Annotated in this window: 51 protein-coding genes and 1 tRNA gene (1 of these 52 only partly in view); 25 read left to right on the plus strand and 27 right to left on the minus strand. The window is 58.8% G+C overall.

Annotation, left to right across the window (positions count from 1 at the left end; all coding sequences use genetic code 11):
* The 8 genes from QSK43_RS23905 to QSK43_RS23940 all read right to left on the minus strand — a co-directional run.
* Positions 1-640: the 5' portion of a hypothetical protein gene (locus QSK43_RS23905; RefSeq protein WP_332305555.1), read on the minus strand. It extends 578 nt beyond the left edge of the window; 640 of the gene's 1,218 nt are visible here — the first part of the coding sequence; the start codon lies at positions 638-640; the stop codon falls past the left edge of the window.
* A 192-nt stretch (positions 641-832) separates the two neighbouring features.
* Entirely contained in the window at positions 833-3,808 is a 2,976-nt protein-coding gene (locus QSK43_RS23910; RefSeq protein ID WP_332305556.1) for a DUF4838 domain-containing protein, read from the minus strand.
* 300 nt (positions 3,809-4,108) lie between these two features.
* Entirely contained in the window at positions 4,109-5,656 is a 1,548-nt protein-coding gene (locus QSK43_RS23915; RefSeq protein ID WP_332305600.1) for an O-antigen ligase family protein, read from the minus strand.
* An 81-nt stretch (positions 5,657-5,737) separates the two neighbouring features.
* Complete coding sequence (locus QSK43_RS23920; protein ID WP_332305557.1) at positions 5,738-6,421, minus strand: hypothetical protein; 684 nt, start codon at positions 6,419-6,421, stop codon at positions 5,738-5,740.
* The gene (locus tag QSK43_RS23925; RefSeq protein ID WP_332305558.1) at positions 6,414-8,675 is read right to left on the minus strand and encodes a polysaccharide biosynthesis tyrosine autokinase; all 2,262 of its coding nucleotides are present in this window, start codon (positions 8,673-8,675) and stop codon (positions 6,414-6,416) included. The genes QSK43_RS23920 and QSK43_RS23925 overlap by 8 nt, the downstream gene beginning before the upstream one ends.
* 126 nt (positions 8,676-8,801) lie before the next feature.
* Complete coding sequence (locus QSK43_RS23930; protein ID WP_332305559.1) at positions 8,802-9,698, minus strand: hypothetical protein; 897 nt, start codon at positions 9,696-9,698, stop codon at positions 8,802-8,804.
* 266 nt (positions 9,699-9,964) lie between these two features.
* The gene (locus QSK43_RS23935; protein ID WP_332305560.1) at positions 9,965-10,756 is read right to left on the minus strand and encodes a metallophosphoesterase family protein; all 792 of its coding nucleotides are present in this window, start codon (positions 10,754-10,756) and stop codon (positions 9,965-9,967) included.
* A gap of 233 nt (positions 10,757-10,989) precedes the next feature.
* On the minus strand, positions 10,990-11,595 hold the full coding sequence (locus tag QSK43_RS23940; protein WP_332305561.1) for a transglutaminase-like cysteine peptidase: 606 nt from the start codon (positions 11,593-11,595) through the stop codon (positions 10,990-10,992).
* A 256-nt stretch (positions 11,596-11,851) separates the two neighbouring features.
* Here QSK43_RS23940 and QSK43_RS23945 point away from each other — a divergent pair, with 256 nt between their 5' ends.
* Both QSK43_RS23945 and QSK43_RS23950 read left to right on the plus strand, forming a co-directional pair.
* Positions 11,852-12,250 (plus strand): hypothetical protein, encoded by a 399-nt coding sequence (locus QSK43_RS23945; RefSeq protein WP_332305562.1) that lies wholly within the window; start codon positions 11,852-11,854, stop codon positions 12,248-12,250.
* Between the two features lie 67 nt (positions 12,251-12,317).
* The gene (locus QSK43_RS23950; RefSeq protein WP_045017452.1) at positions 12,318-12,875 is read left to right on the plus strand and encodes an HNH endonuclease; all 558 of its coding nucleotides are present in this window, start codon (positions 12,318-12,320) and stop codon (positions 12,873-12,875) included.
* A gap of 30 nt (positions 12,876-12,905) precedes the next feature.
* Here QSK43_RS23950 and QSK43_RS23955 read toward each other — a convergent pair whose 3' ends face one another.
* Together QSK43_RS23955 and QSK43_RS23960 are read right to left on the minus strand one after the other, a co-directional pair.
* Positions 12,906-13,421, minus strand: coding sequence for a disulfide bond formation protein B (locus QSK43_RS23955; RefSeq protein ID WP_332305563.1), 516 nt, complete (start codon positions 13,419-13,421; stop codon positions 12,906-12,908).
* Between the two features lie 267 nt (positions 13,422-13,688).
* A tRNA-Leu gene (locus QSK43_RS23960) sits at positions 13,689-13,773 on the minus strand.
* 296 nt (positions 13,774-14,069) lie between these two features.
* Between QSK43_RS23960 and uppQ the strand changes: the two genes are divergently transcribed.
* Positions 14,070-14,711: a polysaccharide biosynthesis GNAT family N-acetyltransferase UppQ gene (gene uppQ, locus QSK43_RS23965; RefSeq protein ID WP_332305564.1), complete on the plus strand. Its 642-nt coding sequence runs from the start codon at positions 14,070-14,072 to the stop codon at positions 14,709-14,711.
* Between the two features lie 65 nt (positions 14,712-14,776).
* Here the strand turns inward: uppQ and QSK43_RS23970 are convergent, their stop codons facing one another.
* From QSK43_RS23970 to secA, 5 genes are all read right to left on the minus strand, one after another.
* Positions 14,777-16,048 (minus strand): GNAT family N-acetyltransferase, encoded by a 1,272-nt coding sequence (locus tag QSK43_RS23970; protein ID WP_332305565.1) that lies wholly within the window; start codon positions 16,046-16,048, stop codon positions 14,777-14,779.
* A gap of 8 nt (positions 16,049-16,056) precedes the next feature.
* Positions 16,057-17,472 (minus strand): Wzx-type polysaccharide biosynthesis protein UppV, encoded by a 1,416-nt coding sequence (uppV, locus tag QSK43_RS23975; protein ID WP_332305566.1) that lies wholly within the window; start codon positions 17,470-17,472, stop codon positions 16,057-16,059.
* Between the two features lie 57 nt (positions 17,473-17,529).
* Complete coding sequence (locus QSK43_RS23980) at positions 17,530-18,732, minus strand: acyltransferase family protein (protein WP_332305567.1); 1,203 nt, start codon at positions 18,730-18,732, stop codon at positions 17,530-17,532.
* 81 nt (positions 18,733-18,813) lie between these two features.
* Positions 18,814-19,707, minus strand: a complete 894-nt coding sequence (locus QSK43_RS23985) for a DMT family transporter (protein ID WP_332305568.1) — start codon at positions 19,705-19,707, stop codon at positions 18,814-18,816.
* 134 nt (positions 19,708-19,841) lie between these two features.
* Positions 19,842-22,550, minus strand: coding sequence for a preprotein translocase subunit SecA (gene secA, locus QSK43_RS23990; RefSeq protein WP_332305601.1), 2,709 nt, complete (start codon positions 22,548-22,550; stop codon positions 19,842-19,844).
* Positions 22,551-22,793: 243 nt separating this feature from the next.
* Between secA and QSK43_RS23995 the strand changes: the two genes are divergently transcribed.
* From QSK43_RS23995 to QSK43_RS24020, 6 genes are all read left to right on the plus strand, one after another.
* The gene (locus QSK43_RS23995; RefSeq protein ID WP_332305569.1) at positions 22,794-23,663 is read left to right on the plus strand and encodes a peptidylprolyl isomerase; all 870 of its coding nucleotides are present in this window, start codon (positions 22,794-22,796) and stop codon (positions 23,661-23,663) included.
* Between the two features lie 91 nt (positions 23,664-23,754).
* Positions 23,755-24,996 carry a bifunctional glutamate N-acetyltransferase/amino-acid acetyltransferase ArgJ gene (gene argJ, locus QSK43_RS24000; protein ID WP_332305570.1) on the plus strand — a complete coding sequence of 414 codons (1,242 nt, stop codon included), beginning with the start codon at positions 23,755-23,757 and terminating at the stop codon, positions 24,994-24,996.
* Positions 24,997-25,014: 18 nt separating this feature from the next.
* Positions 25,015-25,791, plus strand: coding sequence for a GNAT family N-acetyltransferase (locus tag QSK43_RS24005; protein WP_332305571.1), 777 nt, complete (start codon positions 25,015-25,017; stop codon positions 25,789-25,791).
* Positions 25,788-26,201: an 8-oxo-dGTP diphosphatase MutT gene (gene mutT, locus QSK43_RS24010; protein WP_045017460.1), complete on the plus strand. Its 414-nt coding sequence runs from the start codon at positions 25,788-25,790 to the stop codon at positions 26,199-26,201. Before QSK43_RS24005 ends, mutT begins: the two co-directional genes overlap by 4 nt.
* Positions 26,202-26,382: 181 nt before the next feature.
* Complete coding sequence (locus tag QSK43_RS24015) at positions 26,383-26,697, plus strand: hypothetical protein (protein ID WP_045017461.1); 315 nt, start codon at positions 26,383-26,385, stop codon at positions 26,695-26,697.
* A gap of 94 nt (positions 26,698-26,791) precedes the next feature.
* Positions 26,792-26,983: a Flp family type IVb pilin gene (locus QSK43_RS24020; RefSeq protein ID WP_332305572.1), complete on the plus strand. Its 192-nt coding sequence runs from the start codon at positions 26,792-26,794 to the stop codon at positions 26,981-26,983.
* An 18-nt stretch (positions 26,984-27,001) separates the two neighbouring features.
* Here QSK43_RS24020 and QSK43_RS24025 read toward each other — a convergent pair whose 3' ends face one another.
* A complete protein-coding gene (locus tag QSK43_RS24025; protein WP_332305573.1) occupies positions 27,002-27,883 on the minus strand; it encodes a methyltransferase domain-containing protein in 882 nt (293 codons plus the stop codon).
* Between the two features lie 146 nt (positions 27,884-28,029).
* Between QSK43_RS24025 and QSK43_RS24030 the strand changes: the two genes are divergently transcribed.
* Genes QSK43_RS24030 through QSK43_RS24045 form a run of 4 tightly spaced genes read left to right on the plus strand, consistent with a single transcriptional unit; the run spans position 28,030 to position 30,451 of the window.
* Positions 28,030-28,821: a ComF family protein gene (locus tag QSK43_RS24030; protein ID WP_332305574.1), complete on the plus strand. Its 792-nt coding sequence runs from the start codon at positions 28,030-28,032 to the stop codon at positions 28,819-28,821.
* 60 nt (positions 28,822-28,881) lie between these two features.
* The gene (grxC, locus tag QSK43_RS24035) at positions 28,882-29,136 is read left to right on the plus strand and encodes a glutaredoxin 3 (protein WP_045017465.1); all 255 of its coding nucleotides are present in this window, start codon (positions 28,882-28,884) and stop codon (positions 29,134-29,136) included.
* Between the two features lie 29 nt (positions 29,137-29,165).
* On the plus strand, positions 29,166-30,026 hold the full coding sequence (locus tag QSK43_RS24040; RefSeq protein WP_045017466.1) for a carbon-nitrogen hydrolase family protein: 861 nt from the start codon (positions 29,166-29,168) through the stop codon (positions 30,024-30,026).
* The gene (locus tag QSK43_RS24045; protein WP_332305575.1) at positions 30,023-30,451 is read left to right on the plus strand and encodes a DUF1178 family protein; all 429 of its coding nucleotides are present in this window, start codon (positions 30,023-30,025) and stop codon (positions 30,449-30,451) included. Before QSK43_RS24040 ends, QSK43_RS24045 begins: the two co-directional genes overlap by 4 nt.
* Before the next feature lie 41 nt (positions 30,452-30,492).
* On the opposite strand, the gene ubiG is transcribed toward QSK43_RS24045, so the two are convergent.
* The gene (gene ubiG / locus QSK43_RS24050; RefSeq protein WP_332305576.1) at positions 30,493-31,245 is read right to left on the minus strand and encodes a bifunctional 2-polyprenyl-6-hydroxyphenol methylase/3-demethylubiquinol 3-O-methyltransferase UbiG; all 753 of its coding nucleotides are present in this window, start codon (positions 31,243-31,245) and stop codon (positions 30,493-30,495) included.
* 258 nt (positions 31,246-31,503) lie between these two features.
* On the opposite strand from ubiG, the gene QSK43_RS24055 reads away from it, so the two are divergent.
* Entirely contained in the window at positions 31,504-32,295 is a 792-nt protein-coding gene (locus QSK43_RS24055; RefSeq protein ID WP_332305577.1) for an SH3 domain-containing protein, read from the plus strand.
* Positions 32,296-32,363: 68 nt separating this feature from the next.
* Here the strand turns inward: QSK43_RS24055 and QSK43_RS24060 are convergent, their stop codons facing one another.
* Positions 32,364-32,615, minus strand: coding sequence for a DUF2934 domain-containing protein (locus tag QSK43_RS24060; RefSeq protein ID WP_332305578.1), 252 nt, complete (start codon positions 32,613-32,615; stop codon positions 32,364-32,366).
* A gap of 261 nt (positions 32,616-32,876) precedes the next feature.
* On the opposite strand from QSK43_RS24060, the gene QSK43_RS24065 reads away from it, so the two are divergent.
* The 5 genes from QSK43_RS24065 (at position 32,877) to QSK43_RS24085 (ending at position 37,958) form a co-directional block, all read left to right on the plus strand.
* The gene (locus QSK43_RS24065) at positions 32,877-33,980 is read left to right on the plus strand and encodes an enoyl-CoA hydratase/isomerase family protein (RefSeq protein ID WP_332305579.1); all 1,104 of its coding nucleotides are present in this window, start codon (positions 32,877-32,879) and stop codon (positions 33,978-33,980) included.
* A 173-nt stretch (positions 33,981-34,153) separates the two neighbouring features.
* A complete protein-coding gene (cysP, locus tag QSK43_RS24070; protein ID WP_332305580.1) occupies positions 34,154-35,140 on the plus strand; it encodes a thiosulfate ABC transporter substrate-binding protein CysP in 987 nt (328 codons plus the stop codon).
* Between the two features lie 53 nt (positions 35,141-35,193).
* On the plus strand, positions 35,194-36,036 hold the full coding sequence (gene cysT, locus QSK43_RS24075; RefSeq protein WP_332305581.1) for a sulfate ABC transporter permease subunit CysT: 843 nt from the start codon (positions 35,194-35,196) through the stop codon (positions 36,034-36,036).
* 3 nt (positions 36,037-36,039) lie between these two features.
* Positions 36,040-36,927 (plus strand): sulfate ABC transporter permease subunit CysW, encoded by an 888-nt coding sequence (cysW, locus tag QSK43_RS24080; protein ID WP_332305582.1) that lies wholly within the window; start codon positions 36,040-36,042, stop codon positions 36,925-36,927.
* 5 nt (positions 36,928-36,932) lie between these two features.
* Positions 36,933-37,958: a sulfate/molybdate ABC transporter ATP-binding protein gene (locus QSK43_RS24085; RefSeq protein ID WP_332305583.1), complete on the plus strand. Its 1,026-nt coding sequence runs from the start codon at positions 36,933-36,935 to the stop codon at positions 37,956-37,958.
* Positions 37,959-37,976: 18 nt separating this feature from the next.
* Here QSK43_RS24085 and QSK43_RS24090 read toward each other — a convergent pair whose 3' ends face one another.
* A complete protein-coding gene (locus tag QSK43_RS24090) occupies positions 37,977-39,074 on the minus strand; it encodes a DNA alkylation repair protein (protein ID WP_332305584.1) in 1,098 nt (365 codons plus the stop codon).
* A 248-nt stretch (positions 39,075-39,322) separates the two neighbouring features.
* Entirely contained in the window at positions 39,323-40,759 is a 1,437-nt protein-coding gene (locus tag QSK43_RS24095; protein WP_332305585.1) for an NAD-dependent succinate-semialdehyde dehydrogenase, read from the minus strand.
* 640 nt (positions 40,760-41,399) lie between these two features.
* Between QSK43_RS24095 and QSK43_RS24100 the strand changes: the two genes are divergently transcribed.
* The 4 genes from QSK43_RS24100 to QSK43_RS24115 all read left to right on the plus strand — a co-directional run bounded on the left by QSK43_RS24100 (position 41,400) and on the right by QSK43_RS24115 (position 45,840).
* On the plus strand, positions 41,400-41,906 hold the full coding sequence (locus tag QSK43_RS24100; protein WP_045017475.1) for an oxidoreductase: 507 nt from the start codon (positions 41,400-41,402) through the stop codon (positions 41,904-41,906).
* Between the two features lie 9 nt (positions 41,907-41,915).
* A complete protein-coding gene (locus QSK43_RS24105; RefSeq protein ID WP_045017476.1) occupies positions 41,916-43,850 on the plus strand; it encodes a putative bifunctional diguanylate cyclase/phosphodiesterase in 1,935 nt (644 codons plus the stop codon).
* Positions 43,851-44,014: 164 nt separating this feature from the next.
* Positions 44,015-44,710 carry an FkbM family methyltransferase gene (locus QSK43_RS24110; protein ID WP_332305586.1) on the plus strand — a complete coding sequence of 232 codons (696 nt, stop codon included), beginning with the start codon at positions 44,015-44,017 and terminating at the stop codon, positions 44,708-44,710.
* 293 nt (positions 44,711-45,003) lie between these two features.
* Complete coding sequence (locus QSK43_RS24115) at positions 45,004-45,840, plus strand: alpha/beta fold hydrolase (protein WP_332305587.1); 837 nt, start codon at positions 45,004-45,006, stop codon at positions 45,838-45,840.
* Positions 45,841-45,889: 49 nt separating this feature from the next.
* Here QSK43_RS24115 and QSK43_RS24120 read toward each other — a convergent pair whose 3' ends face one another.
* The 7 genes from QSK43_RS24120 to QSK43_RS24150 all read right to left on the minus strand — a co-directional run bounded on the left by QSK43_RS24120 (position 45,890) and on the right by QSK43_RS24150 (position 53,253).
* Positions 45,890-47,272 carry an FGGY-family carbohydrate kinase gene (locus QSK43_RS24120; protein ID WP_332305588.1) on the minus strand — a complete coding sequence of 461 codons (1,383 nt, stop codon included), beginning with the start codon at positions 47,270-47,272 and terminating at the stop codon, positions 45,890-45,892.
* Positions 47,269-47,592: an L-rhamnose mutarotase gene (gene rhaM / locus QSK43_RS24125; protein ID WP_332305602.1), complete on the minus strand. Its 324-nt coding sequence runs from the start codon at positions 47,590-47,592 to the stop codon at positions 47,269-47,271. The genes QSK43_RS24120 and rhaM overlap by 4 nt, the downstream gene beginning before the upstream one ends.
* Before the next feature lie 18 nt (positions 47,593-47,610).
* Positions 47,611-48,621, minus strand: coding sequence for an ABC transporter permease (locus QSK43_RS24130; protein WP_332305589.1), 1,011 nt, complete (start codon positions 48,619-48,621; stop codon positions 47,611-47,613).
* The gene (locus QSK43_RS24135; protein WP_332305590.1) at positions 48,618-49,619 is read right to left on the minus strand and encodes an ABC transporter permease; all 1,002 of its coding nucleotides are present in this window, start codon (positions 49,617-49,619) and stop codon (positions 48,618-48,620) included. Before QSK43_RS24135 ends, QSK43_RS24130 begins: the two co-directional genes overlap by 4 nt.
* Before the next feature lie 13 nt (positions 49,620-49,632).
* Positions 49,633-51,168: a sugar ABC transporter ATP-binding protein gene (locus tag QSK43_RS24140; protein WP_332305591.1), complete on the minus strand. Its 1,536-nt coding sequence runs from the start codon at positions 51,166-51,168 to the stop codon at positions 49,633-49,635.
* Positions 51,169-51,364: 196 nt separating this feature from the next.
* On the minus strand, positions 51,365-52,375 hold the full coding sequence (rhaS, locus tag QSK43_RS24145) for a rhamnose ABC transporter substrate-binding protein (protein WP_332305592.1): 1,011 nt from the start codon (positions 52,373-52,375) through the stop codon (positions 51,365-51,367).
* Between the two features lie 47 nt (positions 52,376-52,422).
* Entirely contained in the window at positions 52,423-53,253 is an 831-nt protein-coding gene (locus tag QSK43_RS24150) for a DeoR/GlpR family DNA-binding transcription regulator (RefSeq protein WP_332305593.1), read from the minus strand.
* Between the two features lie 200 nt (positions 53,254-53,453).
* On the opposite strand from QSK43_RS24150, the gene QSK43_RS24155 reads away from it, so the two are divergent.
* Positions 53,454-55,550 carry a bifunctional rhamnulose-1-phosphate aldolase/short-chain dehydrogenase gene (locus QSK43_RS24155; RefSeq protein ID WP_332305594.1) on the plus strand — a complete coding sequence of 699 codons (2,097 nt, stop codon included), beginning with the start codon at positions 53,454-53,456 and terminating at the stop codon, positions 55,548-55,550.
* A 51-nt stretch (positions 55,551-55,601) separates the two neighbouring features.
* Positions 55,602-56,894 (plus strand): L-rhamnose catabolism isomerase, encoded by a 1,293-nt coding sequence (gene rhaI, locus QSK43_RS24160; RefSeq protein WP_332305595.1) that lies wholly within the window; start codon positions 55,602-55,604, stop codon positions 56,892-56,894.
* Positions 56,895-57,166 lie beyond the last annotated feature (272 nt).

Raw genomic sequence — 57,166 nt, forward strand, 5'->3', positions numbered from 1 at the left:
TCGAACCAGACAGAAGCGTGACGGCCACGTTAAGGCCGAAGAACAGCAAGAACCCCCAGTTGCTGCGATTCCGCATGAGCAGGACATAGGAGAACAGGAGAAAATAGACCGCCAGCCAATTGCGCTCTCTAAACGTCCCATGCAATGCGCCCTGTCCAAAGCTGATTTCCTCATAGATCACCGGTAAATGCAGCGCTTGCACCGAGTATTGAAAAATGAGGAATATAAATAGGAAGCTGTAGCCAAGTGGCAGTGCGCGGTCACCAAAACGCAATCCCAGCCATTTACCCACGACATAAAAGGCAGGATAGAAAAGCAGGAATTTGATGACCTGATCCATTTCCTTTATGCGCGTGTAGTCTTGCATGAAGGTTAGTGCCAGCGTGAAATAGATGAAGGCCGTGTAGGCGATCAGTTCCGCTGCCGACACCCTTGGTCGATCGTAGAACAACATCATCGCAAACGCGATCAATACCCAGAGATGGGCGGGCTGCGCAATTGACAACCTCACGACCTGGAGTGGCATTAAAAGCAGGCCAGCGATCAGAATTATCTCCAGGAGGCCCATCCGCCGCGTGGGAATCGTATTGCGTGTTTCCCTTTGCGGCAACGACCAAGGCCGACGGTAGGTGGTATTCACCCATGTATTCCTTTAAAAATGGGGCGCATCGCTCTGAGAAAAATCGGTTTACCCAATTAAATTTGGAGTATGGCGGTATTTTTTTAGTATAGACAGTACTTAACAGGCCAATTAATAATAATTTATTCCTTATGCGCTGATTTATATTGTTTTTCACAATTTAATAATATTGCGTTATGTGAGTCTATTGTATTAACGTTGGCATTTCTGTGTGGAGGCTATTGTGACGTGCGGTGTTTTTTTGCCAGGTAGCGCAACGGTAGGCTCCTGCCACGGGCGGGATAATGCAACTATCCTGTCGATCAAAACCTTGGATCCTTCAGGCCCGCTCAACGGTGCAAGGTAAATACTGTGAGCGTGGTCGGCCGTGTATGAAAAAGGCCCTCCTGGCACCTGGAACCAAAAATACTTATCTGCAATCAGCTGGTCGCCCCCGATCGTATCAAAACAACTCATCGGCGGTGCAGCTCCGAGATTGGCGACCTTCTCATTTTTCATCGTGCCGCCCACGCGAATGGCGGCATAGAGCCACCATTTTCCGGATTTGGGTAATTTGTCAAACTTCAACTGCGTATTCCAGCCCGGTTTGCTTCGATCAAGAGCGATCGCTGCCCCGTCAGAGGCGAGGGGATCGGCTACGATCGCGCTTTTCCCGCCGGCGAAGCGTTGGAATGAGATATCCTGTATGTCTTTCCAGTCGACTCCATCTGCGGCGATATCCGGCTTTTGGGGCGCTCGCCTCTCGATGGCCAGAAGGGAGGCCAGAGCTTCGATCTTGTCACCTTGAATATATTCCTTCACGCCGGCTTGCGAGATCGCTTTCCAAAACCTGTGAGAGCGTTGATCCTTGCTCATGTTCACGTCGAAGCCGATCTGGTCTCGCAAGGCCGAATATTCATTCCGGCGCAACAGGATCACGTAGTCCACCGGTATGCGGGCCGTCTGCACCCGTGCTTCATAGCGAGTTCCCCGGACAGACGCCTCGGCTTTGTCGAACAGCCCGTCAGCCCGCTTGACAAATTCCGCATCAAACATACGCATGTCGACCGTTGTCTTTTCTGCCAGAATATCATCGGTGCGGTTGATCTTGTCATGGTAGAAACGGATGTATTCGAGGATGGCTGGGGCCGCAGGACCGTAATACGTCTCGCAGAATTCGCGCACCAACGCCTCGATATCCTGTCCCGGTTCCCACAGCAGGCGAGCAATCATCCATGCCCTGAGGCTGGAAAATTCAGCGCCCGGTGTGTCGAAGCTACCTTCCCCCATGTATCCTCCGACATGTTTCAGTGAGGCGAGCCACTGAATCGATCTACCGAGCGGAAAGATGTTCGGAGTAGGCTGAATGAAGCCGGCAAAATTTGTGATGTGATCCCAAATGAGAACATTGCGGGCAATCTTATTCCAGCCGGCAATATCCTCGCCCAGGGTAGCGTTAGCGGGGCCGTTTAGTGCGTCGCGATAATTGACGTGGATCGTCATCGGATAAACGAGGATGTGATCCGGTACGGTCATGCCTTCCGGTGGTGTGAAACTCCAGTGATAGGCGTTGAAGGCGAGGCGAGCGCCGGGTAGTTCGGTGCGGACACGTCGGGCGACGTCGATCATCATATCCAGCCGGGGCGCCGAAGCGTGCCCGCCATGGCGATTGGCGAACGCCTTGCTCTCGGCATCCATATCCCAGCCCCAATCCATATCGTGAATGGCGAACCAGATACTCCGGTAGTCTGGTAACAAGCGTAGTCGCCCGATAACCACGCGGGCCATCTCCGCGCGCATCTCCTCATTCATCATTGCCAGTTGGCCACCGGCGTACCACTCCGGATGACTTGGCTTGTAGATCGCGGGCGGTAACAATTGATAGAAATTGGCGATGATGCCCTTGCTTGCCCAGTCTCTATTCCAGCTATCGAGCGCTGGCGGTGACGGTTGAGAAGAAGGCCCGTGAGATTCGCCGCTCATCAGGTTGCGCTGACGCCATGCCTTGTCCTGAGCCTCAACGCTGAGCACCTCGCGAAAGTCAAAACGCGGAACCTGTCGCTCCTGTTGAGGTGGCAGTGTTATGTTCGGCGTCAGCGGAAGGTGTGTCACGTCGGGCGCCAACCACCGAATTCCGAGCTTACGATCAAGGAACCAGTTGACGCCATACATGGTTCCGCGCGGTGTACGTCCGGCAATCAGGATGTGGGGGCCAAACGAGCGTATAATGAAGCCATCGTCCCCTAGTTCGTCAAAATCGGCCTCGGTGAATGCCTTGCGCGCGAACGCGTTAAGACGGCCGACAACGAGCAGCGGCGGCTGTGCGACAGCCTCATCTACAGATAGCTGTGTGGGGCCTACCGCGCCCGCCACCTTCGCGGAAAAAACCGAGAGATCGGCGGCAGCCTGAAGAGTCATCACGTCTTCATCGCGGCCGACATGCACACGCATCTTCATTTCCCCCGCTATCGCCAGCCGATGGCGCCCATCCGGCGGAGCGGGACGAGTAAGCTGGTTTTTCAAGAGTTCGGCATTGGATGCCGGATCCGCAGGTGATGGAAACCACTCGGCCGCGAGTATCGGGCGGGCGGCCTGGGCGGCGGAGGTTGCCGGCTCTTCCGTCTCCACAACGGAAATGCCGGTGAACGCTGCTGTACCTGGAGTGCACGGAGCTTTTCGAAGATAAAGAATCATCTGATCCGCTTTGGGCGGCACGGTAAAAGTGATGGCATGCGACTGCCATTTGGCCGCGCCGCCACCCGTAACGAGGGCTGCTTTCTCAGTTCGTAAAACTGGAGCTGCGGTGCAATGTCCGATCTTGCGGCCGTCTACCGTGACGCTCGAAGGTCCTTGCCACTCATCGGTGACGCCTGGGCCACGAAAGCTCATCTGTACATAAATCGTACCAGGTTGCGTAGCCTCGCCAAGGACCTCTATCGAGAGGCGATAGTTGCGGTTGCCCGACACGCCGATTTTCTCTTGTACTACCATACCGGATGGCACGGCGACGGATTCGCGTCCACTCACTTTGCGGGCGCGTATACCTGCGCCTTGCGACCACCATGGGGGGACATTGCCTGCGAAGAAGCCGTTTTTCACGAGTTCGTGCTGTTGGGTAAAAGCGGAAACAGGAAGAAAATTGAGCGCCGCGAAAAGGCAAGCAACAATTGGTCGAATAAGCCCTTTCATCGTTATTCCTTAAATTATATTTAAATAAATTTTAAATGTATTTCACATCGAGCGATAGGCATGAGTAATATTTCGATTCTCGCTCTTTATGTTCGTACGTATGCTTGAAAGTACGATTTTTGATCAAAAATAGAATTTGTTTTCGCTTAACATACAACTATAGGAAGGTAACATCGTCTCAACTTTAATCCATCGAAAACGTAATCGCGAGCGTAAACTCATGCCGTGAGTTCCGGTCGGTGGGGAAGCTCCTCCCGACCTGAACACCTGCTCCCGGCTCTAAGGCTGTCGAAACAGAGTCTATGCCGGCTCGTCCTGACTGGTCGGGGGCGACATTGTGGGAACGTTTGCAGTTGGGCTCCGCCGTCGTCCATACCGTTCTGTTCCCGGAGGATGCAGACACAACGTGACAATGGGTGCGATAAATATGGCGTAGGTCATAGCGAAGCCGGGAATCTGCAGCGAAAAATCAAGTGTCGAATGCAGTGCGACAAGCAGCAGCCCGGCAAGGCCGAGATGGGAGGCGTAGCGATAGGTTTTGCGTTTGCGCGCTCCGTAAATAAAAATGGCCACTTGGGTGAGTACAAAAAAAGCCGCGTAAAACGGGAATGCGATGCCGAGCGTCAGCAAGCCCTCGGCATAGACATTATGTGCATGGGTGACAACGGCGTTCACCCCGCATTGCGGCGCATGATAGGAAGCATATGTTTCCGCAAAGCTCGCGAGACCTGATCCCCACGGCCAATTATCGGTGATGGCGCGCATGATGCCCGGCATGTAGCAGAAGCGCAGGTCGTCCTCCAATCGCGTTTCCATGCGAAGTGCCACCCGATTAGCGAAAAGCGAGAACAGGCCAACGGCAATGATAAGCATGGTCACTGCCAGCCGTTTCGATCCGCCCGATTTGTCCCGTAAGGGAGCCGCATTGCGCCCGGTTCTGGGTGGGGAATTGAATACGGTGAGAAGGATGAGGAAAAGCAGCGCCGCAAAACTCGACATAATCCCCGCGCGCGATCCGGTCAGCATCAATGCGATGAAGCAAAAGGCGGTGAGCATACCGACGAAGGCGGCGCTGCGGATGAGGCGCTTCTGTTTATCCGGCACGGTCAGGCGATTTGCCACCAGAGCCCTGACCATTTCCCAGTTCGGCGCCAGGAGCCTTTTATGCAGCAGCGCAAGGAGTGTAAGCAGGATGAGGCCGAAAAAAGTCGCGGCCGTATTGCGATTGATGAACAGGCCAGTCAGGCTCTCAAGATAGAAGCGTTTCTGAATAAGGCCCAGCGTTTCGGGGAAAAACTGGAACTGCACGATCGACCATAGTGCGAGCCAGCCGCCGCCGATTGCGAGCCATCGCAACGCTCTTCCGGCGCGCTCGCTGGTATCGAAAATCACAAGGCCGGTTATGAAGGTGCCGAAGGGCAGGGCAGCGCTAAGCAGGCCGAGCCGATCGTCTGCCGGTGTGAGGGACGTCGTGGCGGCTGGTGCCGTCTGTGTGAACATTGTGGCGACGGACCAGGCGGGATTGGGGGTGGCGATGCCCGGCAACGACAATGACTGTAGCCGCATCTGGACGATAAGCGCTCCCAGCAAGATGCACGCAGCTGCCAGCGCCTTACCGGCACCGGCCCGGGGCGGCCCCAACACAAGGATGGCAGGCACCAGCAAGAGATAAATTCCAAGCGTGATGACGATGCGGCTTTCGATCTCTGTCGCACCGCGATTGAGAAGCGCGAACAGGAAAATCGCCCAGAACGCGACCGTAACAGCCACTCTGAAGTAATATTGAAGCGCGATTGGTCGCGCTGGACGGGAAGGCAATGGTTCTGATCGGGTTTCGATAGGCGGCATGGATTTTAGCTTTGCGGAAGCGTTTGTTTTGGTGATGTCAGCAGCGTAGAGGCGGAGCTTGGCCACGCCGCCGTCTTTTCTTCAGGGGAGGCGAGCGGCTTTGGTTGTTTTATGCTCCGCCGGCGGCTTCTGCGGGCAGACCTTAGTCAAGGTCCAGCGCAGGGCATCACCCCCTTTGCTGCAGACGATTGCTGTGTCCGCTTCACGGGACCCCTTTGCCTGAGGTAATACGTCTTGTGGAAATTGCTGCCACATCACGAAGCGTCCACGTATCAGGTTGGCGTCGGACGGACCGTAATGGTGGGAAAGATTCATCAACACGGCGATTTCCATGGGTGAGGCGTTCCGCAGGGAACGAACCATGGCAAGGCGCAACCACACGTCGCCGTTGGCAGGAAGACAAAACAGAGCGTGACGAATATAGGTCTCGGCAAAGCCAAGACGCTTCGCTCCGTCCTCGAGGGCCTGATCCTTGCCGTTTGCATCGAGGTCGGCAAGAACGAGCCGCAGTCCGGCCTTGACGATATCCGAGCGGCAGATTTTTTCTTCGACGACGGGCCGAAGTCTCTCGACGGTCTTTGTCAGGACATTGGGTGCCAGGCCGTTTTTTGCGTCGGCAATCTTCGCCATCGCAACAATATCGGAAAAACGCCGTGTTGCGGAAAAAGCCTCTGCTGCGACGGATAAAACGAACAGGGAAATGATGAGAACCGGCGCAACCTTAGCGATTTTACGCAGGGCTCTCACACGGCTCTGTCTAGTCATGATAATATCGCGTGTAGCGCGAATGATAATATTCACTCGAGCCGTAAGCTCGGTACAGCTTCAGTTTTTCCGTATCGACCTTGTTGAGGATGACGCCAAGGCACTTCTTGCGAATATGGACTTCGTTTTCGATGGTGTTTCGCACCGCCTTGCGGGCGGTTTTGCCCCATTCGGTAACGAAGATAAAACCATCGATCCGTCCAGCCATGGCGCGGGCGTCGATGACCGGCCCGAGTGGCGGCAAATCTACGATAATATAGTCAAAAGCGCCGCTCGCCTCGGCCAGCAATTTATGCATCTGTGCCGACGTCAATAACTCGGAGGAATGCGGTACGCGCTGCTTGACGGCCGTGGGCAGGAACACCAGCCGCGTCTTTTCGTCGTGCACCAGCACATCCCGCATATTGCGGCCCTCCATCAGCACTTCAAGCAGGCCTTCACCGGCGTGACGCGCCAAAGCGCGCGTGGCACCCGGATTGCGAATATCGGCATCAAGCAGCAATACTCTTGCTCCCTGTCCTGCCAGAAGTTGCGCCAGATTGATGGAGATCGTCGATTTTCCCTCACCCGGCAAGGCAGATACGACACCCACCACCCGCGCGCCGGTTTTTGCGGGAATGCCTAGATCTATGGCAAGCCGGGTACTGCGCAGCGTCTCTGCGAAGGAGGATAGCGGGTGGTCGACGGCGTAGCGGCCGATACTGGAAGGGCGTGTCGCGGTCGAATCGCCCTCCTTTTCATTCGGCAGGACGTCTGTGGAAGATTTGTTATGAATGAGGGGGGTGTTACCCAGAAATTCGAGTCCGAGAACATCGCGGACCTGCTCGCCGGTGCGGAAAAACCGGTCTCGGAATTCACGGAACGCGGCAGCGCCGCCACCGGCAACGGCTCCCAGGAACATGAACAGGGCCAAAACCAGCGGTTTGTTTGGTTTGCTCGGATTCTCAGGAGGCATTGCCTTGGAAATTACGCGCGCTTCCGTCACCGGGAAGGATTGCTGCTGCATCGCCTCCTGGTAACGCTGCAGAAAGGTTTGATACATGTTCTTATAGGTCTCGGCTTCGCGCTGCAATTCGCGAAGCTGAACCTGCGTCTGGCTGGCCGAATTGGTCACGTCGGTGGCCTTGGCGACGCTCTCCCGAAGTGATTTTTCCTTCGCCTCCGAGACCTCCAGATCGCTTTTGTAACTTTGCGCGATCCGGCGGACTTCCTGGAACATCAGCCGGCGGTATTCCTGCATTTCGTTGCGCAGACGCACCGCCTGAACATGGTTGCTGCCGAGACGGCTGGTGATTCCAGCTTCGAGCTTCGAGGACTCGAGATATTTCTTGCGCAGATCGTTTGCGACCGAACTGTCGAGAATGTCCGTGACGACAGCATCGACATCGTCGGTAGCGAGAATATATTCGATACGCTTCAGGCGTGCTTGCGCCCGGGCTGTTTCCGACTGCGCCAGAATCAGTGCGCTATTAGACTCGGCGAGTTGCTGATCGGATAGCAGGCCATTAGTTCCGGTCGTGATCAAATTGTGTTCGGCACGAAATTTCTGCACCGCAAAATCGGTATCGAGCGCCCTCTGGCGCAACTCCGCTATACGGTCGGACAGCCAGTCGCTCGCGCGTTTCGTTGCCTCGTATTTGGAGTTCAGCTTGTCCACCAGATAGGCGGATGCTACGGCGTTGACGACCTGGGCGGCAAGAGTAGGCGATGTCGAGTTGTAGGTCAGTTCGAGCGCGTAAGTGCGGCCGATACGGGTGACGGAGAGGTTGTCCAGCAGCCGGTCCGACAAGGCCCTTTTAAGGGTCTTGTCATCAACGACCGCCTCTTTCTCCGGTGAAAACCATTGCGAAACATTGATGATCGAACGGACGGTGTCGAATATCGAGCTTAAAAGCGAAGCGCGCTTTGCTCCGAATTCCTGATTTTCCACCAGGTTTAGACTGTCAACGACGGCAAGCCCGATGGTTTCCGATTGCAGGACCTCGACCTGGCTGAGAATGGAGGCCTCGTCCTCTACGACGCCGCCAATCGCCGAAAGCTGCTCGACGATCTGGCTGTTGTTGCGGTCGATCAGCAAGGTTGCCTTCGCTGAATAGATCGGAACTGCCGTCACCGTATAGGTCAGCCCGATTGCACCGGCGACCGCGATGGCTGCGAGGACGATGCGCCACTGCCGGCGGATCGTTGCAAGAGCGGTTTCGATATCGATAAGGTCGTCCGTAAACTTGCCTTTATCGTAATCGGCCGCCGTCAAGGGATCATGCCTTTGCAACAACTTTCAGCCTCGCTCATTTCGGTGGATGTGGCACCCGCTGACTTCCGGTTGCGCCGCAGGGCAGGTGGCTGCCACCCTCGCAAGGGTGGCCCTGCAAAGCTAAGCTCAAATTGGACTTGTGCTGGTTGGGGTGCTGGTGCTGCCGGTTGAAACCGAAAAGAACAGCGAAATGCCCGGGGTACCGGTTGAAGACGTTCCGCCACCGCTACCGCCACCTCCAGTTGGTGCGGCGCCGCCACCGGCCTGTGCAGTGCCTTCAGACGCACCCGTGCCTCCACCTATGCTGTTGGCGCTGGCAGGCGTGGAACCGGCACCACCGATCGGCGATGCCGCCGCGGCGGCAGCTGCAGGTGCGGCCGGACCGGCCGCCGTTCCCTCGATGTTTTCGCTAAAGGCGATGAGAAGATCGGAGGGTACGCCGGTACCCTTCGTCTGCAACTGGATGGCGGCCGCGAGTATGCTGTCGCCCCTCTGCATCGCTGTAGAATAGGCCAGTGCCAGGCCTTCGCCGACAACTTCCGAAAAGTCCTTGTTGGCAACCTTCTGCGCGAGTGCGACGATCATGGATAGCTGGCTTGAATCGCTTAGTACCAGAGCGGAAACCTGTTCGGAGAACTGCGCTGCGCTTGTGGAAACGGCGATGATGGGAAATCCGCTCGTCACTCTTCCGGTCATGTCTGCCGCTGCCGCATCCGTATTTGACGCAAGGACGATCAGGTCCTTGATCGTTGTTTGCGTCGGAGACTGTTTGAACAGCTCTGCTGCGGCAAGCGAAACCGTTTCAGGATTGGCGGCATTGACACGGGCAAGAAACGCTGCTGCCGTTTCGTCGGCAGCCTTGACGGGCGAACCGGGTGTGACGATCTGAGCCGGGGTTATTTGCTGCGGTGCAACTGGCGGAGCCGGTTCGACTCCTTGAGCGTTGGCGATTCCTGAAAAAAGGCACAGGCTTGTAGTCAACATGACACTAGAAAGAGTCGAGCCATAAGGAAGGCGGGACATGACAAGTCTCCAAAATTTTAAAAATACGAATTTTAAATATGTGCAATGTCGAACTAAGTTTATTCAACATCTTAAAGTGTACCTTTAAATCGCACAGTCAAAACAAACGATCAAGTGTTAAAATTGCCTCGTGAGCGGAACTTCTCGGTATTCTTAACGGCAGGTCGCGAGGATTTTTCGCCTTGAGACCAGGGCACAGCAAATTTGCGCCGGAATGCTATCAGCCGGGCGCGAAGTTACACGTTTACCGCAGGTTAGGCCGTCTATTATGCAAGTATCATAATTTCTGAATCTATAATTCTCAAAACCGTTAGTCTGCCCGTCGTAAAAGCGCCGGTGTCGATGCCGATGCGTTGCGGACCGCTTTCGGGTGCCGCTACCGGCGTATGGCCGTGGATGACGAGGAGATCAAGGCCGGCTCCTTGTGACAGGAAGGGTTCCCTGATCCACAGCATGTCTTCATCGGTCTGTGCTTCGAGCGGCAACCCCGGTCTGAAGCCGGCATGTACGAAAATGTAAGGTCCGATGCGGGCGTAGATTGGCAGGTTGGATAACAGTTGACGGTGCGTCTGTGGGATAGCGCCGATCAGTGCATCTTTCAACGGCTGAAGCCGCAGGCGGCCCTTGTGCAGGAAATAATCTATATCCACCCCATAGGACAGAAGCGTCTGGCGGCCGCCGAAATCCAGCCAGTGCATGTTGTCTTGCGGATTTTCAAGGAAATCGCTGAAGAGTTGCTCGTGATTGCCACAAAGTGCGATACGACGCAGGGGCGCTGGCGGCGGTTGCAACAGATGCTCGAGAACGCCGCAGGAATCACGTCCGCGATCGACATAGTCGCCCAGGAGAATAACCAGAGCGGGAGACGGATTTCTCGCCAGATCAGCAAGGATTTTCTGCTCTGCCTGCAAAAGCAGATCGAGGCTGCCGTGCACGTCGCCAATGGCGTAGATCGGAAAAGATGGCGATTTTTCGCCAAGGTCTATTCTGCGCCGTCTCCGGTCGTCGCGGAGGACTGGTTGTTTACGACCGCGAATCCAGTTGAGCACTTTGGGCATAGATGCCGATACTGTCTCTCCCGCACAAGGTCAAGGGCGTTGAAAGCGGCGGCTGCGTCGCCCGTTGAGGCAGAGTTGAGACAACGCTTGCTGCATCCGCCGAAGCCCTGTCGGACAACGTGTTCACGGAGGGTGACGGCGAAAACCGGCGTCGATTTTCGCAAAGCACGATGGGTCGGTTGAAGAGGAACAGAACGTCCTCTTTGATGTTCAAAGGATACGGTCCTGTGGACCTAGAGTTTCAGCCAGACACGCGGATTTTCGTGCGACTGGATCTTGATCCATTTCAGATCGACCGCTTTCCACGGCTTGACGACATTGGTGCGGTTGTCCAGCACGAGGTCACCCTGGCTCGTGCTGACGACCAGAACGGCGTGGCCTATGCCCGTTGAAGTGCGTGCCGTGGCGATGCGCAGCGCGCCCGAGGGCCAGCCGGCGCGCAGAAGGCGTTGCCGCTTGGTCACCGCATAGTCGTCACAGTCGCCCTTTGCCGGGCTTAGCTTCCATTCGTCTTCGCCGGTCGATTCGCTGACATAGCTTATCGACGTATTGATCTCGGCGTTGATGCGCTGGAGTTCCGCGCGCGTCTGTTTCGTCAGCTCGATGGTGTCGCGATCGCCAATTCGGACGCATTGGTCGGCGGCGCTGTCGCAAAATTTCGTAAAGGCAATGGGTGCGATGGTGGGGCGGCTTGTCGTCATGAACAGGCCGGGGCGCGATGCCGCAGGGTTCTGCGCAAGGCCAGCAAGCGGAGCAGCCGATGTCGTCGTCGCGATGCTTGCCACCACACTGACGGCAACTGCCAAAGTCTTTGCCAGACGGATTTGTCTCTTCGTCATGTCTTTGCCCTCGCACAGTTGTCTTCTCTTGTGTAGGGAACATACGGACCCTTTGTTGCGGGCCGTTTAAGTCGATAGATTGCTTTTTAACGAAAGCTAATTTTATCGCGGCACCATAATGCCGTGCTTGCACTCACCTGCAGCGGGTTCGGCCCTCGGCGTCGATGATGCAAGTCTGTTGCGGGAGAGGGCGTTGGAGCTCGCGCCGGGTATCGGGTGAGGCGCGGCGGCTTGCGGGCGGTCGTTCGTAATTGCGTTGGACTTCGAAATTGCGCCCGCCGATCGTTCCTTGCGCGCCGCCACGGCCATCCGGCGTGACTTCGAAATTTTGATATTGCTGGGCAGGGGCAGAGGCGGCCACACTCATCATGATGGCAAAAGCGCCGGCTGCCAGGCCGCCCCGCAAAGTCGCCTCCTGATGCCTGCGCAACACCATGGCCGTTTCGCCTTCTCTTTTTCAATCATTCGTCGCGATGATCATATCACCGATATCACGTCGAGCGTCAGAATGATTTCCACGCCCGGCGGCGGCCGAATCAACGCGACGCCGCTGTTGCGCATCAACGGAGCGGTCGCCCCGCCGCCTGATGGTTCAGAACGCAAAAAAGACGTTTTTTACGCCGAAAAATTAAGCTCTTCTCCGCTGCATTTATAGGCTTCACAATCCTGTAACAACGGACCTAATATACAAGTGCAGATGCCGAATCGCTCAGGAGAAGCCCTTGACGATTGCAGTTTCACCACAGGCCCTGCCGGCGCTCGTTCTGAACGCGGATTACAGGCCGCTGAGTTATTATCCCTTGTCGTTATGGTCCTGGCAGGACGCGATCAAGGCTGTTTTTCTTGACCGTGTGAACATCATTGCAGAATATGATCATGCGGTGTCGTCCCCCAGCTTTTCCATGCGGCTGCCGAGCGTCGTCAGCCTCAAGACTTACGTGCAGCCCACCCGCAATCCCGCCTTCACCCGCTTCAACGTTTTCCTTCGGGACAAGTTCGAATGCCAGTATTGCAGCTCGCGGGACGACCTGACCTTCGATCATGTGATTCCCCGCGCGCATGGCGGCGAAACCACGTGGCATAATGTCGTGGCGGCGTGCTCTCCCTGTAATCTGAGAAAAGGCAGCAAGCTTCCCAAGCAGGCGGGCATGTTCCCGGCGCAGAAGCCCTTCCAGCCGACGGTTCAGGATTTGCACAATAACGGACGGCTGTTCCCGCCCAATTATCTGCACGAAAGCTGGATGGATTATCTCTACTGGGATACCGAGCTGCAGCCCTGATCTTTTAAGAACTGCAACGCGGCTTTCCGCTTACCGGTTTTTACGGCTTGCGCCGAAAAAGGCGACGACTGCAAGCGCGATGCTTGCAATGACGTTCCAGCCCGCGAAGGAAAGGCCGAGCACCCGAAGTGCAGCGTCGTTGCAGGAGGGAGCCTTGATGGCGTTCAGATTGCCAAGCAGGTCACCGGCATTGGTGGTGATGGACGGGGCGCCGGTGGCGCAGGTGATCGGCCCTGCCCAGAAACCCCACTCAACACCGGAGTGATAGACGCCGAGCCCGGCGCCGATCAGCATCGCCACGCCGATGAGGGCGAGAAGCAGCCGCGTGATCTGAACCGGCAGCTTGAAGATGCTGGTCGCAATGGCCAAAATGCCCAGCGGAATGGCGTAATAATAGGGATCGCGCTGCAAGAGGCACAATGCGCAGGGCGTATAACCGCCAATATGCTGGAAACCGAGGGCAGAGCCGACGGTGAAGATCATTCCCGCCGTTACGCCAAGAGCGGCGAGCGTGCGGCTATTGTCGGCGGTTGTTGCAGTGGCCATGATGTTTTCCCCAAACTTCGCGAAGAAGCAGATATCCCGGACGGGCTTTCAAAAAGGCGGGCGTGATGGCGAAATTAAGTCGCCAGTCTCAACGGTGTGTCACAGGATGCGTCTAATCCAGTCCATTGCGTCTGGCAAATGAAAGCCTGGTAATATTCGGGGCGCGGATGAGCAAAGTTTCGTGAGCGTTTTGGCGACCAAGAAACAATTGACGGGTCTTTTGGAAAGACCCGGATAAAACGAAGAAAATCAATGCGGTTTTGGAAATGGTACCCCAAGCCGGGATCGAACCAGCACTCCTCTCGGAACCGCATTTTGAGTGCGGCGCGTCTACCAATTCCGCCATTGGGGCAACGGTGGTAATGCCACGGCGTCTATCACGGCCAATACCATGCGTGCAACCCCAAAGCTGACTTTTCCTTTTAAATGAGGCGCGTTTCCAGGCGCTATTCCGCGCCTTTTCGGGGCGGAAAATGAGGGTGCGGTGGGGGTCTGACCGTCCCGTAGCGGTACATCGGCGATTACGCGTTAAAGTAATATTAGATTCCACTAATAAATAACTATATACACAATTGCCAATTGAATTATGATGTCGGTGTGGAGTTTCCACGCGGGGCGGGAATAGCCAGAACTCATAGGGAGGAAATTATGAGGGCGCTTTCTCGCAATTTATTGTTGTCTGCCTGCCTGATCTTACCGGTCAACGCCCACGCGCTGGATATCGGGATCGGTGGTGAGAATGGGGTAAATGCCAGCGTGGGTGGTAATGGCAGCGGCGGGCTCGGTGTCGACGCTTCCGTTGGCGGCAGCGGTGGCGTCAATGCCAGTGCTGATGTCGGCGGCAGGAGCGGCGGCGGGCTGGGCGCAGATGTCAACGCGTCGGTCGGCGGCAGCAACGGGGTCAATGCGGATGTCAACGCATCCGTCGGCGGTTCCAGCGGTGTCAACGCGGGCGTCGGTGCTTCGGTTGGCGGCTCCAACGGTATCAATGCCAATGTCGATGCGAATGTGGGCGGATCGAGCGGTCTCGGCCTGGGTGTCGGGGTCGGCATCGGCGGTTCGGGTTCGCCCGGTAATCCTGGCAATCCGGGAAACCCCGGCAACCCGCATAATCCCGGCAACCCGGGATCGGTGTCGCCCGGCGCTATGCGCAATGCCATACAGGCCTATAACGACATGTCGCGAACCGAGCAGATCAAGCTCGTCCGCCGTTGTGCCGATATTCTGGGTGGCGGATACGATGCGGCGCTGACGCAATTGTGCAAGATGATCCGGACGGCCTCGCGCTGACGCGGGATCAACCCTGCCGATCGTCAGATAATATAAACCGAAGGATGCTGCGGCGTCCTTCGGGATTAACTGCTCTTGCGCCCGAAAGAGAGGATTTTCTGGCGCAGGCTGCGGGCGAGGTTGCGGGTGTTGCGGTACATGTCCACCTGCGTGGAAACCTGCCGCACGTCCCGGTCGCTGTTCTGTGCAAGCCCCACGACCAACGTGCCCATTTCCTGACGTTCCTGCCAAAAGCGGCTCATGATCGGGTGATCGGGCACGGCGCAGCTGTCGCTGCGCAGAATATTGGCGTCGTCCAGCTGCCAGCCGGTCAGTTTCTGCACCAGCAGCTTGCCGGGGGAAAATTGCGCATAGGTTTCGTCGAAGGCGGTTTTCCAGGTATAGGCCTCGCCGGCCGTCATGAAGACGATCATGGAGGCGATGGCGCTGCCGTTGAGATCGATGGTGTGGATGCGCACCGCATCCGCCTCGGCCAGGTTGGTGATCGCCTCGCGGGCAAAGGCGGCGCGATAACGGTCGTTGACCAGCGCGCTGCGTTTGCGGCCTTTCCAGCCGCTCGCCTCCAGCGCCAGGAATTCCTCCATGCGGTAGCGTATGTCCTTCGGCTGCCGGGTAACGGTATAGGAGAGGGGCCCGAGTTTTTCGAGCTGCCGCCACTGCCGGCGCATTTCCCGCAGATGGTGCGGCGCGAGTGAACTTCGCAGATAGGCCTCGCCGTCCAGAAGGCTTTCCAGCATCGGCCGCTGATAATTGCCCGTCGTCGTCACCGGCAGGTTGCGGCTAAGCGCAATGGCTTTAAACATGCGGGCAAAAGGCCCCTCAAGCCGCACATCTGGCAGCACCAGAACATTCGGCAAGCGCATTTCCCGGTCGGCAAGCGCATCGAAAAGATTGTCGAGCGTCTCTGCCGCACCCTCGGTATCGACCAGCGGTGTGCCGAGCGGGCCAAATGGATTGGCCCAACCGCGAATAATCGAGGGTCCGATGGAAAAGCCCGGCTTTTCCACGGTAAAGGGCATCAGGAAGCGCATGCGGCTTCTGGCGCCATTCTCGTCGCGAATAAGGGCGAAGCGGACGGATTTGTCTTCGATACGCGGCATTGCGGGCGCAAGAAGCCGACCGGTGAAAAAGACATTCGCCTCCATCACGCGGTTGGACAGGAAGTCGAGTTCTTCCTGCATGTCGTAGCCGAGCCGGCCTGGATAGACGCAGAATTCGCGGCCGTCGCGTCCCACGCGCCGGCTGCTGTCGGCCACGGGGCGGTCACGCTCCGCCGACGCCATCAGCGCAGCGATGCGCGGGTCCTGAAAATCCGGATTCTTTGGGTCGCTGGACATGCTTATCGTTACACCGCCTTCCGAGTGTCTTGACCCGCCCGGGGATCGTTGAAGGCAAAAAGGACGATCCCGAGTGTGCGGCGAATGGCAATATGCAATAGCACAGCTTCTATGCACATGGCTATTGCAACTGCTGCCGCAGCTCCAGCCAGACCATAGACCGGAATCAGCGCCATGTTGAGCACAATGTTGCAACCGAAGATGATAATATAGAGCGCCACGCACAATTTCTGTTTGCCGGCCATATTCAGCAGCGTCTCTCCCGGACCGATCACCGCTTTTGCGAGAAAGCCGGCGAAAAGGAAGAACATCAGCTTGTAACCCTGAACGAAGCCGGGACCGAACAGCGACAGCAGGAAGGGGCCTGCCAGAAGCACGAGGCTGCCCACGGCCAGCGATGGCCAGAAGGCCCAGCGCGCGGCCTGGCTGGCGAAACTGGCGAGCCCCTGCCGGTCATCGGCGGAAATCAGGGCGGCGAGACGTGGCGCCGCCGCCGCCTGCACGGAGAAAAACACGAATTGCATCAGCACGATGGTTTTCGCCGCGGCGAAATAGATGCCGACCTGATCCGGCGGCAAATAAAGGCCGACGATCACCACATCGGAATTGGTCATCAGAAAACCGATGCCGTCGATCAGGAACATCGGAAAGGCGAACCGTATCCATGGGCGGAAATGAACCTTGCGGGCGACGCTGCGGAAATGCTGGTTGAGCCGACGGTTCATGAACACGAAGTGGAAAAGCGTGGTGACATAGGTGGCCAAAAGGGCCGCGAGCATCGCCGTCGTCGCGGTTTTTTCCGCGCCGAGACCAAGTGCCGCCAGCATGAACAGCAGGATCAGCACCGGGCGAATGATATAGGTGGGGCTGAGCGCGGAGATCGCCCAGCCGTTGGCGCGCGCGGTGCCGTTCAGCACATCGCCCAGCGCCACCATCGGCAGGGTGAAAAGCGCCAGTGAAACAGGGATGAGGTAATAGGCGGCGATATGCTCGCCGAAGAAATAGAGGAAAACGAAACCGCAAAGCGCGAGTGTGCTTGCCGAAAGCATGGCGAAGACGCGCGCCGTCGAGGTCAGTCCCATGATCTTGTCATGGGCATCCTCCAGACGGTAGCCGGGTAAAAAGCGGATGACGGTGGTGTGGAAGCCGAGGCAGGATAAATTGCCGAACAGGATCACCAGAACCCAGACAAAGGCGAACAGGCCGTATTCGAATTCGCCCATCAGGCGGGCAAGAATGATCTGGGAGATGAAGGCGATGCCGGCGCTGATGATGCGGACCGCGAAGGCGACAAGCGCCATGCGCTGGGTCCGGGAGACATCGTCACTGGCGGAAACGGCGACATCGATTTTCGCTCGCAGCGGCGACAGTTTCGCGCGCAGACCTGCGGGTAGGGCTTTTTCCGCGGTATTGAGGATAGCCATGATCCACACGCCATGATTTCCAGTTGAGTGGGCAGCCGGAGTGTAAGCGCCTTATCCTTAACGAAGGGTTTGGGAGGCGGGGGTCTGTGTACCGATATCGGACGCCGGCCGTGGTTTGCGGATGCCATTGAAAAGAAAAAGGGCAAGCGGGCTTCGGCGTATCGCCCGATGTAGCATATAGGCTGTTCCAGTGGTGGCCGCGACGATGATGGCGAATTCGAAGACCGGCGGCAACGAGATCAGGATGAAGAGCGTGCCGAAGGCATAAATCAGCGGGTGGTGGAACAGGTAGATGCTGAAGGAGGCGTCCGTCATTCGTCCGACAAACCGGCTTGGCCTGTCGAAAAAGCGGTAGGCGAGGTCGATCAGCAGGCGGCTTGCCGCCACTGCCGCGATTGTCGAAACCAGCACCAGCAGGGCCGAGTTCGAAAAGGGATTTTGCAATCGCAGCGTCACCGCTGCCGCGATTGCGCCGAACGTGACGACGCCCGTGAGAATGCCCGTCTGGCGAAAGCGGTCAAAGAGAACCCGGTCGCGGTGAAGCAAGGCTCCGATGAGGAAGAAGGGTACATAGCGCGCATAGGGATCGGAGGCGCGTTCATAGAGAAGAAAAAGGCCGCTCCCGCTTTTTCCCGCAAGCAGGCCCGAACCGTAGATCATCAACTCCCATAAAACCGGAAAGGTGCAGAGTGCTGCCAAAAACGCGGTGGGATATCGAGCCCGCATCCTGTCGAACCAGTCACTTGCATATGCCAATGGCGGATGCCCTGCCAGAAACAGCAGGCCGGCAAGCAGGACCGAGTAAGCGATGAGGGCGGGCAGGAACCACAGATGCATGATCCATTGCTCGCTCGGCAGCAGCAAATCCGGCAGATCCTGCATCAGACGGTCAGCGGGAATATCGCCTTTGGCAACACCCGCCAGTCGCAGCAGGAAAAGTTGCAACGGCCCGAGCAAAAGCATGGCGACAATGAAGGGGACGCCAAGGCGAAGGAAGCGCTGCCTGAGCCAGGGCATCTTGCCCTTCCTGCCGATGACCATGGTGGAAAAATACCCGGCCACCAGAAAAAATGCCGGCATGCGGAAGGTGGCGAGTGCTGCGCCGAGCGTGGTCAGGATCGGGCTGGTCTCAAAATCCTTGATGTCCCAGGCAAGGGCGTGGCTATAAAGCAGGGACGCGTGATAGGGAATGCCGAGCAGCATGAGGAGCGCCCGCAAGGGGTCCCAATAATGCTCATAGCCTGGTTTTTCCGGTTGCATTTTCCCCTCGCGCTGCAAACGCGATCCCGCCTGATCCGTAACGATCGACACGACTATTGGTGGAAAACGCTAACAAACCCTTCATGCGCCTGAGGGCGTGGGCGGCGCTTTCTTCTTGGGCAGGAGATCGAGCACCAGTGCGCAGCCCAAAATGATGATGCCGGCGCCGAAGAGCTGGGGAAGCGACAGGGGTTCGTCGAGCACCAGGGCGCCGACAAGTACTGCCACGACGGTGACGGCGAACTCAACGCTGATCGCCTTGGTCGCGCCGATCGAGGAGACCAGCTTGAAATAGGTGATGTAGGTAAGACCGCTCATGACAATCGCCTGCACCAGAAGATAACCGTAGTCGACGAGACCAGGCGTACCGGGCAACGGCACGGCAAGAAGAAGCGGCAGTGTCATCAGGCCGCCCGTCAGGAAGGAGCCGATGGTGATTTCCCAGGAGCCTACCCCCTTCAGGTGGAGGCTCGCAAAGTTGCTGCCATAGGCAGCGCAGATGCAGGCGGCGACAGCGGCGGCACAGCCGATGATGAAACCGGTCGTGACGGGAACGGCCGGAAAGCCGACAAGCAGGACTATGCCGGCAAAGCCGATGACGAGACCGGCAATGCCCTGCCGCGTCAGGCGTTCCAGACCCCATATCTGCGAGATGAGCATGGAAAACAGCGGAATGGTCGCCACCAATATGGCGGCCATCGCGGTGCCGATCTGCGGTGTTGCGTAGGAGAGGCCGATCAGTTGCCCGGCGACCGTGGTTGCGCCGACGATTGCGAAAGCGCCCCAGCCGGCGGAAAACGCCAGTTTCCGGCGCGCCGCCCGTGCGATGAGGAAGAGGGCGACAGCGGTTATGAGCGAGCGAAGCGTGACTGCGCCGATCCAGCCGAAGGCGGCTACGACATGCAGAAGCAGCAGGAAAGATACCCCCCACGCGAGCGCAAGAAAGATATAGGCGGCGAGATCGCGAGGGGACATGGAAGCAGTTTCCGCAAGATGATCCGGCTCCCATATGGAAAGTGCCGATACCAGTCAACACGAATGATCCGGCGCAAACAAAATCGCCCGTAACGCAGGTTACGGGCGATCGATTTCTGGCAGAAACCAGGCTTTTACGCCTGTTCGTAAACGCCGTGGCAATGCTTGTATTTCTTGCCGGAGCCGCAGGGGCACATTTCGTTGCGGCCGATACGGCCCCAGCTGGCGGGATTGTTCGGGTCGCGGTCCTCGGCCGCTACGAAAGCGGCCTGTACGCCCTGCGCCATCTCGTCTTCCCCGGTGATGGGGTCGAGGTGGTGCGCAGTCATCTCAGGCAATTCCGGCTGCTGCTGTTCCTGCTGCACCAGTTCCACACGCATCAGCTGGGCGGTAACGGCTTCACGCAGATTGGTAAGCAGCGACTGGAACAGCTCGAAGGCTTCCGCCTTGTATTCCTGCAACGGGTCGCGCTGGGCGTAACCGCGGAAACCGACGACGGAACGAAGGTGATCGAGGTTGACGATATGTTCGCGCCACAGGTGGTCGATCGTCTGAAGCACGACCGAGCGCTCGACATAGGTCATGATCTCGGGGCCGAAACGCTCGGCCCGCTCGGCGGCATATTTGTCCGCTGCCTCGGTGACACGCTCAAGAATATCGTCCTCGGCGATGCCTTCTTCCTTGGCCCATTCCTCCACCGGCAGGTCGAGGTTCAGGAACTGCTCGATACCGGCCTTGAGACCGGCGATATCCCACTGTTCGGCATAGGCATTTTCGGGAACGTGCTTGGCGACGAGCGCTTCGATCACTTCGTGGCGCATGTCGGCGGCGGTTTCGCCGATATTGTCGGATTCCATCAGCTCGAGACGCTGCTCGAAGATGACCTTGCGTTGGTCGTTCAGCACGTCGTCATATTTCAGAAGGTTCTTGCGGGTCTCGAAGTTGCGGGCTTCGACCTTCTTCTGGGCGCGTTCCAGCGCCTTGTTGATCCACGGATGGACGATGGCTTCGCCTTCCTTCAGGCCAAGCTTCTGCAACATGCTGTCCATGCGCTCGGAGCCGAAGATACGCATCAGGTCGTCCTGAAGCGAAAGGTAGAATTTGGAGCGGCCGGGGTCGCCCTGACGGCCGGAACGGCCACGCAGCTGGTTGTCGATACGGCGGCTTTCGTGGCGTTCGGTGGCGATGACGTAGAGACCGCCGGCGGCGAGCGCCTTTTCCTTCAGAACCTTGATCTCGGCGCGGATCGCTTCTTCCTTCGCGTCAAGCTCGGGACCCGGCTCCATGCCTTCCAGCTCCCGCTCAAGGCGCATCTCGACGTTGCCGCCGAGCTGGATGTCGGTACCGCGACCGGCCATGTTGGTGGCGATGGTGACGGCGCCGGGAACGCCGGCCTGCGAAACGATATAGGCTTCCTGCTCGTGGTAACGGGCGTTCAGAACCTGGAAATCGCTAAAGCCGGACTGGCGCAGCATGTGTGCCAGAAGCTCGGATTTTTCGATGGATGTCGTGCCGACGAGAACCGGCTGGTTGCGTTCATGCGCCGCCTTGATCTCGGCGATGATAGCCAGGAACTTCTCCTCGCCGGTGCGATAAACCTCGTCGTCCTCGTCGATACGCAGGATCGGCAGGTTGGTCGGCACCTCGATGACGTCGAGACCGTAGATGTTGCCGAACTCTTCCGCTTCCGTCGATGCCGTGCCGGTCATGCCGGCAAGCTTTGCATACATACGGAAGTAGTTCTGGAACGTGACGGAGGAAAGCGTCTGGTTTTCCGGCTGGATCTGCACCTTTTCCTTGGCTTCCAGCGCCTGGTGTTGGCCTTCGGAATAACGGCGGCCCGGCATCATGCGGCCGGTGAATTCGTCGATGATGACGATCTCGTCGTTGCGGACGATGTAGTCCTTGTCGCGGGTGAAGAGCTTGTGGGCCTTCAGCGCATTGTTGATGTGATGGACGATTGCGACATTTTCGATGTCGTAAAGCGATTCGCCCTTGAGGAGGCCAGCCTGCCGCAGCAGGTTCTCGAGCTTCTCGGTGCCGTCTTCGGAAAAGTTGGCCGAACGCTGTTTTTCATCGATCTCGTAGTCTTCCGGCGACAGAAGTGGAATGAAAGCGTCGATGGTGTTGTAGAGATCGGAGCGGTCGTCCAGCGGGCCGGAGATGATGAGCGGCGTGCGCGCCTCATCGACCAGAATGCTGTCCACTTCGTCGACGATCGCGTAGTTGTGGCCGCGCTGCACCATCTGGGCCCGGTCATATTTCATGTTGTCGCGCAGATAATCGAAGCCGAGTTCGTTGTTCGTCGCGTAGGTGATGTCGCAGGCATAGGCCTCGCGGCGCTGGTCGTCGTCCAGCCCGTGCACGATGACGCCGGTCGTCAGACCGAGGAAACGATAGAGCTTGCTCATCGTGGCCGCGTCACGCTGGGCGAGGTAATCGTTGACGGTAACGACATGCACGCCCTTGCCGGCCAGTGCGTTGAGGTAGACCGCAAGGGTCGCCACCAGCGTCTTGCCTTCACCCGTCTTCATTTCGGCGATGGCGCCTCCATGCAGGATCATGGCGCCGGTCAGCTGAACGTCGAAGGGGCGCATGTGCAGAACGCGGCGTGACGCCTCGCGAGCAACGGCGAAAGCCGGGATCAGCAGATCGTCCAGCGACTTGCCGTCCGTTAGCTGTTGACGGAACTCCACCGTCTTCGCCGCCAGCGCTTCGTCGGAGAGGGCCTTGGTGGCCTCTTCCAGCGCGTTGATGGCTGCGATCTTGCTTTTATAGGAGCGGACGCGGCGTTCATTTGCCGAGCCGAACAATTTGCGGGCTATTCCGCCGAGACTGACCATCTTACTGGCCCTTTCTGAAATTCCGTTTTCGCGGGCGCTTCCCTCCATCATGCGGATTTCACCAACAAATGACGGACTTCGCCCTTCAACGTATCTGGACGCGAGGGTGCGTGACAGATAAGAGGGGGGGCAAATGATGTCAACGGTTCTGCCCGTTACAGAATGGCCACATTCCAGTGTTTGGAAGTTTTTTCAGAGCCGGAAACCATGTCTGGAGCCGGCATTGTCCCTGAAAGGTTCAAAATGTTGCGCTATAATAAAATTGCGGCTGCGGTGATTGTGGCCACGCTCGGCCTCCAGTTCCCGGCTTTCGCACAGGAAGACAAGGTTGTCGCCAAGGTTGGCGATCTGGAAATCCACCAGTCCGAACTCGATCTCGCCATGGGCAATCTCGATCCGCAGCTTGCACAGCTTCCCGACGAGCAGAAGAAGGTCGCAGCTCTTTCCGGCGCGATCGACGTCAAACTTCTGGTGAAGAATGCCAGCGCCGAAGGTCTGGAAAAGACCGAAGATTTCAAGAAGCGCATGGAATTCATTCAGGACCGTGAGCTGCACAACGCCTATTTCCGCAAGCATGTTGTCGATGCCGTCACCAATGACGAAGTCAAGGCGCGCTACGACAAGGAAGTCGCAGCCCTGCCGCAGGAGGAAGAAATCAAGGCCGCCCACATCCTCGTAGCAAGCGAGGACGAAGCCAAGGACGTCATCAAGCAGCTTGATTCTGGCAAGGATTTCGCAGCACTCGCCAAGGATAAGTCGACCGATTCCAACAAGGATGACGGCGGCGATCTCGGCTGGTTCGGCAAGGGCCGCATGGTGCCGGAATTCGAAGAAGCCGCTTTCGGTCTCGAAAAGGGCGCCTACACCAAGACGCCGGTGAAGACCCAGTTCGGCTTCCACGTCATCAAGCTGGAAGACAAGCGCATCGCGCCGCCGCCGGCGTTCGAACAGGTCGAGCCGCAGGTTCGTCAGCTTGTCATGCGTGACAAGTACGTTGCCCTCATCGAGAAGGCAAAGGCTGACCAGAAGATCGAAATCATGGATGAGACGCTGAAGAAGGGCTATGACGAAGCCTCGAAGGAACAGCAGGCACAGCCGCAGCCGCAGCAGTAATATACCCATGTTACGGGGCGGCCAGAGGCCGCCCCGTTTCATCTCAGGCACTTTCAACTTCCCCCTTTTTCAGAATTTCAGGCGCTTTCCCATGTCCGTTGCCGTTTCCCCGCTCGCTCCGAAATCCTATCCCGACATGCCCGCGCTGCGTGGCGTTCGCATGGCGACGGCTGCCGCCGGCATCAAGTACAAGAACCGGACCGACGTTCTCCTGATGGTGTTCGACAAGCCCGCAAGCGTGGCCGGCGTCTTCACCAGATCGAAATGCCCCTCGGCCCCGGTCGATTTCTGCCGCGCCAATCTCGGCGGCGGCGTGGCGCGTGCCGTGGTGGTCAATTCCGGCAACGCCAATGCCTTTACCGGCGTCAAGGGCAAGGCCGCGACCGAACTGACGGCGAAATCCGCTGCCGCTGCCGTCGGTTGCTCTGAAAACGAGGTGTTTCTGGCATCGACCGGCGTGATCGGGGAGCCGCTGGACGCCACCAAATTCGCGGGCGTTCTTGGCGACATGCAACGCATGGCCGAAGCCGATTTCTGGCAGGAAGCCGCCAAGGCGATCATGACGACGGATACCTACCCGAAGGTCGCGACCCGTACCGCCGAAATCGGTGGTGTCATCGTTACCATCAACGGCATCGCCAAGGGCGCCGGCATGATTGCGCCCGATATGGCGACGATGCTCTCCTTCGTGGTGACGGATGCCGACATCGAACCCGCCGCCCTGCAATCCCTGCTTTCGTCCGGCGTCGGCCCGACCTTCAATTCCGTGACGGTCGACAGCGACACGTCCACCTCCGATACTCTGATGCTGTTCGCCACGGGCGCGGCGGCGGAAGACGGTCAGGTGAAGGTGATGAGCGCCGACGACGAGCGTCTTTCCGCCTTTCGCGCCAGCCTGAACGATCTCCTCAAGGATCTGGCCTTGCAGGTGGTTCGCGACGGCGAGGGCGCGCGCAAGATGGTTGAAGTCACCGTCACCGGTGCGGAAAATGATGCCGCTGCCAAGAAGATTGCTCTTTCCATCGCCAATTCGCCGCTGGTGAAGACCGCCGTTGCCGGCGAGGACGCCAATTGGGGTCGCGTCGTCATGGCCGTCGGCAAATCCGGCGAAATGGCCGACCGCGACCGCCTCGCCATCTGGTTCGGCGGCGTGCGTGTGGCTGTCAACGGCGAGCGTGATCCGGATTATTCGGAAGCGGAAACCACCGCCGTGATGCGGCAGGAGGACATTCCGGTGAAGGTCGATATCGGTCTCGGGGAGGGCACGGCCACCGTCTGGACCTGCGACCTGACCAAGGAATATGTTGCGATCAACGGCGACTACCGGAGCTGACCGTTGGAGCCGAAGAGAATGCAGGACAACAATGCCGTCAATCTGCCGCTTGTTCGCCGTCTGGAAGCCGTCAGCTTCCGGGCATGGCCTGCCTCGTCGGTAATTTATGACGGCAGCTGGCAAATCCGCCTCACGGGTTCGCATCCGTCCAAGCGCATCAATTGCGTAGTGCCGCTCGATCCGTCCGATTATGGAAACTCTGCGGTGCGGCTGGAAAAGGCGCGCAAGCGCTTCGAGGATTTCGGCCGTGCGCTGGTGGTGCGCGAAACGACGCTGATGCCGCCGCAACTCAAGGATTTTATGGTGAATGACGGCTGGTCCGTGTTCGAAGAGGTCAGGGTCATGACGGCCGATCTCTCCGGCATGGAACTGCCGGAAACGCTGGTCAGCCTGCCGAGCCACGATATCGGTCGTTTCGTCGAGGCGAGTATCAAAGTCAGCGACGGCGACCCGGCTTTGCGCCCGGCGATCGCTGAAATCCTCAGCTCTATCAAGCCGACACTTGGCCTGTTCATCAACGAGGAAGTGGGAGGCAGTCCGCTCGCCACCGTCATCTGCGTGCAGGATAACGATCTTGCCGGCATTCTTTCCCTCGATGTCGAGAAGTCGCAGCGGAAAAAGGGGCTTGGTACGCAGCTTCTGGCGTCGGCGCTGCGCTGGGCGCGGATCAGCGGCGCCAAAAGCGCCTGGTTGCAGGTTGTCTCCACAAATCTGCCCGCGATCGCGCTTTATGAAAAATTCGGCTTCACTGAGGCCTATACCTATCGTTACTGGCGCAAGGCTGATGAAAAATGAGTGAGGCAGGCAAAAAAATTCTGCTGGTTGCCGCCTGCGCGCTTCTCGATCAGGATGGCCGTATTCTTCTGGCGCAGCGTCCCGAAGGCAAGTCGCTTGCCGGCCTGTGGGAATTTCCAGGTGGCAAGGTGGAACACGGCGAGACGCCGGAGGAAACCCTCGTCCGCGAGCTGGAAGAGGAGCTGGGTATCAAGACCAAGGTCGCCTGCCTTGCACCACTGACTTTCGCCAGCCACACTTACGAGACTTTTCACCTGCTGATGCCGCTTTACGTGTGCCGTCGTTATGAAGGCATCGCGTATGGGCGGGAAGGGCAGGCAATCAAGTGGGTGAAATCGCAGGCTCTGCGCGACTATCCCATGCCCCCGGCCGACGAGCCGCTCATCCCATTCCTTCAGGATCTGGTTTAAACCGGCATTGTGTCGAGGGTGATCTCGCCTCCGGGCGATTCCATGCTGTCACAGCTTGGTGAAAACACCCAGCAACGTCCTTTTGCCGTACCAAAATGAAGCTGTGTTAACAGATCGTTCAGCACCCTCTGGCAGATTGTTAAGCTAAAGAAGCGGTAAACTGCGCGTCACGAGGTTGGTTATGAACGAGGATTTCTGGAAGACGGTGGAAGGTCGTCACTCTTATTCCAACAAATCCCGTCGCACCGGCGCGCTCAATGTCGCGCTGCTTTTCGGAACGGCGGTGATTGCCCTGTCCCTGATCATCACCCCTATGCTCGCCGGGAAATCATCCACGCGCGTGGCGCAGTTTCCCGAAAATTACGACATGATAAGCACCGGCTCCATCAAGAAGACCGATGCGGGCAAGACCTATTCCATCCGCCGCAGCATAACCCAGCCCATGCCGGAGATGCCCTGTGTCGTGACGGGCTACAGCAATGAGGGCGGTTGCTGATCGTTTACCATCATCGCTAACGGATTCCTCATGTCGGCGGCCTAGTCTAAATTCGATTTTAGTAAGGTATAATGCCGGCGGGCGGAAGCACCGGATGGTGGATGGGGAATATCCTGTGCTGCATTGTTTTATCAGTTTATGTAAGGACGAAGGCGGCGCGACCGCAGTCGAATATGGCCTGATCGTCGGGCTGATTTCCGCCGCTCTCATCGCCGGCGCCGACGCCATCAGCAGCAATATCAACACAGTCTTCCAGTTCATCGCCGACACTTTCGCCAACATTTGAAACCGTCGGGCTACGCGCTCAGGACAGTTTCACCTCGGTCGTCTTCAAGGCATCGGCGAGGCGCATCTTGGCGGAGCCGGGCTTCAGCGGCTTCTGCTGGCTCTCATGCGGTGCCCAGCCTGAGACATAGATGATGGAAAACGTGGCCCTTATCCGCCCGTCCGGATCGGAATAACGCTCGGCGTAAAGCTCTGCCGCCCGCAGGAAAAAAGCGCGGTTGAGCGGTTTTCTGCTGCGGCTTGCCAGCGGGTTGGCCATGCCCATGGCGCGCAGGTCGCGCATCAGCGGGAAAATAGAGTCGTAACGCACGGTATAGGTTTCGGCATCGGTGACGGGAAGCGCAAAACCGGCACGCTGCAAAAGCGCGCCGACATCACGCACATCGGCAAAGGGAATGACGCGGGGACTTGCGCCGCCGGTCAGTTCGGCTTCAGCCGTCAACAGCACGTCGCGCAACTCCTGCAACGTGCCGCTGCCGGGAATTGCGCCGAGAAACAGCCCATCCGGCTTCAATGCCCGCCTTATCTGGATCAGCGCGCCGGGCGTATCGTTGGTGAGGTGCAGGGCAAGCGGTGAAACGATGAGATTGGCGGAGGCTTCCGCGAGCGGCAGATGCTCCATGGAGGCGGCCTCGGGGATATTCCCATCCGTCGCAAAACGGGTGTCCGTTTCGATGCGGTGGATGGCATCCACCTTGCCTGTCTCGCCCAGGCGTCGGGCGGTGATACCCGTTCCGCCGTGCAGTTCGACCGCGGTCTCGAACCGGCGCTCGACGATGGCGAGCCGGTCGGCAAACTCGTCGGCCGCCATGTCGAGAAGAAACAGGGCCTTGTCGTCGCGCCGGTTCCATGCGCGGCGGCGGTTTTGTTCGATCAGGGCCTGGTCAAAGAGAATATCCATCGTCGTGCCTGCTCGGCCTCAAACGCCTTCGGGATCGGCGGGCCGCATCGTTGCTGTCATGCCGCTTAGGGCATCTTTTTTTTCCGGTATCGGGCCGGAACATATCGCTCTCGCAAAGGCACTCGTTCGGCGCTAAAGTCAACCTCATGGGTGCTGGGGAAGATCTGTTTTCGGGGTTGCTATCGAAGTCTGCAACCGTGTCGGCGGCGGCGCGCGGCGTGTTGCGCTCGGCTTTCCGCATGGTCTATCCGCCCACCTGCGCAAGCTGCGCCAGGATGACCGGCGGCGAGGGTGCCTTGTGTGCCGATTGCTGGCGGGATGTGGCGTTTATCGATCGGCCTTTCTGCGAGGTTCTCGGCATTCCCTTCGCCCGGAGCCATGGCGAAGGTGTTGTAAGCGCGCGAGCCATCGCCGACCCACCGCCCTTCGACCGCCTGCGCGCGGCCGCCACCCATGAGGGAACGGCTCGCAAGCTGGTGCACCGGCTGAAATATCAGGACCGGACCGATCTTGCCCGTTTGATGGCGCTGTGGATGCTGAGGGCGAGCGACGGAACGGTCGATGCCTGCGATTGTATCGTGCCGGTTCCGCTGCATCGCCACCGTTTCTGGCGTCGCCGTTTCAATCAGTCCGCCGAGCTGGCCCGGCATCTGGCCAAGGCCGCCGGCAAACCGTTGCTCGCCGGTTCGCTATTGCGTGTGAAGCCGACCGAGCGGCAGGTGGGGCTGTCGGCGCTCGCCCGCCGGGATAATGTGCGGGGCGCTTTCGCAATCGCGCCTGGCCGGGAACCCGATGTTTACGGCAAGCGGGTGGTGCTGGTGGACGACGTTTATACCACCGGCGCAACGGTGGGTGCGGCAAGCCGCATCTTGCGGAAGGCGGGTGCCACGGATGTGACCGTTTTGACCTTTGCAATGGCCGTTTCCGGGCCTATATGAAGCCTGAAAGACATGATTATATCGTGCGTTTCAGCGCACATATGCGAGGCTTCGAAAAACATGGCACCGGTAACGATCTATACGCGGGATTTTTGTGGTTATTGCGCGCGCGCCAAGGCGCTTCTGGACAGCAAGGGCGTCGATTATGCCGAATATAACGCCACGACAACGCCGGAATACCGGCAGGAAATGATCGAAAAATCTGGCGGCGCAACCTTCCCGCAAATATTCATCAACGGCGAGCATATCGGCGGCAGCGACGATCTGCATGCGCTGGAACGCGCTGGCAAACTAGACGCAATGCTGGCTGGCTGATTGGCCCATTTACGGGCATGGAGGATGGGATGACTTTCAAGGCTGCTGCCATTCAGATGCGTTCAGGTGTCGACCCGGTCAAAAATGCCGCCGATATGACGCGGCTGGTGCGTGCTGCCGCCGCTCAGGGCGCGGTCTATGTGCAGACACCGGAAATGACAGGCGCAATCCAGAAGGACAGGCAGGCGCTTCGCGCATTGCTGCGTGATGACGAGGGCGATATCATCGTTGCGACGGCTGCCCGGCTGGCGCGCGAACTCGGCATCCATGTCCATGTCGGTTCGACGGCGATTGCCCGCCCGGATGGCAAGATCGCCAATCGCGGTTTTTTCTTTGCGCCTGACGGTTCCCGCATCTGCAGCTATGACAAGATCCACATGTTCGATGTCGATCTCGACAATGGTGAAAGCTGGCGCGAAAGTGCGGCTTATGAACCCGGTGTCGAGGCGCGTGTCGCCGAAATTCCGCTGGCGAAATTCGGCTTCGCGATCTGCTACGATGTTCGTTTTCCGCAGCTTTTCCGCGCGGAAGCGCTTGCTGGAGCCGAGGTGCTGACGGTTCCGGCGGCCTTCACCCGCCAGACGGGGCAAGCCCACTGGGAAATTCTGCTGCGTGCCCGCGCCATTGAAAACGGCGCTTTCGTCATCGCCGCCGCGCAGGCCGGCGTGCATGAGGATGGGCGCGAAACCTTCGGCCATTCCATCATCATCGACCCATGGGGCAAGGTTCTGGCAATCGCTGGCGGCGCCGGGGAAGAGATCATTTTCGCCGAGATCGACACCTCGCTCGTGGCTGCCGCGCGCGGAAAAATTCCCAATCTCCGCAATTCCCGCGAGTTCGCCATGGATACGGTTATTCCCCTGAAACCTGCTGGAGGTGAGGCGGCGTGATCCGGTATGCGCTGGCCTGTGAAAAGGGCCATGAGTTTGAAGGCTGGTTTTCCGGGAGCGACGATTTCGACAATCAGTTGCAGCGCGGCTTCCTGTCCTGCCCGGTCTGCAACTCCGTGCAGGTCTCCAAACTTCTGATGGCGCCTTCGGTTTCCACCGCCCGCAAGAAGGACGAACGCCAGACGCTCGCCATGGATACGGCGAAAAAAGAAGCGCTGGCAAAAATCCGTGAAGCCGTCGCCAATATTCGCGCGAATGCGGAAGATGTCGGCGATAAATTTCCCGAAGAAGCCCGCAAAATCCACTATGGCGAGGCGGACGAACGCGGCATCATCGGCCATGCTTCGGTGCAGGAAGCCAAGGCGTTGATTGACGAGGGCATCGAAATCGCACCGCTGCCGGTGCTGCCCGACGACGTCAACTGACGGCCGGGTCATTACCCGGCCATGACGGGGATTTGGTCGCGTTACCCCTGCGCCGGTCTTTTCGCCAGCATCATGTAGTTGACCTCCATGTCCGGCGAGAGATTCCAGCGGTCCTGCAGCACGTTATAGAAGACGCCGGTGCGGTGGACGATATCCATGCCGCTTGCCACCAGCGGCCGTTCTAGCTCTTCCGGGCGAACCAGCTTTTCATATTGGTGGGTGCCGCGCGGCAGCCAGCGCAGCACGTTTTCGGCGGCGAAGATCGCGAGCGCGCGGGCTTTCAGCGTGCGGTTGATGGTGGCGGCAAACATCAGCCCGCCGGGGCGTACCATTTTCGCGCAGGTGGTGACGAAGAGATCGACATTGGCCACGTGCTCGACCACCTCCATGTTGAGGATGACGTCGAAGGTTTCGCCCGCCTCCAGCAATTGTTCGGCGGTCACGGCGCGATAATCGACGCTGACGCCGCTTTCACGCGCATGGGTGGAGGCGATGCCGATGTTCTTTTCCGAAGGATCGGCGCCCACCACATCCGCGCCCATGCGTGCCACAGGTTCCGAGAGCAGGCCGCCGCCGCAGCCGATATCCAGTATGCGCAAGCCCTCCAGCGGGCGGTGCGCCTTTGGGTCGCGGCCGAAATTGTCGCAGATGCGGTTGCGGATATATTCGAGCCGCACCGGATTGAATTTATGCAGCGGGCGGAACTTGCCCGTCGGGCTCCACCATTCCGCAGCCATCGCGGAGAAGCGATCCACTTCGCTCTGGTCGACGGTCGTCTGTGCGGTTTCGCTCATGGTTCTGCTCCATATTGCTGTTGCATTGAAGTCGGATGATTGCCCCCCGAAGTCAAGACCGGCGGTCCATTCCGCCGGCAAATTGTCGGTTGCTTCATCGCCGCAGGTGGAACTGAAGCGGGCCTTGATTTGTTTCATGCTGCGTTCATGGAACACCGCGTATTTTCCGATCATGGCAGTATGCGGAACGCATGCTCGTCCATCGAAAGCGATGGATGCCGACAAGGGCAAAGCGGGCCTTTGCTTGAGGAGAAAGAAGTGAAGAAAAAACTGTTTGGCGCAATAGCGCTGGTGGCCATGCTCGCCGCGCCGGCTCTTGCCGAAGCTGCGACACGCGGCTTTGCCACCGCGAATGTGAACATGCGCTCCGGCCCGAGCACAGCCTATCCGGCAGTCGTCGTCATTCCGGCCGGCGCGCCGTTGACGGTGCATGGCTGCCTGTCCGATACGCCGTGGTGCGATGTCTCTTTCATCAGCGGCCGCGGCTGGGTCGCCGGTCGCTATATCCAGACGACGTACCGGCAGAATCAGGTCTATGTCGAGCCGCGCTATTACCGCGATCTCGGCGTTCCGGTGATCACCTTCGAAGCCGGCCGTTATTGGGACCGTTATTATCGCGACCGCGACTTTTACCGCGAGCGTGACCGCTGGCGTCGCCCTTCCGGCGGTTACTGGAACGCTCCGCCGCCGCGCGGCGACTGGGAGCGCCCGCGTCCGCGCGAGGAATGGCGGGATGGACGCCGCAACGAGCGGCGCGATCCGCGTCAGGATGGCGGACCGAACGATGGGCGCTGGGAGCGTCGTTACGGCGACTGGAACCAGGGTGATAGAAACCAGGGCGACAGAAATCAGGACCGTCCGCGCCGTGAGGACAACCGCCCCCGCTTCGAAGAAGAAAACCGGGACCGCAATCGCGATCGCCAGCCCAATCAGGACGAAGGTCAGCGCCGTCCTGAACGTCGCCAGTGGGACGACCCACGCCGTGCGCCTGCCTCGGAAAACTTTCAGGGCGGCTGCCGGATCGGCGACCCCGGCTGCGACCCGCGCTAAACAGAAAAAGCCCGGCGAGATTTCGTCGGGCTTTTCATTTCACGCCTAAGAACATTGCCAAGGCGTCTTTATTTAGCGGCAGCTGCCTTGCGTGCGCGGGATTTCGGTTTTGCCGGAGCTTCGGCATCCGGCGTCGCGATAACGGCTTTCGGCGCGGCCTTTTTGCGCGGTGCGGGCTTCGTCGCTTCCGATGTCTTCAGCAGCGAAAACTCATGTTTTGCCTGTTCCCAATGGTCCTCATCTCGGCCATGGGGGTGGCCTTCCTTTTCCCAAAGTGTATAGGCCCTTTTGCTGATCCACTCTTGTTCCGAAACCTGCATGCTCGTCTCCCGTTGCTGTTGACAACGCCTTTGAGAAGGCGACATTCCGCTTGGTCCGGCACACGCTCGACAGGAATCAATGCCGGCATTTTCAAGCTCCATTACATGCCATGAATTTCCGGGCGTCAAGCAAACATGCTGCATTGCGAAAGCGGATTTCAGGCATTTTACGCCGGTGAAAGCGGTTTGAGCGAAAGACGTTCCTACAGGACAAGATCAACGTTGCGTGATCGCGCCAAGGTCGCCAAGATGGGTGGATGAATGGTAGCGGAGGAGGCGACCTTGGAACTTGCAACGGCAGGGGCGGCGGAAGCGGAGACGCAGGTCATCGTCGAGAGACGGGGAGGGGCCGGCATCATCCGCCTCAACCGCGCGAAAGCGATAAACAGCCTGACGCTGCCGATGGTGCGCGCCATGTTTCAGGCGCTTCGGCGTTTCGAGGAGGACCCCGGTATTTCCTGCGTGGTGCTGACGGGAGAAGGCGACAGGGGGCTTTGCGCCGGTGGCGATGTCCGCATCATTCACGATCTCGGCAAAGCTGGTGATCCGCAGGTACTGGATTTCTGGCGGGAGGAGTTTCCGCTGAATTATCGCATCGCCCGTTTTGCCAAACCCTATGTGGCGTTGATGGATGGCATCGTCATGGGCGGCGGCGTCGGTATATCCGCCCATGGCAGCCACCGCATCGTCACCGAGCGGACGAAGCTTGCCATGCCGGAAACGGGCATCGGTTATTTCCCGGATGTCGGCGGCTCCTGGCTTCTGCCCAGAGCGCCGGGCGAATGCGGCACCTGGCTGGGGCTGACCGGCAACATCGTCACCGGCGCCGATGCGATCCATGCCGGTTTTGCCGATCATTTCGTCCCCTCTGAGCGCTTTGCGGATTTGGTGCATGACCTGTCGCAAGCGGCGGATGATGAAGGTGTCGAGGCGGCTATCCGCACCTATGCCGTCGAAGCCGGCGAGGGGATCTTGTCCGCAAACCGGCAGGTCATCGACGCGACATTCCGTTTCGATACGGTGGAGGAGATTTTCGCGGCGCTCTCGGCGCGCGACGATGCGTTTTCGCGCGAGACCCTGGAGGTCCTCAAAAAACGCTCCCCCACCAGTCTGAAACTGACTCTGAGATTGCTGCGCCTCGGCCGGGAAAGCGCCAGCCTCATTGAATGCCTCGAGCGGGAATTTGCCGCCGGCACCGAAATATTGCGGGGCCATGATTTTTATGAGGGCGTGCGCGCGGCCCTGGTCGACAAGGACCGCAATCCCCGGTGGCAGCCGGAACGGCTGGAGGACGTGCGCGAGGAGGACCTTCTCCCCTACTTCGCCGAGCATTCCGGAAATCTGTTTCCGCGACATCGTCTTTAGATTGCGTGACGCAAAAGAAATCCGGCTTGTCGCCATATATGAAATCATAGCCTTTTGAATTGCTGTTGTTTGGGCGAAATTTCCAATCCACGGCCCCGTAAAGCACGGCTGTTTCTCGCGGGCGTTGTCGCCGCCCGCTATGTTGAGGACCATTCGATTTTCCGGGGGTATTCATGAAACGTCTTCTCATTATCGGTACTGCCATCGCCGCTCTCATTGCAGGTGCAGCGCAGGCGCAGTCTCCGACCACCATTCTCAACGCGTCCTACGATGTCGCCCGTGAAGTTTTCGCGGCCGAGAACGAGGCGTTCGTGAAGCTGCATCCGGGCATCACCGTCGATCAGTCGCATGCCGGCACTTCCAAGCAGGCGCGCGCCATCGTCGAGGGTCTGGAAGCTGACGTTGTTACCTTCAACCAGGTGACCGATGTTGATTTTCTGGTGAAGCAGGGTTTCGTTTCCGCCGACTGGCAGAAGGATTTCCCGAACGATGCTTCGCCGTTCTATTCCTTCCCGTCCTTCCTCGTACGCGCAGGCAACCCCAAGCACATCAAGGACTGGGACGATCTTGCCCGTGACGATGTGAAGGTGGTTTTCCCCAATCCGAAGACCTCGGGTAATGCCCGCTACACCTATCTTGCCGCCACGGCCTACGCCAAGGAGAAGTTCAACGGCGATGAGAAGAAGGTTCAGGAATTCGTCAAGAAAATCTTCGACAACACGCCGGTTTTCGATACCGGAGGCCGCGCCGCCACCACCACCTTCGTCGAGCGTGAGATTGGCGACGTGCTGATCACCTTCGAAGCCGAGACGCGCGGCATTGCCAAGCAATATGGCGCCGACAAGGTGGAAGGCGTCGTGCCCTCCGTCAGCCTGCTGGCCGAATTCCCGGTGGCCGTGGTGGATAAGGTGGCCGACAAGCGCGGCTCGCGCGATCTGGCGAAGAGCTATCTCGATTTCCTCTACACCGAGGAAGGTCAGCGGATCGCCGCCGAGTTCGGCCATCGCGTCCACAATGAAAAGATTGTCGGCGAGTTCAAGGACAAGTTCCCGGCCATTCGTCTCGTCAACGTCAATGACGTCTTCGGTGGCTGGAATAAAACCCAGAAAGAGCATTTTGCGTCCGGCGCGACGCTTGATACGCTCTACGGCAGCCGTTAATCACGACGACACGCAATAGCAAAAGACTCGGCGGGAAACTGCCGGGTCGCTTTATGATGAAATGGGGGCGGGGTTTGAAGCGGAATGTTCTGCCGGGGCTTAAATTGTCCCTCGGCGTTACCCTCACTTACGTCGCCATCATCGTGCTTCTGCCGCTCTCGGCGCTGGTGTTCAAGGCGGCTAGTCTTGGGCCTGCCGAATATTGGGCCATCATCTCTTCACCGCGCGCCGTCGCGAGTTACCGCGTCACCGTGCTGTGCGCGCTGGCCGCCACGTTGTTCAACGTCGTTTTCGGGCTGGCGCTCGCCTGGGTGCTGACGCGTTATCGTTTTCCCGGCTGGCGCATCGTCGATGCCATTGTTGATCTGCCTTTTGCGCTTCCCACTGCCGTTGCCGGCATTGCGCTGACGACGCTTTTTGCGGGTAACGGCTGGTTCGGCTCTGTGCTGGCGCCGCTCGGCATCAAGGTCGCCTATACGCCGCTTGGCATCATGGTGGCGATGGCCTTCACCAGCCTGCCCTTCATCGTGCGCACCGTGCAGCCGGTGCTGGAAGACCTCGATCCGGCACTGGAGGAAGCGGCGCAATCGCTCGGCGGTTCCGATTTCGAAATCTTCCGCAAGGTCATCCTGCCGCTTCTGACGCCGGCTCTGCTCGCCGGTCTGTCGCTCTCCTTCGCGCGCAGCCTTGGTGAATTCGGGGCGATCATCTTCATTGCCGGCAACCAGCCTTTCTCGACGGAAATTACGGCACTGCTGATCTTCATCCGGCTTGAGGAATATGATTATCAGGCCGCCGCCGCCATCGCCTCCGTGCTGCTCATCGCGGCCTTCGTGATGCTGGCGGTCACCAATGCCCTACAGGCGCGTGCGCTTCGTTATACGGTGAGGAGCTGAGACATGAGCGCCATTTCTTCCCGCCGCAAGCCACCGCGTGTCGGTGATGCACCTCTCGTCCGCCGCAGCCTGATTGCTTTCGTGCTCGTCATCGGCGCGTTTCTGGTCGTCGCTCCTCTCACCATCATCGGGGTCGAGGCGTTTTCGCAGGGCTGGAAGGTCTATTCCGCCACCATCACCCATCCCGATACCCGCCACGCCATCATGCTGACGGTGCTGACGGCGCTGATTGCCGTGCCCATCAACACCGCCTTCGGCGTTGCGGCGGCATGGGCGATCACCAAGTTCGACTTTCCCGGACGGCGCTTTCTGCTGGTGTTGATCGAGATACCTTTCTCCATCTCGCCGATCGTCGCCGGTGTCGCCTATCTCTTCGTTTACGGATTGCAGGGGCTTTTCGGGCCGTTCCTTGATGCGCACAACATCAAGATACTCTTCGCGCTTCCCGGCATCGTCATTGCGTCGGTGTTCGTCACCGCACCCTTTGTGGCGCGCGAGCTGATCCCGCTGATGCAGGCACAGGGGCGCGATCTGGAAGAGGCGGCGACCTCGCTTGGCGCATCCGGTTGGCGCACCTTCTTTTCGGTGACGTTGCCGAATATCAAATGGGCGCTGCTTTATGGCGTGGTGCTGTGCAACGCCCGCGTGATGGGCGAGTTCGGTGCGGTGTCCGTCGTTTCCGGCAATATTCGCGGCCAGACCAACACGTTGCCGCTGCATATCGAACTGCTCTACCACGATTACCAGACGGCGGGCGCGTTTGCGTCAGCCTCGATCCTTGCTCTGCTCGCCGTCGTCACCATCATCGCCAAGGTGGCGCTGGAGGGGCGGGGCGCGGGGCGGGGAGCCAAGAAGACCAACGGCGATGCCGCCATCGCCACGGAGACCTGATTCCCATGAAAATCCGCCTCGAAAATGTGGTGAAGACCTTCGACACGTTCCGCGCGGTGCGCGATGTCTCGCTGGATATTGAAAGCGGCGAACTTCTGGCGCTGCTCGGGCCTTCTGGTTCCGGCAAGACGACGATTTTGCGGATGGTCGCCGGTCTGGAATATAGCGATGGCGGCCGCATCTTTTTCGGGGATGAGGACGCCACCAATATTCCGGTGCGCGACCGTGGTGTCGGTTTCGTATTCCAGCACTATGCGCTGTTCCCGCATATGACGCTGCATGAAAACATCGCCTTCGGCATGAAGGTCTCGAAGGTGAAACGGGACAAGGCGGCGATTGATGCCCGGGTCAAGGAACTATTGAACCTGGTCAAGCTTGATGGTCTGGGCGACCGTTTCCCGGCGCAGATTTCCGGCGGGCAGCGGCAGCGTGTGGCGCTGGCGCGTGCGCTTTCGGTCGACCCCAAAGTGCTTCTGCTCGATGAACCCTTCGGCGCGCTGGACGCCAATGTGCGCCGCGACCTGCGTCGCTGGCTGCGCGAAATTCATGGTGCGCTGGGGATCACCACGATTTTCGTGACGCATGACCAGGAGGAGGCTCTCGATCTCGCCGACCGTGTCGTCATCCTCAATCAGGGTGAGATCGTTCAGCAGGGCACGCCGAAAGAAGTCTGCCGTCAGCCCAACAGCGCCTTTGTCATGCGCTTTTTGGGCGATGCCAACCGGGTGTCCGGCGTGGCGCGTGGCGGCAAGGTCTATGTCGGCGAAAACGAGCTGCCTTTTTCCTACGGGCAGGCGGATGGCGCAGTCGAGATCTATGCCCGTCCCTCTGATCTCGAATGGGAGGACCTGCACGAAGGCATTCCGGCGTCTGTCTCGCGCGTTCTTGATCGGGCGGGAGAACGCCGCGTGATCGTCAGCACCGACGATGGCGATCTCCTGGAATTCGACGTGCCGCCGGAAAACGATGTCGCGGCAGGCGATCGTGGTTCCGTCATCATCCGTCGGGCGAAGATTTTTCCGGTGGCGTGAGGGACGCCCACATTGGCCTCAGATAAGAAGTTCGAACGAGGCTTCCGCCTCCAGCCTGCCATTGACCATGAGATCAACCTTGTGAACGCCCGCATAGTGTTTACGGGTGGTGAAATCGCGCATGGCGCGACTGATCGACAGCGCGCATGTTTCGCCCGGCTGAAGCTCGATCTCTTTCCATTTGAAGACTTTCGCCGAGGCATCGCCGTTTTTCTTGACGTAATGCACGGCATAATCGATCACCAGCTTCTGCGGGTGTTTCGCAGTCGAGGAGAACGAGGCTGAAATGCGCACCGGATTGCCGAGAACGATCTTCTCCGGCGAAACCTGAAATACTCCGAGCGCGATCTGTGCTTCCTCATGCGCGCCGAGATGGGCGAGTGCGGCGGCATTGCCCTTCTTGATCAGCGTGCGCAAGGCCTGCCGAATGATCCAGCGCGTATGCGGGTTCTCCTTCGGCCATGTGTCGATGAGCGCCAGCGCAAAGGTCGGGTTATCCTTGGTGATGTCATTCAGATGATTGGCGACGGATTTGCGCACGTAAAGCGCCTCATCGGCTTTCATGGCATCGAGGATCGCTGTGACCGGCGATGGATCATCGATCAGGGGTTTGAGCTGGAACGACCATGGCAGGCGCGGCCGGCAGCCCTCGCTCGCCAGCCGCCGCACATGCTCGTTTTCGTGTCGCGACCATGTTTCCATCACGGCAAGTGTGCGGGCCAGATCCTTTTGCAGGAAATGGCGGATGGCGAATTCCGAGGAGCCGAAGCGGGTGAAATATTGCAGCGCCTGCATGGAAAGATCGAAATCGTCGAGACCGTAAAGCGCCACATATTCCGGCAGTGAAATCGATGCGAAACCGTTGCCGATTCCCGGCGCTGCTGCGGTGAGTATTTCTATATTGCGGGCATAGTCGCCGGGAAGCGTGGCGTGCAGGCTCGTCGCCACCTGCCGCATGCGCTGCATGATGCCCAGAGCCTCGAGATTTTCGGTGGCGAGCGTCATGAAGGTGGAAACGTCGAAAGGCGCGTGCACGGCCTTGGTCTGATCGGCGATATGCCGCAGTTTTTCGTGGTTGAAGATTTCCTTCAGCGCCGGTGTCGCCGTCTCGCTCATGTCTGCATCCCCAAAAGTTCACTTTTTGTTCTCTTAAGGGATGATGAGGTTTGAGGCAAGATAGCGCTGAGCAACTTTGAGAGAGTGCTGACGGATCGAGCGACTGCGGCTTTCGCCTTCTCCCCGCCGGGGAGAAGGTCGCGGCAGCGGGTTGAGGGGGGTGACGCCAGAGATCGACCGAGAGCTTGCCCCCTCATCTACCCCTTTCGGGGCATCTTCTCCCCGGCGGGGAGAAGAAATTTCTCAACTCAGCTCATCTGGCTGACGAATTTCGTCTCCAGATAGGCCTGAACCGCTTCCGAGCCGCCTTCCGTGCCGTAGCCGGAATCCTTGATGCCGCCGAAGGGGACTTCCGGGAGCGCAAGGCCGTTGTGGTTGATGGTCAGCATGCCGGCCTCGACCTGATGGCCGAGCGCATGCGCGGTCTTGACCGAACCGGTGAAGGCATAGGATGCGAGGCCGAAGGGCAGGCGGTTCGCTTCGGTGATGGCGTCATCGAAGGTCGAGAAACGATTGATGATGGCGACGGGACCGAAAGGCTCGTCGTTCATGATCTTGGCGGTTACCGGCACGTTGGCGAGAACCGTCGGCTCGAAGAAGTTACCCTTGTTGCCGATGCGGCGTCCACCCGTCTTCAGTTCCGCGCCATGGGAAACGGCGTCGCTGATGAGGCCCTCCAGCGCCGGGATGCGGCGCTCATTGGCGAGCGGTCCCATGACGATGCCATCTTCCAGGCCGTTGCCGACCTTGATGGCCTTCGTCGCCTCCACGAAACCTTCAAGGAAGCGATCCGCCACACCGTCCTGCACGAGGAAGCGGGTGGGGGCGACGCAGACCTGACCGGCATTGCGGAATTTCGCAAGCGAGGTCACTTCGATCGCCTTGTCGATATCGGCATCGTCGAAAATCATCACCGGCGCATGGCCGCCGAGTTCCATCGTGGCGCGCTTCATGTGCTTGCCGGCAAGGGCTGCGAGATGTTTGCCGATCGGCGTGGAGCCGGTGAAGGAAATCTTGCGGATGACCGGGTGCGGGATCAGGTATTCCGAAATTTCGGAAGGAACGCCGTAAACGAGGCCGATGACGCCTGCCGGAACACCGGCATCCACGAAGGCGCGGATCAGCTCCGCCGGCGACGCCGGTGTTTCTTCCGGAGCCTTGACGATGATCGAGCAGCCGGTGGCAAGGGCTGCGGAAAGCTTGCGGACGATCTGGTTGATCGGGAAGTTCCAGGGCGTGAAGGCCGCGACGGGGCCGACCGGCAGCTTGATGGCAAGCTGGGAAACGCCTGTCGCGCGCGCCGGAATGACCTGGCCATAGGTGCGGCGCGCTTCTTCGGCGAACCAGTCGATGGTGTCGGCAGCGCCCATGATCTCGGTTGCCGATTGCGAAAGCGGCTTGCCCTGCTCACGGGTCATTATATAGGCGATCTTGTCCTTGCGTTCGCGCAGGATATCGGCTGCCCTGCGCATGATCTTGGAACGCTCGAAGGGCGAGGTGTCGCGCCACACCTTGAAGCCGCGGTCGGCGGCGGCAAGCGCCAGATCGAGGTCCGGCTTTTCGGCATGGGCGATCGCGCCGATGATCTCGTCGGTTGCAGGGTCGGACACGGCGATCGTCTTGCCGGAAACGGCGTCGCGCCATTCGCCATCAATGAGAAGTTTGATGTCGGGATAGGTGTGCATGGGAACTACCTTCATGATGCGGCCAATACGGCGAGGCGCCGTCCGGCCCGGAAACGTGAACAGAATTTTCCTGGCCGGAGGATAATCCGGCATCGCGGCTTTCGCTGCGCGGAACGGGTGCCTGGGCATTTTCGGCAAGAGGATTGTGGAATTGCCGGAAACGGAAACGATAACCCTTATATTAAGTTGCGGGCGATATGTTTCAACCGTCCGCTCTGGCAATCGCCATGATTTTTCTGTGATACGGAAATTGGCCTACCCCATTCCGCTGGCGCGCAAACTGGTGCCGAATTTTCGGCTGTCCTGTTGGGTCCAATCCTGTCTCACCAAAACGAATCACGTGTTTCTGTTCACGATCGGGGAAGCGCGTGCCACAATTCGGCCTTCGTCGCGCCGGACGAATTGACGGGAGGGGCTCTCTCGGCTTGTCGCTTGCGTCATAACAGTGCGTGAAATGTGAAAAAATACAATAAGACGGAAAAATCATCCAAAGGGTTTACTGAAAACCTAGAGAAAATACGGATAAAATCTCACTGAGGATATAACATTCATTCCTGATATATATTGCAGGCGTCGGTTCCCTTGACCTTCCAAGGTTGGCGAAAACCCTCGACTTGAACGTTATCGATGGAGAAAAACAATGAGTTTCGCCCGGGTACTTCTCAGTGCGTTCTTGTCGCTCGCGTGGTTTTCCTGTGCCGAGGCCGGGACGATCGCCAATCCGCAGGGCAAGCCGATATTAACCATCTCCGGAAACATCACCATCACCAACGTCGATGGCGCCGCGGTATTCGATCGCGACATGCTGGAGGCGCTGGGCATGGTGACGGTGGAGACAACGACGCCCTGGCATGATGGCCGTGTCCGTTTCGATGGTGTGTCGCTGGCAAAATTGATGGACGTCGTCGGCGCAAAAGGCACCAGCGTCACGGCGGTTGCTCTCAACGATTATGTCAGCACGATACCGGTTGAGGATTTTAAGAAATTTAACGTTATCCTCGCGATCAAGCTGGATGGCGATTACATGACAGTTCGCGAAAAGGGCCCGTTGTTTGTCATTTATCCCTATGATAGCGACCCGGAGCTGCAGAAACAGACCTATTATTCGCGGTCCGCATGGCAAGTCGCCAAATTGATAGTGGAATAAAGGTGCCGTTTGCGAAAACTTGTGGCGGTGATCATCTGTTGCTTCGTCCTGGCAACGGGCTATATCGCTTTCGTCATTGCCGAGCGGCAGACCGCTCTGCAGAAATTCGCCCGCTATAATGATTCGTGGGCGGTCAGCCAGACGGTAGCCGAATATCTGCGTCTTCAGAACAAGCTGGCCGTGTTCGCGCTCAGCCCCGGTGAGATCGACCGGGACGAATTGCAGCTGCGGCTGGATATCATGCTGAGCCGTCTGGAGCTTTTGAAGCAGGGCAATCTGGGGGCTTTCATCGATGAAAAGCAGCAGTGGCGAGATCTCGTAACCCGCCTCGATGCGGTTCTGGCCCGTCTGGAACAGCAGATGGGCAATCTGAAGCCACCTGATATCCCGGATCTGCTCTCCACGATGAGTGCGCTCGACGCACCGATGACGACGCTGGCATCGTCTTCGGTCGCTTACGACGTCAATCTGATCGACACGGCCCACGAGGATGTGCGCAAGCTGCATATCGTCTACACGGCACTTGCGGGCGGCCTGATCCTGTGTGGCATCGCGCTTGTAATATTGCTGCTTCGTCAGAACGATCTGCTCAACCGCGCACAAAAAAGCATGCGCGGCCTGACGGACGACCTGCGCGCCGCCACGCTTGAATTGCAGGCGAAGAATGTACGGCTGGAACACGATGCCTATCACGATGCGCTGACGGGGCTGCCGAACCGCGCGCTGTTCCGACAGGAACTGGTCGAGCGGCTGCGTCGCTCCTTTGGCGGCAACGGAACGACGGCCATCCTTCTGCTCGATCTCGACGGGTTCAAGGACGTCAACGACACGCTCGGCCACGATGCGGGCGATGCCCTGCTTCAGGCCGTGGCGCAGCGCCTTTCCGGCATCGGCGGTGATTACGACATGGTTTGCCGCCTCGGCGGGGATGAATTCGCCGTCGTGTCTGACGATCTCAACGAGGATACGGCGCGCCGTCTCGCCTCGAAGCTGATCGACCAGATCAGCCGGACCTATCAGCTCGGCGAGCAGGAGGTCAAAATCGGCACCTGCATCGGTATCGCCATATCGCACGGCGCCGTCGATGCGGATGAATTGTTCAAGCGCGCGGATCTGGCTCTTTATGAGGCCAAGGCCATCGGCCCTGGCCGGGCGAGTGTTTTCAAGGTCCGCATGCAGAAGCAGCTGACCGAGAAGAAATCCTTCGAGGCCGATTTGCAGACAGCGCTGCAGAACGACGAGATGGAGGTCTATTACCAGCCGCAGGTGGCGACGCAGACCCGTAAGCTTTGCGGCTTCGAGGCGCTTTTGCGCTGGAAGCATCCGGTGCGGGGCGATGTGCCGCCCAGCGTGTTCATTCCGGTTGCGGAAAGAACCGGTCTCATACATTCACTCGGAAAATGGGTGATGGAGACCGCCTGCCGTGAGGCGATGGGGTGGGACGAGGACATGAAGGTGGCGGTCAATCTTTCGCCGGTTCAGTTCCACAGCACCAACCTCATTCAGAACGTGATGGGTGCGCTCGAAAAAAGCGGACTGGAGCCGAGCCGGCTTGAGCTGGAGATTACCGAATCGATCCTGCTGAACAAGAGCGACCAGACGATCAACACGCTGTCGCGGCTGAAGGCCGTCGGCATCCAGATCGCCATGGATGATTTCGGCACCGGCTATTCCTCGCTGGCGAATTTGCGGGGTGTGCCCTTCGACAAGATAAAGATCGATCGGTCGTTTCTGCGCGATATTACCAGCGATCGCGACGCGCTGGCGATCGTCGAATTTGTGGTCGGCGTCGGCCGCAGTCTGCGAATGACCACCATCGCGGAAGGCATCGAGACGGAGGAGCAATATGAGCTTGTCAAACGTCTGGGATGCGATCTGGTTCAGGGATATCTGATCAGCAGACCGTTGCCGGCCAAGGAACTGGTGGCCTGGAGTTCCGTTTGAAACCGGGTTTGCTTTCATGCGGGGGGCTGGCGTCAAATTCTCATGAGGATGCATCGTCGCACGCGAAAACCGATATCGGTTGCCGCGCCGATGTTGTAGAGCATTCCCGGTCGATGCGGGATCATTCTGGCGAAGCGACCGGGTTTGCGAAAAGGCTTGGAAACATGGAAATACTGGACGTGCATGGAGTAGTTCTGCCTCTCTCTTCCGATGAGGTGTCGCCCGTCATATGGCAGGCGCTGACCGACGGCAGCTATGAGGCGAAAGAGGCCCGCAGCGTCCTGAAAGCCATCAAACCCGGCGACCGCGTGCTGGAGCTGGGATCCGGTATCGGGATCATCACCTCGATCATCGCCGGCATAGAGGATGTTTCCGTATGGGCGTTCGAGGCCAATCCCTCGACGGCGGCGCTGGCGGAACGGGTGATCAAGGCCAATTGCCGGGGCAATGTCGTGTTTTCGCAGGGGCTTCTCACCGCCGACGCGCCGCGCACCTACCCTTTTTATGTCCGCAAGGATCTCTGGATGTCGTCCATGGACGAAAATCAGGGGCCGTATGAGCAGCGCATCGAAATCTCGTCCGAGAATATCGACGAATTCGTCGCGAGCAAAGGTATCACCGCGCTCGTCATGGATATCGAGGGTGCGGAACGCGATCTGCTCGGCAGGGCCGAGCTTGCCGGCGTGGAGCGGATATTCGTCGAGCTGCACGACCACCTTTATGGCCTTGCCGGGGTTCGCGACATCATGCAGGCGCTGACCGCCAAGGGATATGCCTATGATCCGCGCGGCTCTCGTGGCCCTTGCGTGCTGTTCTCGAAGGATGACAACCCGAGGGAATACGATCCCGAGGTGGATTGAAAGCTCCAGCGCATCGTCTGCATTAATTTTTTAAAGAAAAGCGACTAGCCGGGTTGGATATTTCGACCCGTTTGCGCCTTCTGCCGCAACTTTTTGGGCTTGGTGTCGTTTAGCGCCGATACCCAGAATTTAAGACAGCGGACGAGAAGGCTATTATTGCCAAATAAGCAATTAACTCCGAATTATTATTGCAATTGTTGCAGCCGTTTCCCCGCGTCATCATCCCTCCATCAAACCGGTGCACAACAAAGGTCGCACCGGACGATGCCAACGCAACCGAAGGAGAAACGATCATGGGCTTTGTTAAGACGACAGACGGAACCGAAATCTTCTACAAGGACTGGGGCCCGAAGGATGCCCAGCCCATCGTGTTCCATCACGGCTGGCCGCTCTCGTCCGATGACTGGGATGCGCAGATGCTGTTCTTCCTCTCCAAGGGTTATCGTGTCGTCGCCCATGATCGCCGTGGCCACGGTCGCTCGGCGCAGGTTTCCGAAGGTCATGATATGGACCACTATGCTGCCGACGCCTTTGCTGTCGTCGAAGCGCTGGACCTGAATAATGCTGTGCATATCGGCCATTCCACCGGCGGTGGCGAAGTGGCGCGTTATGTCGCAAAACATGGCGAACCGGCGGGTCGCGTTGCCAAGGCTGTTCTCGTTTCCGCCGTGCCGCCGCTGATGCTCAAGACTGCGGCCAACCCCGAAGGTCTGCCGATGGAGGTTTTCGACGGCTTCCGCACGGCGCTGGCCAGCAACCGTGCGCAGTTCTTCCGCGACGTCCCCGCCGGTCCGTTCTACGGCTTCAACCGCGACGGCACGACCGTTCTTGAAAGTGTGATCCAGAACTGGTGGCGGCAGGGCATGATGGGCGGAGCCAAGGCGCATTTCGACGGCATCAAGGCCTTTTCAGAAACCGATCAGACCGGGGACCTGAAGGCGATCAGCGTTCCGACGCTGGTGCTGCACGGGGAGGACGACCAGATCGTGCCGATAGCGGATTCCGCGCCGAAGTCGGTGAAGCTTTTGAAGAACGGCACGCTGAAGACCTATCCCGGCTTCTCACACGGCATGCTGACCGTGAATGCCGATGTGCTGAACGCCGATCTCTTGGCCTTCATCAAGGGCTGATCCTTCTGCAAAATCGGAATGCGGCCGGATATTCCGGTCGCATTTTGCGTCAAGCCAGACGGGCTTGCCACGCCCCGCGATAGGCGCGAAGTCCGGCAATGGCGTTGGGAGCGAAATGACGCTCCCGGCCGGGAAGCGGCCTGATACCGGTAAGGAGTGCGGCACCCGCGCTGGTGCCGGTGGAGCCGCTAACAGCGATCACGTCCGTATCGGCAAAGCCGGCCAGCGCCTTGAGATAAAGCGCGTTGCTGGCGAATGGGCCTTCCACCAAAACCGGGCCTTTCCGCCCGATCAGCGAAAGACTGAACTCCGTCATCAGCGCGAGATAAAGTGCTGCTGCCGCGTGCCGTTCCGCAACCGTGGCATTTTGGTCGGCGATCCAGCGCGCCGTGTTGCCGGGGAAGGGGCCTGAGCCGTCGACGACGCTGGGCAGCAGCATCATGCCTTTCGTAAGTACGCCGCCGAGCGCTGCTTTGCTCTCTTCGTCCGGGGCAGGCCCGAATTGCTGCGTCAACATCTCATACTCCCTGCCGCCCATGAAGCGGGAGGAAGGAACGGGACGTCCGAGAGCATCGACATTCAAAAGCGTGTCACGGGCGGGGTCCAGCGTATCCGCCACGCCGCCGATTGCGAAATTCACCACCCAGGTGCCGGTGGAGACGACGGAAAAATCATCCTCCCGGCGCAGCAGATGCGGCAAGAGCGACGCATTGGAATCATGGATGCCGCAATAGACCGGCATATCCGGTGGCAGGCCTGTTTCCTGCGCTACTGATTTGCGGACTGACCCGAGCACATCAAAGGCGGAGCGCACCGACGCCATCAATCGCTCGACGCTCAGGCGCGCGACCAGCGAGGAGAATGTCTTTTGGCGAGGGTTCCAGAGGTCCGTATGACAGCCAAGCGAGGTGGTTTCTGTGGCCTGAACGCCGGTCAGTCGCCCCGCCCAATATTGCGCATAGGTGACGATGCTGCGCACCCGGGCAAATTCCTGCGGGAATGCGGTTTTCTGGAAATGGATTTGCGCGCCAAGGTTCAGCCCGGCGGGAAGTAGCGGCGAGCCGGTTTCGGCAAAATCCGGCCTGATGCGGAGATAGGCTTCCTGAATAGCTGCGGGATAGCTGTGCTCGTAATCCAGCACGGGCATAGCCAGATCGCCGTTTTCGTCGAGAAGTGCCGCCGCCGCGCCATGGGTGGTGATGGAAATCGCGTCGAAGCCCGGTTCCTGGCCAAATCGCTTCAGAGAAGAGAGGATAAAACTCCAGAGCATCTCCACATCGTAATGCGGATAAATTCCGTCACGAAGGACAGGATTGCTCCGCCTCTCGCCGGCGATCTCTTCTCCGCTTTGGGTATCGATGACGACGACCTTGGCGTTGGTCTTGCCGATATCGATGACCGCGATGCGGCGGGGCTTGATCTTGTCGTTCATGGCAGATGGAACAGCGTCACGAGGTCTTTCGCCACAGGCGAATTATCGGGATTGCTTTCCATGATGTCAGCCATATGCGCCCACCATTTCTTCATCACGGGATGCTCGGGCAATGCCGCCATGCCGTGGGTCTTCGGGCGCGTCAGCACGCCGAACAGGATGTTGGTTTCCGGATCGAGATGGATCGAATAGTCGCTCACGCCCGCTTCGTGCAGCAGCGCCACCAGTTCCGGCCATATCTCGTCATGGCGTCTTTTATATTCCGCTTGCCTGCCGGCGAGGAGTTTCATCTTGAAGGCGTGTTTTTCGAGTTCCGGCATGGCGCAGTTTCTCTTCATTCAATTTCTGAGGGCGCGAAGGCGGCGCACAACGATGGGAATGGCGATGGTGATGATCAGCAGCAGGCCGACAAAGATCGACATGACGATGCCGGGTACGTTGAGGAGCCCCAGCCCGAAAGTGACGAGGCCCATAACGAAGGCGGCGATGACGACGCCGGCGATGGTGCCGGAGCCGCCGAGGATGGAGACGCCGCCAAGCACCACCATGGTCACGACCTCAAGCTCCCAGCCTTGAGCGGTCGAGGGGCGGGTGGAACCGAGCCGCGAGGTGAGGCAGACGGCGGCGATGCCGCTCATCAGACCAGTCAAAAGGAAGAGGATGAACTTTACCCGTTCGACGGGAATACCTGAAAAACGGGCGGCAAACGGATTGTTGCCGATCACGTAGACCTGCCGGCCGAAATTAGTGGCGTGTAGCAGAATGGCGAAGATGACGGCCATGGCGAGGAACAGCACGAATTCGAAGGAGATGACCGAGAAGACGTAACCCTGACCGAAATAGGCGAAATCCGCCGGATATTTGCCATAGGCCTGATCGCCCAGCACCATGTAGGAGATACCGCGAAACAGGCTCATGGTGCCGATGGTGACGACGATGGATGGCAGTTTCAGGCCAGCGACGAGAAAACCGTTGAAAGCTCCGCATAAAAGCCCGGTGCCGATGCCGATGGCAACGAGGCCGGGCGTGCCCACACCCATCTGCACCGCAGCGCCCATGGCGGTGGAGGCGAGCGCGATGATGGCGGCGACAGACAGATCGATTTCGCCGGCGATGATCAGAAGCGCCATCGCAAAGGCGATGATCGCCTTTTCGGTGAAGTTGAAGGTCGCGTCCGACAGGTTCCAGGCATTGAGGAAATAGGGAGAGGCGAGCGAGTTGGCGATGAAGATGAGGATCGCGACGCCGAGCAGCAGCACTTCCCAGCTGGCCAGGATACGGCGCAGCGGCGTTCCGAGCTTGTCGGGAATGATGCGCGGCTTCTGCGTCGGTTGAGAACTGGTGCTCATGCTGCGGCCTCCTTGGCCTGATCGCTTGCTGCCCGGTCGCGCAGGATGATGCGGCCTTTTCGAGCTTCGGCACGGGCGTTGAAGACAACGGCGAGGACGATCACTACGCCGGAAATCGCCATTTGCGCGAAGGGCGATATGCCGATGACGGGCAGGGCGTTCTTGATGACGCCAAGGAACAGCGCGCCCAGCACAGCGCCCGCCACCGAGCCGATGCCGCCGGCAATGGAAATGCCGCCGATCACATTCGCCGCCACACTATCCAGTTCGAAACCGGCGGCGATATCCACATAGGCGACGGCATAACGCGACACCCAGAGGTAGCTGGCAAGTCCTGCCAGCGCGCCTGACAGCACGAAAGCAAGAAAGCGCGTGCGGCCGACATCGATGCCCGCATAGACCGCAGCGCCCGGATTGCCGCCGGAGGCATAGGCCGAGCGGCCGAAGGACGTCCGGCTCAGCACCAGCCAGGCGCCGGCGATGATGAGGATGGCGACCCAGGACAGAACCGGCATGCCGAGAACCGTGGTGCGCGGCACGTTGAGGAAGGTGGGCGAAAGCTGGTGCGCGTTCACCCAGCCGCCGCCCGAAAGCACGAAGGCCATGCCGCGATAGATGGTGAGCGTGCCGAGCGTGACGACGATGGGCGGTATGCCGAGCCACCAGACCAGCACGCCATTGATCGACCCCAAAAACGCGCCGATGCCGATTGCCATGGCGATGAGAAACGGCAATGGAATTCCAGGAAAGGCGGCATTGGTCATCGCCACCGCCATGCCGGTGAAGGCGAGATTAGCGGCAACCGAAAGATCGATGGATTTGGTGAGAATGACCGCCATCTGGCCGAGCGCCAGAATGATGAGGATGGAGGTATCGTTGAAGATGTTGACCAGATTGGCCGGCCGGCTAAAACCGGGCGCGCGCAGTGCAAAGCCGGCAATCATGACGATGATGATGCCCGCCAGCAGCCATTCGCGATTTTTGAGAAAACGTTGCATGGTTTTGCCCCTCTCAGGCGTTGCCGGTGGCGGCGCGCACCAGCTTTTCCGGAGAAAAATCGGTGCGTTCGAACAGGCCCGCCATCAGGCCTTCGCGCATGACGATGGCGCGGTCGGACATGCCGAGAATTTCGGGAAGTTCGGATGAAATCATGATGATCGAGAGACCTTCGGCCGCAAGTTCGCTGATGAAACCGTGCACGGCGGCCTTCGAGCCGATGTCGATGCCCTTGGTGGGCTCATCGAGAATGATGACTTTCGGCTGCGTGGCAAGCCATTTGCCGATCACCACCTTTTGCTGGTTGCCGCCGGAAAGCGTGCCGACGGGCACGGACAGGGCGGCGGCGCGCAGGTCAAGGCGCGAGGCATATTTGCGCGCCAGCGCAAATTCGTTTGCGGCCGCGAGAAACCCCTTGCGCGAGGTGCGCGCGAGAGAGGGTAGCGACATGTTCTGGTAGATCGGCATGTCCAGCGCCAGCCCATGGCGTCCGCGCTCCTCCGGCACATAAACGATACCGGCGCGGATCGCATCTTCCGGCGAACGGATGGCGAGCGGCTGGCCGTTCAGCATTATCTGTCCGGAGGACGGGCGGGTTATGCCGAATAGCGACTGGCACAGTTCCGAACGTCCGGCCCCGATCAGCCCGTAGAGGCCGAGAATTTCACCCTTGCGCAGATCGAGTGAAATATCGCGGAATTCGGTCTGGTGCGAATAATTGCGGATCGACAAAACCGTCGGGCCGAGCGCGACCGCCTGTTTGGGAAAGGCGTTCGTCACGTCGCGGCCGACCATCAGCCGCACGATTTCGTCCTGCGGCGTGGCCGCGAGATTGCCCGCGCCGACCATCTTCCCGTCCCGGAACACCGCGTAATTTTCGGCGATCTCATAGACCTCGTCGAATTTGTGGCTGATGAAGAGGATCGCCTTGCCCTGCCGCTTCAGGTTTTCGACGATGCGGAAGAGATCGTCGATTTCTTTACGGGAAAGGGCGGCCGTCGGCTCATCCATGATGACGATCCGCGCCTCGACGGAAAGCGCTCTGGCGATTGCCACGAGATGGCGCTGCGCGATGGAAAGGTCCTTCAGCCGGATGGACGGATCGATGGTGCTTTCGAGCTGCTCCAGCAGAACCTTGGCGCGCGCATTGATGGTCTTCCAGTCGATCAGGCCGAAACGCCCTTTTGGAGCATGGCCGAGGAAGATGTTTTCGCCTACGGAAAGCTCGTCGAATAGCACGGTTTCCTGGTGAATGGCGGTTACGCCGGCATCGATGGCGTCTTGCGCACCGTGAAAATGGACAGGCTGTCCATCGAGAAGGATTTCGCCTTCATTGGGGCGGTAGATACCGGTCAGGATTTTGACGAGCGTGGATTTTCCAGCACCGTTTTCGCCGATCAGCGCCGTCACCTTGCCGGGATAAAGTGCGATATCGACGCCATCCAGCGCCTTCACACCCGGAAATATCTGGCTGATGCCGCGCATTTCCAGAATGGGCATGGAGCTTGCCGATGCTGGCGCGTTCGCATTGGTCATTTTTTCTGCTGCCATTGTCATTATTGCGAACCTGAGCGGTCTTTAGGGGGCAAGAAGCAAAACTCGCACTCGACGTCATCCTCGGGCTTGACCCGAGGATCTACCCTAGCATGCGTCATGGATCCTCGGGTCAAGCCCGAGGATGACGTCGAGTATGTGGTTGCGGTTGTCATCGCCCGGTGGCTGGAGCCACCGGACATCGTTTGAACGATCAGAAAATCTTCGAGAACTGATCGATGTTCTTGGCGTCGTAGATGAACGGATCGGCCATCGCCGCTTCGCTGTTTTCGCCAACCTTGATCTTGCCCATGCGGCCCGCTTCGATTTCCGAGCCCGGCTTGCCGTCTGCTTCACCCTTCACGAGGCGATAGGCGATCTGGGTGGCGGAATAGCCGAGGTCGATCGGGTTCCAAATGGCGAATTCCTTGGTCGCGCCGGATTTGATGGCTCCGGCCATTTCGGACGGCAGGCCAAGGCCGGTCACAAAGACCTGACCGATCTTGCCCGCATCCTTCACGGCCTGCGAGGCGGCGAGAACGCCGACCGTCGTCGGTGCGACGATGACCTTCACGTTCGGCTGCGAGGAAAGCAGGCCCTGTGCCTCGCGGTAGCTCTTGTCGGCAAGGTCGTCGCCATAAACGGTGGTGACGAGGTTGAGGCCGGGGAAATCCTTGAGCTGCTTCTTCATCTCGCCGATCCAGACATTCTGGTTCGTAGAGGTGGTGGTGGCCGACAGGATGGCGAAATCGCCCTTGCCGCCTTCCAGATGCGCCGCGGCGAGCTGCAGGCACATCTTGCCGATCAGCGCGTTGGACGAGGGGTTGAGCTGGAGAATGCGGCCTTCAGGCGCAACGCCGGAATCCCAGGAGATGACCTTGATGCCGCGCTGCGTCGCCTTTTTCAGCGCGGGAACAACGGCGTCCGGGTCGTTTGCGGAAATGGCGATGGCATCGACGCCCTGCGCGATCAGCGAATTGATGACTTCGATCTGGCCTTCTGCCGTGGTGCTGGTCGGACCCGTATAGATGATCTCGACGCCGCCGAGGTCTTTTGCGGCCTCTTGCGCGCCCTTGTTGGCGGCTTCGAAAAAGCCGTTGCCGAGCGATTTGACCACCAGGGCGATCTTCACGTCGGCGGCCTGGGCAATGCCGCCAAGGCCCGCGACGGAGAGCGCCGCGCTGAGCGCCAGGACGCTCGTCAATGTTCTGCGTGTAAGTTTCATGTCTCTTTTCCTCCCGTTTTGAACGTTGTTTTCCTGATCGGTGCTCCTCAGGCGACCGAAGAAGAATTCTCCTCATCCGGCGGGCGGGCTATCTTGCCATCCCCCGCCGCGCCGGCGATCAGCAATTCGACGCCGGCATTTTCCACCATCCGCGCCGCCTCGTCCGAAATCCCGTCATCGGTGATGATGGTCGAGACGTTTTCGAGCGGGCATAAAATCAGGCTGGATCGTTTTTTGAACTTCGAGGAATCGACCATCACGATCAACTCTTCCGCCTGTCGCATCAGCTTCTGTTCGCTCTGGATCACCAGCGCATCGGATTCCATGATGCCGAGCGCACCCACGCCCTGTGCGCCGAGAAAAATCCGCCGTGCATAAAAATTGCGGATCGCATCATTCTCGAAAGGCGACAGGATGAGGCTTTGATCGCGATAGATCGCGCCGCCCGGCACGCTGACATTGCATTTGGAATGCTTGACCAGATGCTCCGCAATCGCGAAGGAATTTGTCATCACCTGCAGCCGTCGCGCCGCCATGTAATGCACCATCTGGAATGTGGTCGTGCCGCCATTCAGGATGATCGCATCGCCATCGTGGCACAGATCGACCGCTTTGCGCGCAATTGCGCGTTTCTTATCGATGTTGACCGATTCGGATACGCGGAAGGGCCGTGCGGCCAGATTGCCCAGCTGCGGCGGATGCACCGCTTCCGCCCCGCCACGCACGCGCCGCAACTTGCCCTGAACGTGCAGCGACGCGATATCCCTGCGGATCGTCGCTTCGGACGCATCCGTCAGTTCGGCAATATCCTGCACCGTCACGACAGCTTTTTCCTGTGTGGCGCTCAAGATGATGCGATGGCGTTCGCGTTCGTGCATGGGGTCCTCCTGATCGTGATTATTCGCAATCTCTTTACGTTGTCAATCAAGAACGATCAAATTAATCAATATCGCGCTGCAACATGAAAATTTATGATCGTTTTTGATTGACATTGTGCTTTTGTATGCGCGATATCTGCCATCAACGGAGGCGGGCCGATATCGGCGCCGCGAATACAGACTTGACTTGGGAGGAAGACATGACGGGAAAATCCCGCCTTCTCGAAAGCCGTTGGGACGATGCCTATGCCAAGACGCTCGATGAGCCGGGCAAGCTGCTTTATCGCTCCAATCTGCTCGGCGCCGACAAGCGCATCACCAATTACGGCGGCGGAAACACATCCGCAAAGGTGCTTGAAACCGATCCACTGACCGGCGAAAAGGTTCGTGTCATGTGGGTGAAAGGGTCCGGCGGCGATGTCGGCACCATCAAGCTCGACGGCTTCGCCACACTTTATCTCGACAAGCTGGAAGCGCTGAAGGGCATTTACAAGGGCGTCGAGGACGAGGACCGCATGGTCGGCTTCCTGCCGCATTGCACCTTCAATCTCAACCCGCGCGCGGCCTCCATCGATACGCCGCTGCATGGTTTCGTGCCTTTCGATCATGTCGATCACATGCATCCGGATGCGATCATCGCTATCGCCGCTTCGAAGAATTCGAAGGAATTGACACAGCAGATCTTCGGCGATGACATCGGCTGGCTTCCCTGGCGCCGTCCCGGCTTCCAGCTCGGTCTCGATCTCGAGGCTTTCGTAAAAGCCAATCCAAAGGCCAAGGGCGTTGTGCTGGAAAGCCACGGCCTATTCACCTGGGATGACGACGCCAAGAAATGTTACGAACTGACGCTCGTCATCATCAACAAGGCGATCGAATGGTTTGCCGCGCAGACCGAAGGCAAGACGATTTTCGGCGGTGCTGTGGCCAGGAGCCTGCCGATTGCCGAACGACGTGCCATTGCCGCCCGGCTGATGCCGGAAATCCGTGGTCGCATCGGCCGTGAAGAACGCAAGCTCGGCCATTTCGACGATCAGGATGCGGTTCTCGAATTCGTCAATTCCAAGGATCTAAAACCGCTCGGCAATCTCGGTACATCCTGCCCGGATCACTTCCTGCGCACGAAAATCCGCCCGCTGATCCTCGATCTCGATACGGCGAAGCCCGATGTGGACGCGCTGACGGCGGGTCTCGACAAAGCGCTCGAGGCTTATCGCGCCGATTACGTCAGATATTACGAAGCATGCCGTCACGACAATTCGCCTGATATACGTGACCCGAATCCGGTGATTTTCCTGATCCCCGGTGTGGGCATGCTGTCCTTTGCCAAGGATAAGGCCACCGCCCGCATCGCCGGTGAATTTTACGTCAACGCCATCAACGTCATGCGCGGTGCTTCCACCGTGTCCGAATATCAGGGCCTTCCCGAACAGGAAGCCTTCGATATCGAATATTGGCTGCTGGAAGAGGCGAAGCTGCAGCGCATGCCGAAGCCGAAAAGCCTTGCCGGCCGTGTGGCCTTCGTCACCGGTGGCGCCGGCGGCATCGGCCGGGCGACGGCGGAAAGGCTGGCGGCTGAGGGCGCCTGTGTTGTGCTCGCCGATATCGACGAGGCGGCGCTGGAAGCCGCGAAGGGCGATTTCGTCAAGCGCTATAGCGCGGATGCGGTGCGCAGCGTCAAGCTGGATGTGACAAAGGAAGACGCGGTCATTTCGGCCTTCGCGGAAGCGAGCGTGGAGTTCGGCGGCGTGGATATTCTCGTCTCCAATGCCGGCATCGCTTCCTCCGCGCCGGTGGAGGAAACCACGCTTGCCATGTGGAACAAGAATATCGATATTCTCGCGACAGGCTATTTTCTCGTGTCTCGGGAAGCGTTCCGGCTGCTGCGTCGTCAGAATCTCGGCGGCAACGTGGTGTTTGTCGCCTCGAAAAACGGTCTCGCCTCTTCGCCTAATGCTTCCGCCTATTGCACGGCGAAGGCGGCGGAAATTCATCTTGCCCGTTGCCTCGCTCTCGAAGGAGCGGAGGCGGGCATTCGCGTCAACACCGTCAATCCCGATGCCGTGTTGCGCGGTTCGAAGATCTGGAATGGCGAGTGGCGCGAGCAGCGCGCGGCCTCTTCCAAGATCGAGGTGACCGATCTGGAGGAGCATTATCGCAAGCGTTCGATGCTGAAGCTTAACGTGTTCCCGGAAGATATCGCCGAGGCGATCTACTTCCTGGCGTCCGACGCCTCCGCCAAATCGACCGGCAACATCATCAATGTCGATGCCGGAAACGCGCAGAGCTTCACACGATAAGATGGGACGGTAACAGGCGGCGGCATCGCCGCCATTACCGGGGAGGAAGAGATGACCGACACCAAAATCGCCGTTGATGTGATAGCGGCCGAAAACGACAAGCGCGCCGCCGCGCTGAAGGATGATTACGACGCGCTGGGCAACCAGCTTGCGCGCCGCAACATCGATATCGACGCTGTGACCGCCAAGGTCGCGGAATTTTTCGTCGCCGTGCCCTCATGGGGTGTTGGCACCGGCGGGACCCGTTTCGCCCGCTTTCCGGGTGAGGGCGAACCGCGCGGCATTTTCGACAAGCTCGACGATTGCGCCGTCATCAACCAGCTGACGCGGGCCACGCCGAATGTTTCCCTGCATATTCCGTGGGACAAGCAAGACCCGAAGCGATTGAAGGCCCATGCCGATGCGCTCGGTCTCGGTTTTGATGCGATGAATTCCAACACCTTCTCGGATGCGCCGGGCCAGAGCCATTCCTACAAATACGGTTCGCTCAGCCACACGGATGCCGCAACGCGGCAGCAGGCTGTCGAGCACAACATCGAATGTATCGAGATCGGCAAGGCCATCGGCTCCAAGGCGCTGACGGTGTGGGTGGGCGACGGCTCCAATTTTCCCGGACAGAGCAATTTCACCAGAAGCTTCGAGCGTTATCTCGCCGGCATGGCCGATATCTACAAGGCGCTGCCGGATGACTGGCGCATTTTTTCCGAACACAAGATGTATGAGCCGGCGTTTTATTCGTCCGTCGTGCAGGACTGGGGCACCAATTACCTCATCGCCAATACGCTCGGCGAAAAGGCCTTCTGCCTCGTTGATCTCGGTCACCATGCGCCGAACACAAATATCGAGATGATCGTCGCCCGCCTCATCCAGTTCGGCAAGCTCGGCGGTTTCCACTTCAACGATTCCAAATATGGCGATGACGATCTGGATGCCGGCTCAATCGAGCCTTATCGCCTGTTCCTCGTCTTTAACGAGCTGGTGGATGCGGAGCATCGCGGCGTAAAGGGTTTCCATCCCGCCCATATGATCGACCAGTCGCACAATGTGACGGACCCGATCGAAAGCCTGATTTCCAGCGCCAACGAAATCCGCCGCGCCTATGCGCAGGCGCTGCTGGTGGATCGCGCGGCTCTCGACGGTTACCAGCAGGACAATGATGCGCTGATGGCTTCCGATACGCTGAAACGGGCTTATCGCACGGATGTCGAGCCGGTTCTCGCTAAAGCAAGGCAGCTGGCGGGCGGCGCGATTGATCCGATTGCGACTTACCGGGCGAGTGGTTATCGCAGCCATGTTGCGGCGGAACGCCCGGCTTCGGTAGGCGGCAGCGGCGGGATTGTTTAGGGGTTGGGGTTTGAGGGGATAGGCGGAGAAGCCGAGCCTGCTTACAAACCTTGCCTCAAACGCGACGTCATCCTCGGCCTTGTGCCGAGGATCTGCCAAAATTCACAAAATCGATAGGTAGCAGATGCTTGGGACAGGCCCACTACTGTCCGGTTTAAATTTTGTAGACAAGGCGCACGGTGTTGATTCTACTTGTGTTCGAGCGTTTGGCGACGATCTCGGACACGAAGGGAAGCAACACCGTGCGGCACAAGAATAGCGTTTTTCATGAT

This window comes from Rhizobium sp. GR12, from assembly GCF_036596185.1.
Classification (GTDB): Bacteria; Pseudomonadota; Alphaproteobacteria; order Rhizobiales; family Rhizobiaceae; genus Agrobacterium; species Agrobacterium nepotum.

Excerpts from the sequence above, each read along its gene's own strand:
- QSK43_RS23910 (WP_332305556.1), bottom strand. The coding sequence starts at position 3,808 with ATGAAAGGGCTTATTCGACCAATTGTTGCTTGCCTTTTCGCGGCGCTC.
- QSK43_RS23915 (WP_332305600.1), bottom strand. The coding sequence starts at position 5,656 with ATGCCGCCTATCGAAACCCGATCAGAACCATTGCCTTCCCGTCCAGCG.
- QSK43_RS23920 (WP_332305557.1), bottom strand. The coding sequence starts at position 6,421 with ATGACTAGACAGAGCCGTGTGAGAGCCCTGCGTAAAATCGCTAAGGTT.
- QSK43_RS23930 (WP_332305559.1), bottom strand. The coding sequence starts at position 9,698 with ATGTCCCGCCTTCCTTATGGCTCGACTCTTTCTAGTGTCATGTTGACT.
- QSK43_RS23935 (WP_332305560.1), bottom strand. The coding sequence starts at position 10,756 with ATGCCCAAAGTGCTCAACTGGATTCGCGGTCGTAAACAACCAGTCCTC.
- QSK43_RS23940 (WP_332305561.1), bottom strand. The coding sequence starts at position 11,595 with ATGACGAAGAGACAAATCCGTCTGGCAAAGACTTTGGCAGTTGCCGTC.
- QSK43_RS23955 (WP_332305563.1), bottom strand. The coding sequence starts at position 13,421 with ATGGCCACTGCAACAACCGCCGACAATAGCCGCACGCTCGCCGCTCTT.
- uppQ (WP_332305564.1), top strand. The coding sequence starts at position 14,070 with ATGAGGGCGCTTTCTCGCAATTTATTGTTGTCTGCCTGCCTGATCTTA.
- QSK43_RS23970 (WP_332305565.1), bottom strand. The coding sequence starts at position 16,048 with ATGTCCAGCGACCCAAAGAATCCGGATTTTCAGGACCCGCGCATCGCT.
- uppV (WP_332305566.1), bottom strand. The coding sequence starts at position 17,472 with ATGGCTATCCTCAATACCGCGGAAAAAGCCCTACCCGCAGGTCTGCGC.
- QSK43_RS23980 (WP_332305567.1), bottom strand. The coding sequence starts at position 18,732 with ATGCAACCGGAAAAACCAGGCTATGAGCATTATTGGGACCCCTTGCGG.
- QSK43_RS23985 (WP_332305568.1), bottom strand. The coding sequence starts at position 19,707 with ATGTCCCCTCGCGATCTCGCCGCCTATATCTTTCTTGCGCTCGCGTGG.
- secA (WP_332305601.1), bottom strand. The coding sequence starts at position 22,550 with ATGGTCAGTCTCGGCGGAATAGCCCGCAAATTGTTCGGCTCGGCAAAT.
- QSK43_RS23995 (WP_332305569.1), top strand. The coding sequence starts at position 22,794 with ATGTTGCGCTATAATAAAATTGCGGCTGCGGTGATTGTGGCCACGCTC.
- argJ (WP_332305570.1), top strand. The coding sequence starts at position 23,755 with ATGTCCGTTGCCGTTTCCCCGCTCGCTCCGAAATCCTATCCCGACATG.
- QSK43_RS24005 (WP_332305571.1), top strand. The coding sequence starts at position 25,015 with ATGCAGGACAACAATGCCGTCAATCTGCCGCTTGTTCGCCGTCTGGAA.
- mutT (WP_045017460.1), top strand. The coding sequence starts at position 25,788 with ATGAGTGAGGCAGGCAAAAAAATTCTGCTGGTTGCCGCCTGCGCGCTT.
- QSK43_RS24015 (WP_045017461.1), top strand. The coding sequence starts at position 26,383 with ATGAACGAGGATTTCTGGAAGACGGTGGAAGGTCGTCACTCTTATTCC.
- QSK43_RS24020 (WP_332305572.1), top strand. The coding sequence starts at position 26,792 with ATGGTGGATGGGGAATATCCTGTGCTGCATTGTTTTATCAGTTTATGT.
- QSK43_RS24025 (WP_332305573.1), bottom strand. The coding sequence starts at position 27,883 with ATGGATATTCTCTTTGACCAGGCCCTGATCGAACAAAACCGCCGCCGC.
- QSK43_RS24030 (WP_332305574.1), top strand. The coding sequence starts at position 28,030 with ATGGGTGCTGGGGAAGATCTGTTTTCGGGGTTGCTATCGAAGTCTGCA.
- grxC (WP_045017465.1), top strand. The coding sequence starts at position 28,882 with ATGGCACCGGTAACGATCTATACGCGGGATTTTTGTGGTTATTGCGCG.
- QSK43_RS24040 (WP_045017466.1), top strand. The coding sequence starts at position 29,166 with ATGACTTTCAAGGCTGCTGCCATTCAGATGCGTTCAGGTGTCGACCCG.
- ubiG (WP_332305576.1), bottom strand. The coding sequence starts at position 31,245 with ATGAGCGAAACCGCACAGACGACCGTCGACCAGAGCGAAGTGGATCGC.
- QSK43_RS24060 (WP_332305578.1), bottom strand. The coding sequence starts at position 32,615 with ATGCAGGTTTCGGAACAAGAGTGGATCAGCAAAAGGGCCTATACACTT.
- QSK43_RS24065 (WP_332305579.1), top strand. The coding sequence starts at position 32,877 with ATGGTAGCGGAGGAGGCGACCTTGGAACTTGCAACGGCAGGGGCGGCG.
- cysP (WP_332305580.1), top strand. The coding sequence starts at position 34,154 with ATGAAACGTCTTCTCATTATCGGTACTGCCATCGCCGCTCTCATTGCA.
- cysT (WP_332305581.1), top strand. The coding sequence starts at position 35,194 with ATGATGAAATGGGGGCGGGGTTTGAAGCGGAATGTTCTGCCGGGGCTT.
- cysW (WP_332305582.1), top strand. The coding sequence starts at position 36,040 with ATGAGCGCCATTTCTTCCCGCCGCAAGCCACCGCGTGTCGGTGATGCA.
- QSK43_RS24085 (WP_332305583.1), top strand. The coding sequence starts at position 36,933 with ATGAAAATCCGCCTCGAAAATGTGGTGAAGACCTTCGACACGTTCCGC.
- QSK43_RS24090 (WP_332305584.1), bottom strand. The coding sequence starts at position 39,074 with ATGAGCGAGACGGCGACACCGGCGCTGAAGGAAATCTTCAACCACGAA.
- QSK43_RS24095 (WP_332305585.1), bottom strand. The coding sequence starts at position 40,759 with ATGCACACCTATCCCGACATCAAACTTCTCATTGATGGCGAATGGCGC.
- QSK43_RS24100 (WP_045017475.1), top strand. The coding sequence starts at position 41,400 with ATGAGTTTCGCCCGGGTACTTCTCAGTGCGTTCTTGTCGCTCGCGTGG.
- QSK43_RS24110 (WP_332305586.1), top strand. The coding sequence starts at position 44,015 with ATGGAAATACTGGACGTGCATGGAGTAGTTCTGCCTCTCTCTTCCGAT.
- QSK43_RS24115 (WP_332305587.1), top strand. The coding sequence starts at position 45,004 with ATGGGCTTTGTTAAGACGACAGACGGAACCGAAATCTTCTACAAGGAC.
- QSK43_RS24120 (WP_332305588.1), bottom strand. The coding sequence starts at position 47,272 with ATGAACGACAAGATCAAGCCCCGCCGCATCGCGGTCATCGATATCGGC.
- rhaM (WP_332305602.1), bottom strand. The coding sequence starts at position 47,592 with ATGCCGGAACTCGAAAAACACGCCTTCAAGATGAAACTCCTCGCCGGC.
- QSK43_RS24130 (WP_332305589.1), bottom strand. The coding sequence starts at position 48,621 with ATGAGCACCAGTTCTCAACCGACGCAGAAGCCGCGCATCATTCCCGAC.
- QSK43_RS24135 (WP_332305590.1), bottom strand. The coding sequence starts at position 49,619 with ATGCAACGTTTTCTCAAAAATCGCGAATGGCTGCTGGCGGGCATCATC.
- QSK43_RS24140 (WP_332305591.1), bottom strand. The coding sequence starts at position 51,168 with ATGGCAGCAGAAAAAATGACCAATGCGAACGCGCCAGCATCGGCAAGC.
- rhaS (WP_332305592.1), bottom strand. The coding sequence starts at position 52,375 with ATGAAACTTACACGCAGAACATTGACGAGCGTCCTGGCGCTCAGCGCG.
- QSK43_RS24150 (WP_332305593.1), bottom strand. The coding sequence starts at position 53,253 with ATGCACGAACGCGAACGCCATCGCATCATCTTGAGCGCCACACAGGAA.
- QSK43_RS24155 (WP_332305594.1), top strand. The coding sequence starts at position 53,454 with ATGACGGGAAAATCCCGCCTTCTCGAAAGCCGTTGGGACGATGCCTAT.
- rhaI (WP_332305595.1), top strand. The coding sequence starts at position 55,602 with ATGACCGACACCAAAATCGCCGTTGATGTGATAGCGGCCGAAAACGAC.